Annotated in this window: 43 protein-coding genes (1 of these 43 only partly in view); 24 read left to right on the forward strand and 19 right to left on the reverse strand. The window is 51.2% G+C overall.

Translation table 11 applies throughout. The annotated features are described in order from the left end of the window. Positions 1–63 carry the beginning of a SprT family zinc-dependent metalloprotease gene (locus P9L94_10975; GenBank protein ID MDP8244594.1) on the reverse strand. 687 nt of this gene lie to the left of the window's left edge, so only the first 63 of its 750 coding nucleotides appear in the window; its start codon is at positions 61–63; its stop codon lies beyond the left edge, outside the window. Positions 64–436: 373 nt separating this feature from the next. Between P9L94_10975 and P9L94_10980 the strand changes: the two genes are divergently transcribed. Continuing rightward, positions 437–775, forward strand: a complete 339-nt coding sequence (locus P9L94_10980; protein ID MDP8244595.1) for a hypothetical protein — start codon at positions 437–439, stop codon at positions 773–775. 35 nt (positions 776–810) lie between these two features. Continuing rightward, positions 811–1,254, forward strand: a complete 444-nt coding sequence (locus tag P9L94_10985) for a hypothetical protein (protein ID MDP8244596.1) — start codon at positions 811–813, stop codon at positions 1,252–1,254. A 55-nt stretch (positions 1,255–1,309) separates the two neighbouring features. Here the strand turns inward: P9L94_10985 and P9L94_10990 are convergent, their stop codons facing one another. Continuing rightward, a complete protein-coding gene (locus P9L94_10990; protein MDP8244597.1) occupies positions 1,310–1,507 on the reverse strand; it encodes a hypothetical protein in 198 nt (65 codons plus the stop codon). A 112-nt stretch (positions 1,508–1,619) separates the two neighbouring features. Between P9L94_10990 and P9L94_10995 the strand changes: the two genes are divergently transcribed. Then, positions 1,620–2,324: an SDR family NAD(P)-dependent oxidoreductase gene (locus tag P9L94_10995; GenBank protein MDP8244598.1), complete on the forward strand. Its 705-nt coding sequence runs from the start codon at positions 1,620–1,622 to the stop codon at positions 2,322–2,324. Positions 2,325–2,432: 108 nt separating this feature from the next. Here the strand turns inward: P9L94_10995 and P9L94_11000 are convergent, their stop codons facing one another. From P9L94_11000 to eda, 3 genes are all read right to left on the reverse strand, one after another. Further along, positions 2,433–3,179, reverse strand: a complete 747-nt coding sequence (locus tag P9L94_11000) for a hypothetical protein (protein MDP8244599.1) — start codon at positions 3,177–3,179, stop codon at positions 2,433–2,435. After that, a complete protein-coding gene (locus tag P9L94_11005) occupies positions 3,116–4,105 on the reverse strand; it encodes a sugar kinase (protein ID MDP8244600.1) in 990 nt (329 codons plus the stop codon). The genes P9L94_11000 and P9L94_11005 overlap by 64 nt, the downstream gene beginning before the upstream one ends. Before the next feature lie 206 nt (positions 4,106–4,311). Further along, on the reverse strand, positions 4,312–4,974 hold the full coding sequence (gene eda, locus P9L94_11010; GenBank protein ID MDP8244601.1) for a bifunctional 4-hydroxy-2-oxoglutarate aldolase/2-dehydro-3-deoxy-phosphogluconate aldolase: 663 nt from the start codon (positions 4,972–4,974) through the stop codon (positions 4,312–4,314). A gap of 202 nt (positions 4,975–5,176) precedes the next feature. Between eda and P9L94_11015 the strand changes: the two genes are divergently transcribed. The 6 genes from P9L94_11015 to P9L94_11040 all read left to right on the forward strand — a co-directional run bounded on the left by P9L94_11015 (position 5,177) and on the right by P9L94_11040 (position 12,380). Then, on the forward strand, positions 5,177–6,037 hold the full coding sequence (locus tag P9L94_11015) for an SDR family oxidoreductase (protein ID MDP8244602.1): 861 nt from the start codon (positions 5,177–5,179) through the stop codon (positions 6,035–6,037). Beyond that, the gene (locus P9L94_11020) at positions 6,034–6,972 is read left to right on the forward strand and encodes a PfkB family carbohydrate kinase (GenBank protein ID MDP8244603.1); all 939 of its coding nucleotides are present in this window, start codon (positions 6,034–6,036) and stop codon (positions 6,970–6,972) included. Before P9L94_11015 ends, P9L94_11020 begins: the two co-directional genes overlap by 4 nt. Positions 6,973–6,975: 3 nt before the next feature. Continuing rightward, positions 6,976–7,554, forward strand: a complete 579-nt coding sequence (locus P9L94_11025) for a GNAT family protein (GenBank protein MDP8244604.1) — start codon at positions 6,976–6,978, stop codon at positions 7,552–7,554. 197 nt (positions 7,555–7,751) lie between these two features. Further along, positions 7,752–8,315, forward strand: a complete 564-nt coding sequence (locus P9L94_11030) for a hypothetical protein (GenBank protein MDP8244605.1) — start codon at positions 7,752–7,754, stop codon at positions 8,313–8,315. A gap of 392 nt (positions 8,316–8,707) precedes the next feature. Next, a complete protein-coding gene (locus tag P9L94_11035; GenBank protein MDP8244606.1) occupies positions 8,708–10,678 on the forward strand; it encodes a sulfatase in 1,971 nt (656 codons plus the stop codon). Positions 10,679–10,892: 214 nt separating this feature from the next. After that, entirely contained in the window at positions 10,893–12,380 is a 1,488-nt protein-coding gene (locus P9L94_11040) for a hypothetical protein (protein ID MDP8244607.1), read from the forward strand. A 117-nt stretch (positions 12,381–12,497) separates the two neighbouring features. Here the strand turns inward: P9L94_11040 and P9L94_11045 are convergent, their stop codons facing one another. From P9L94_11045 to P9L94_11085, 9 genes are all read right to left on the reverse strand, one after another. Continuing rightward, a complete protein-coding gene (locus P9L94_11045; protein MDP8244608.1) occupies positions 12,498–13,019 on the reverse strand; it encodes a formylmethanofuran dehydrogenase subunit E family protein in 522 nt (173 codons plus the stop codon). Between the two features lie 14 nt (positions 13,020–13,033). Beyond that, complete coding sequence (locus P9L94_11050) at positions 13,034–13,693, reverse strand: prepilin-type N-terminal cleavage/methylation domain-containing protein (GenBank protein ID MDP8244609.1); 660 nt, start codon at positions 13,691–13,693, stop codon at positions 13,034–13,036. Further along, the gene (locus tag P9L94_11055) at positions 13,680–14,489 is read right to left on the reverse strand and encodes a hypothetical protein (protein ID MDP8244610.1); all 810 of its coding nucleotides are present in this window, start codon (positions 14,487–14,489) and stop codon (positions 13,680–13,682) included. The genes P9L94_11050 and P9L94_11055 overlap by 14 nt, the downstream gene beginning before the upstream one ends. Positions 14,490–14,585: 96 nt before the next feature. Next, positions 14,586–16,106 (reverse strand): ASKHA domain-containing protein, encoded by a 1,521-nt coding sequence (locus P9L94_11060; GenBank protein ID MDP8244611.1) that lies wholly within the window; start codon positions 16,104–16,106, stop codon positions 14,586–14,588. After that, positions 16,106–17,119, reverse strand: coding sequence for a uroporphyrinogen decarboxylase family protein (locus P9L94_11065; GenBank protein ID MDP8244612.1), 1,014 nt, complete (start codon positions 17,117–17,119; stop codon positions 16,106–16,108). The genes P9L94_11060 and P9L94_11065 overlap by 1 nt, the downstream gene beginning before the upstream one ends. Beyond that, positions 17,116–17,856 (reverse strand): DUF1638 domain-containing protein, encoded by a 741-nt coding sequence (locus P9L94_11070; GenBank protein ID MDP8244613.1) that lies wholly within the window; start codon positions 17,854–17,856, stop codon positions 17,116–17,118. Before P9L94_11070 ends, P9L94_11065 begins: the two co-directional genes overlap by 4 nt. Next, positions 17,853–18,722 carry a homocysteine S-methyltransferase family protein gene (locus P9L94_11075; protein MDP8244614.1) on the reverse strand — a complete coding sequence of 290 codons (870 nt, stop codon included), beginning with the start codon at positions 18,720–18,722 and terminating at the stop codon, positions 17,853–17,855. Before P9L94_11075 ends, P9L94_11070 begins: the two co-directional genes overlap by 4 nt. A gap of 18 nt (positions 18,723–18,740) precedes the next feature. After that, entirely contained in the window at positions 18,741–19,376 is a 636-nt protein-coding gene (locus tag P9L94_11080; protein MDP8244615.1) for a corrinoid protein, read from the reverse strand. Positions 19,377–19,466: 90 nt separating this feature from the next. After that, a complete protein-coding gene (locus tag P9L94_11085; protein MDP8244616.1) occupies positions 19,467–20,723 on the reverse strand; it encodes a uroporphyrinogen decarboxylase family protein in 1,257 nt (418 codons plus the stop codon). A 277-nt stretch (positions 20,724–21,000) separates the two neighbouring features. On the opposite strand from P9L94_11085, the gene P9L94_11090 reads away from it, so the two are divergent. The 4 genes from P9L94_11090 to P9L94_11105 all read left to right on the forward strand — a co-directional run bounded on the left by P9L94_11090 (position 21,001) and on the right by P9L94_11105 (position 29,387). Then, the gene (locus P9L94_11090; protein MDP8244617.1) at positions 21,001–23,838 is read left to right on the forward strand and encodes a hypothetical protein; all 2,838 of its coding nucleotides are present in this window, start codon (positions 21,001–21,003) and stop codon (positions 23,836–23,838) included. Then, positions 23,828–24,934 carry a hypothetical protein gene (locus P9L94_11095; protein MDP8244618.1) on the forward strand — a complete coding sequence of 369 codons (1,107 nt, stop codon included), beginning with the start codon at positions 23,828–23,830 and terminating at the stop codon, positions 24,932–24,934. Before P9L94_11090 ends, P9L94_11095 begins: the two co-directional genes overlap by 11 nt. 18 nt (positions 24,935–24,952) lie before the next feature. Beyond that, the gene (locus tag P9L94_11100) at positions 24,953–28,738 is read left to right on the forward strand and encodes a PQQ-binding-like beta-propeller repeat protein (GenBank protein ID MDP8244619.1); all 3,786 of its coding nucleotides are present in this window, start codon (positions 24,953–24,955) and stop codon (positions 28,736–28,738) included. Between the two features lie 256 nt (positions 28,739–28,994). Further along, a complete protein-coding gene (locus P9L94_11105) occupies positions 28,995–29,387 on the forward strand; it encodes a hypothetical protein (protein ID MDP8244620.1) in 393 nt (130 codons plus the stop codon). Between the two features lie 21 nt (positions 29,388–29,408). On the opposite strand, the gene P9L94_11110 is transcribed toward P9L94_11105, so the two are convergent. From P9L94_11110 to P9L94_11120, 3 genes are read right to left on the reverse strand one after another with little or no spacing between them, the layout of a single operon-like run. Then, complete coding sequence (locus P9L94_11110; GenBank protein ID MDP8244621.1) at positions 29,409–30,449, reverse strand: potassium channel protein; 1,041 nt, start codon at positions 30,447–30,449, stop codon at positions 29,409–29,411. Between the two features lie 48 nt (positions 30,450–30,497). Next, a complete protein-coding gene (locus tag P9L94_11115; GenBank protein MDP8244622.1) occupies positions 30,498–32,297 on the reverse strand; it encodes a hypothetical protein in 1,800 nt (599 codons plus the stop codon). After that, positions 32,298–33,068, reverse strand: a complete 771-nt coding sequence (locus P9L94_11120; protein ID MDP8244623.1) for a creatininase family protein — start codon at positions 33,066–33,068, stop codon at positions 32,298–32,300. 256 nt (positions 33,069–33,324) lie between these two features. Here P9L94_11120 and P9L94_11125 point away from each other — a divergent pair, with 256 nt between their 5' ends. The 7 genes from P9L94_11125 to P9L94_11155 all read left to right on the forward strand — a co-directional run bounded on the left by P9L94_11125 (position 33,325) and on the right by P9L94_11155 (position 41,599). Next, a complete protein-coding gene (locus P9L94_11125) occupies positions 33,325–34,644 on the forward strand; it encodes an SLBB domain-containing protein (protein MDP8244624.1) in 1,320 nt (439 codons plus the stop codon). 11 nt (positions 34,645–34,655) lie between these two features. Continuing rightward, positions 34,656–35,210: a BMC domain-containing protein gene (locus tag P9L94_11130; protein MDP8244625.1), complete on the forward strand. Its 555-nt coding sequence runs from the start codon at positions 34,656–34,658 to the stop codon at positions 35,208–35,210. Between the two features lie 104 nt (positions 35,211–35,314). After that, on the forward strand, positions 35,315–37,693 hold the full coding sequence (locus tag P9L94_11135; protein ID MDP8244626.1) for a hypothetical protein: 2,379 nt from the start codon (positions 35,315–35,317) through the stop codon (positions 37,691–37,693). A 231-nt stretch (positions 37,694–37,924) separates the two neighbouring features. Continuing rightward, positions 37,925–39,880 carry a DUF5011 domain-containing protein gene (locus P9L94_11140; protein MDP8244627.1) on the forward strand — a complete coding sequence of 652 codons (1,956 nt, stop codon included), beginning with the start codon at positions 37,925–37,927 and terminating at the stop codon, positions 39,878–39,880. 17 nt (positions 39,881–39,897) lie between these two features. After that, complete coding sequence (locus P9L94_11145) at positions 39,898–40,713, forward strand: formylglycine-generating enzyme family protein (protein ID MDP8244628.1); 816 nt, start codon at positions 39,898–39,900, stop codon at positions 40,711–40,713. 260 nt (positions 40,714–40,973) lie between these two features. Beyond that, positions 40,974–41,195 carry an AbrB/MazE/SpoVT family DNA-binding domain-containing protein gene (locus P9L94_11150; GenBank protein MDP8244629.1) on the forward strand — a complete coding sequence of 74 codons (222 nt, stop codon included), beginning with the start codon at positions 40,974–40,976 and terminating at the stop codon, positions 41,193–41,195. Next, complete coding sequence (locus tag P9L94_11155; protein MDP8244630.1) at positions 41,192–41,599, forward strand: type II toxin-antitoxin system VapC family toxin; 408 nt, start codon at positions 41,192–41,194, stop codon at positions 41,597–41,599. The genes P9L94_11150 and P9L94_11155 overlap by 4 nt, the downstream gene beginning before the upstream one ends. Positions 41,600–41,631: 32 nt before the next feature. Here P9L94_11155 and P9L94_11160 read toward each other — a convergent pair whose 3' ends face one another. Then, complete coding sequence (locus P9L94_11160) at positions 41,632–43,080, reverse strand: sulfatase (protein MDP8244631.1); 1,449 nt, start codon at positions 43,078–43,080, stop codon at positions 41,632–41,634. A 123-nt stretch (positions 43,081–43,203) separates the two neighbouring features. Between P9L94_11160 and P9L94_11165 the strand changes: the two genes are divergently transcribed. Further along, the gene (locus P9L94_11165; GenBank protein MDP8244632.1) at positions 43,204–43,635 is read left to right on the forward strand and encodes a Dabb family protein; all 432 of its coding nucleotides are present in this window, start codon (positions 43,204–43,206) and stop codon (positions 43,633–43,635) included. A 149-nt stretch (positions 43,636–43,784) separates the two neighbouring features. Here P9L94_11165 and P9L94_11170 read toward each other — a convergent pair whose 3' ends face one another. After that, the gene (locus tag P9L94_11170; GenBank protein ID MDP8244633.1) at positions 43,785–44,948 is read right to left on the reverse strand and encodes a Gfo/Idh/MocA family oxidoreductase; all 1,164 of its coding nucleotides are present in this window, start codon (positions 44,946–44,948) and stop codon (positions 43,785–43,787) included. A gap of 208 nt (positions 44,949–45,156) precedes the next feature. On the opposite strand from P9L94_11170, the gene P9L94_11175 reads away from it, so the two are divergent. The 3 genes from P9L94_11175 to P9L94_11185 are packed head-to-tail and all read left to right on the forward strand — an operon-like array spanning position 45,157 to position 49,098. Continuing rightward, complete coding sequence (locus P9L94_11175) at positions 45,157–46,440, forward strand: glutamate-5-semialdehyde dehydrogenase (protein MDP8244634.1); 1,284 nt, start codon at positions 45,157–45,159, stop codon at positions 46,438–46,440. Positions 46,441–46,450: 10 nt separating this feature from the next. Continuing rightward, positions 46,451–47,056, forward strand: a complete 606-nt coding sequence (gene nadD / locus P9L94_11180; GenBank protein ID MDP8244635.1) for a nicotinate-nucleotide adenylyltransferase — start codon at positions 46,451–46,453, stop codon at positions 47,054–47,056. A gap of 50 nt (positions 47,057–47,106) precedes the next feature. Beyond that, positions 47,107–49,098, forward strand: a complete 1,992-nt coding sequence (locus P9L94_11185) for a right-handed parallel beta-helix repeat-containing protein (GenBank protein ID MDP8244636.1) — start codon at positions 47,107–47,109, stop codon at positions 49,096–49,098. Positions 49,099–49,562: the final 464 nt, after the last annotated feature.

The following is a 49,562-nucleotide window of genomic DNA, read 5'->3' on the forward strand; positions in this document are numbered from 1 at the left end:
GACCCGGACAGCAACATGGTCCATCCATTCGCTCATGCGTTGTCGCGGCGCGTGTGGAATCATCTTATCCAATATATTGAACCCGCATAAACACGATAACATCGTCGCCCATTTGTTGATCTAGAATGCTACTGGTTCCGTTTTGGTGAATGTCAGTCAGAGAACCAATTTTACTCTCTCTCTTGGAGACTGTAAGCTAGATCATTTCATCGGTAGAATCCAGAAGAAGTAAGCCGAAAAAAAACGTATCTCATGTAATCCAATGTGGCATTGTGTTCTGTAAAAATGTTGTTGAAATGTTTATGCCGTAAAAAAATACGCTATCATTGGTATTCACTTTCAATGACATTGAAAGTAGTGTCTAATATGAAATATTGTGATTGTTTTTATTACTGATGGAAATATTAGAATCTAACCTCTCTCCTGATGGAGGAAGATGATGCCCATTCGAGATGAATACGCCGAACAAATAGAACGAGTCATGGCATTAGACCCACGGCCTGAGCAGGTCAAACGGCTTGAGAAAGCCTCAATTGATCAGCTCGAACTGTGGAAAGGGATTCGTGGAAACTCCCGCGACCAATTTTGCGCGACGTTTGTCCGCTATAAAAATTGGGCGGAAGCGCTTTTGGCGGATGTCTCCAACGCGAAAAACCGCATGATCCTTGGCGTTGATCCTGAAGATGCGCTCAAAGACGTGGTAAATTCTCTCAACGTTTTCGTTGGCGTCCAGGAAATCATCGCTGTGCCTGAAGACCACGAAGATAAAAGTTAACCGCTGCATGTATTGTCCTCTACGTGGAGAGTGGGATGGATATCAACCAAGATGACCGCAACCAGTTAGAAACCATTGGCGTGTATGTCGATGGGGAACGTCTCTCCATTCTTGTTGACGCCGCCAACCGCATTCTCGAATTAAGCGATCAAGATGAATACGTTTATGGCGACCTGCGCATCGAATGTTCTGAAGAAGGCGCGTTGGTTATATTTCGCCGGGCGATTCATGGGTCAAAAGAGCGCGAAATTTTGTTACGTAGCGCTCCCATTGAAAATGAATTGGAAGTGACTTCGTTTCATCGAGGCGCGTGGATCGATTTGTTGATGGCGTTGGATGAAGCGGTTTCACGCGGCGTCTCTCCTGACGATCTCACTGATTTACGCAACCGCTTTAATCCTTGCCCAAAAACGGACAGCGCCCATCGTTATGAAGACGACCTGCTGTGGCCTCTTATTCAAGAACGGGCAAACAAATAAAAAGCCCCGCTGGAACGCATCACAACGGGGCGAATATTTCATCCATTTATGTTGCTTACACGTCGCTTCGATTTTTCAACAAAAGCGCAATTGACAACAATAAGATCACTTCGGCGAAATTCACGAAACTGAGCGGGCGCACCGGGTACATGCCGAATGTTCCGCCCAGGTCAATTTGAGCGACTTTAAACACGATTCCGATAATGATGGATAGAATTGACAGCCAGATTAACAGATGGGGTAAACTTTTCATTGAAATATCTCCTCCAGAATAAGCATCGAACAATACACAGATAATCTACTCTTAAATCAATATTCGCACTAGCATTCATTATAGAAAATTTTAATTCCTTAGGAAAACAACGATGAAACATGATATGACGAATAAAACCTGCGTCGTTACAGGCGCCAGCCGGGGCATCGGCTTTCACATTGCGCGCGCGCTGCATGAGGCGGGCGCCCAGGTGGCGATAACAGGGCGCAGCGAACAAACATTGGTTGACGCCTCTGAGAAAATCGGCGAGCGCTGCCGCTATTTTGTTTGCGACCAACGCAACCCATTTGCAATCGAAAAAATGGCGAAAGCCGTCATTGAATCCGTGGGCGCCCCCGACTTGTTGGTTAATAACGCCGGGCTGTTTCGACTGTTGAAGACGCTCAACACCACACTCGAAAACTGGAACGAGATTATCGAAACCAACCTGACGGGCGTGTTTTTGACGACCAAGGCGTTTCTGCCGTCGATGCTTGAAAAAGATCGCGCTGACATCGTGATGATTTCATCGATGAGCGGTAAAAAGGGCGACCCTGGCGCTGCGGCTTACGCCGCCAGTAAGTTTGGCTTGCAGGGGTTCTCTCAGGCGCTGATGTATGAGGTGCGTAAGAGCAATATCCGCGTGATGGTGATGAACCCCAGCAGCGTTGACGTCAGCGAAACGCCCGGCACCGAATCCGGCCCGGGGCTGCATCTTCACGCCGCTGACATCGCCGACACCATCGTGCATCTCGCCTGCCTGCCGGGCCGCACCATGATCCGCGACATGGATATTTATGGGACAAACCCAGGGTGAAGTTTATTTTTGTTTTAAAGGGGAGGGCGAACCTCCTGGTGAGCCAGAAAGTATTGACAATTAATCTCATTTTTGCGGCTCGGCGGGAGCCTCGCCCTCCATATAGGTCTACTCAAACGGTAATCGTGTGACTGTGGGAGATGTCAAAAGGACAAGAATATGCAAGAAGGCGGATAGCAAGAAAATCTGAAACATGCGCTTATAAATTTTAGAATGGTCAATGTTGAAATAATGAATGACGCCATTCGAGTTGTAATAAATTAAAAACAAGATAGGAAGAACTAGGCGAAGTATGAAAAACCTCAAATCGCGTCCTGCGTCTGTATATTCATACCCAATCTCTGGCGTGATGACCGACCATAGAAACACTTGAAAGATACCCACCAGATTTGAAATGACCTGACTCAGATCAATGAATATTAATGTAAGCCAGCCAATTTGTAATCGCTTCAAGGTTCCATAAATCCATACAAACCCTAAAGGCATTAAAAACAATATTGGTAAAAGTGAGTTTCGGCTTTGTAAGTGGTGATGTTGAAAAAAGACAATATGTATAAAATCAATTTCTTTTGAAAAATAATAGAAGATAAACATAAAGAAAGAATAGACATAACCGACACACGCAAAACATACAATTATCTGCAACAACGCCGGCGTTTTGGGCGGAAGGGCTTGTTGGGGTTGGTTGTCTTCTATGTTTGGTGGGTATTCTGGTTCACTCATAGATTTAAAACGGTGGGCTAAATTGTTTGCACAATTTGAGCCCACCCTACCATTCTTTAATCCAACGCTTACCGTACGATCCTCAGGTTGCCGCCGCCGGCCATGAGTTTTTCGGCCTCGTCTTTGGTGCACCAATTGAGGTCGCCGGGGACGGAATGCTTTAACGCCGAGAAGGCCACGCCCAACTTGCAGGCGTAATCGGGATCGCTCTTATTAAGGTATCCTGTCAAAAAGCCCGCCGAGAATGAATCGCCTCCGCCGACGCGGTCAACGATCTCGACATCATACGTCGGCGCGTCATAAATCTTGCCGCCGTGCAACACAATCGCCGTCCAGTTGTTGCGCCAGACCGAGACGTTTTCGCGCAGCGTGATCGCGACCACTTCAAAGCCAAATTGGTCAGCCAGTTGCTTGGCGACTTCTTCGTAATTTTCGCCCTTGATGCCAAACACGCGGTTGCAGTCTTCCTCGGTGGTGATGAGGATATCGGTGTATTGCATGAGGTCGGTCATGCACTTGTTGGCTTCGTCTTGCGTCCACAATTTGGCGCGGTAGTTGAGATCGACGCTGACTTTGACGCCGTGCTCTTTGGCTTTCTGCATCGACTCTTTGGTGGTGTCGGCGGCGCTTTGCGAGAGCGCGGGCGTGATCCCGCTGACGTGGAAAAACTTGGCGCCTTTGAAAGCGGCGTCCCAATCGACCATGCCCGGTTCGATGTTGGCGACGGCGGAGTCTTTGCGGTCATAGACCACGCTGCTGGCGCGCGGCTTGGCGCCGAATTCGGCGAAGTAGAGACCCATGCGGTCGTCGTTGCTCCAAACGATTTTTGAGACGTCGACGCCGTGTTCGCGGGCTTTGTTGGCAGCCATGCGGCCCAACGGGTTCTTCGGTAGGCGAGTGACAAAGCAACTATCGAGTTCCATGCGCGCCGCCGCCACTGCGACGTTATATTCACCGCCGCCGCAGCAGACATTGAATGCGTGAGTTTGCTCGAGACGCAGGTAATCAGGCGGCGCAAGCCGCACCATAACTTCTCCAAAGGTGACGATATCTGCCATGTTGGTTTCCCCTTATTTATCGTTATTTTTAAAAATAGTTTTATTAATGATTCGTTTTCTGGTTAAGCACTGAGCCTCTGCCTTCAGCAGGTTTCGAGCGCACTGTCATTCGCTGAAACCAAAAATGCATCTGTGATCCCCCCGGCGCTTGCAGCGCCACCCGCCCTTATTAAGGCGGGCAGGCTTCGAGCACGCTGAGAAGTCGCTTATTTTGAATTTCGCGCTTCTTGAATCTTGTCTATAAACTGCTTGGCGGTCTCGGTGATGGCGCTCCAATTTTGCGAAGCCAATACAGGTTTGCCGCACAGGTTTCCGCCCGCCGCCACGCAGGCCGCGCCCGCTTTGATGAAATCGCTGACGGTATTGATATCGACGCCGCCAGTCGGCGTCAGGCGCACTTGCGGCAGCGGCCCCAGCACGTCTTTGAAATATTTTGGTCCGAGCGAGGTTGCGGGGAACACCTTCACCACATCGGCGCCCGCTTCCCAAGCGGTGAGAATCTCAGTCGGGGTATACGCGCCGGGGAACATCAGCGCGGTATAGCGCTTCGCCATTTTGACGGTATCGAGATTGAGCGTCGGCGAGACGACAAATTCCGCCCCCGCGAGGATGGCGGCGCGGGCGGTTTCAGGATCGAGCACAGTGCCGACGCCGATCAGCACTTCGTCTTTCATTTTCTCAGCGACTTCGTGAATCACGTCGAGCGCGTTGGGCGTGGTCATGGTGACTTCCATGGCTTTGACGCCGCCCTGGCTGAGCGCTTCACAGGCGCGCAGCAACTGGCTGCTGTCGTCGGCGCGGATGACGGCGACGATGCCGCTATCGAGAATGAGTTTCAGGTTGGCTTCACGTTTTTTACAAGTAATCATTGGAGTTTTCCTTGTTGGAATTACGAATCGTTATCAAACACCAATGCTCATAGAATCGACCCGACAAGTCAAGGTTTTATGGTGGCGTTCAGGCTGGTTTGGCGCGTGGTTGTGAATAAACGCTCCAAATGTTATACGTCTGCTAACGGCGGGGGCGGATCATGCTACTATTTCAACATCATTTTCATTGGAGAATGCAAATATGAAAATTCAACCGCCGAAAAGCGTTTTGATTAGCGGCGCCTCGACTGGGATTGGCCGCGCTGTCGCGCTCTATCTGGATAAAAAAGGCTGGCGCGTTTTCGCAGGGTATCGTAAAGACGCCGACGCCGAGTCGTTAAAAAATGAAGCCAGCGAACACCTGACGCCTGTCCGGTTGGACGTTGCTAATTCGGACAGCATTGCTGAAACCGTCGGATCGGTAAATGAAATCATTAGCGAATATGGCTTGGACGCGCTCATTAATAACGCAGGCGTTGCGGTTGGCGGCCCGGTGGAGTTCGTTACTCGCGATCAGTGGCGTCAACAGTTTGAAATCAATTTTTTCGGCGCGATCGAACTTACGCAATGCTGCCTGCCGATGTTGCGAAAAACCAAAGGCCGCATTGTGAATGTCAGTTCGATTGCGGGGCGCAGTTCGATGCCGTTTACTGCTCCGTATTGTTCATCGAAATACGCGATGGAGGCGCTGTCTGATTCTTTGCGGTTAGAACTGCGGCAATGGGGAATTCAGACCGTCTTAATCGAACCGGGCGCGATTGAGACGCCCATTTGGGGCAAAGCCACTGAGCAGACCCAACAGATGGAAACCGATTCCGCCTCGCCCGCGATGCAACTCTACGGCAAGGCGCTTACACAGTTTAATCAGGTTCTCAACAATGCAGCGAAACGGGCCGCGCCTGTCGATCTAGTGGTGCAGGCGGTGCGAAAAGCGCTCGAAGACGAGCCGCCGCGCGACCGCTACGTTGTGGGGCAAGACGCGCGGATGCGGTTACTACTTAAATTGTTTCCCACCCGTTTTCAGGATTGGGTTCTCGCAAAAAACATCGGGCTGGACGCATGAAGCCGCTGATTGTTGGAACGGGATTGTTTTGTTTGGACATCGTGTACCCGCCGGGAGACGCTATCCCATCGCTGTATGCAGGCGGCAGTTCGCTGAATGTTGCTTGCATTCTGAGTGAGTTGGGCTGGGACGCGAAACTGATCGGACGCATCGGCGACGACCAGGCGGCGCAGTATCTGTTGTCTGATTTGGATTCATTTCAAATTGATGCATCCAGCATTGTGTTGGATGCAGAAACCAATACGCCGATGTATTCGGAGACGTTCAATGATGCTGGTCATCAGTTTCAACGTAAATGCCTGCAATGCGGGGCGCCATCACCCGAAGTAAAAGCCTTAGACGGGGCAACGATGGAGAAGGCAATCGAACACTTGCCGGGTTCCATTCAAACCGCTGTGATTGAACGCGACGGCCCCGGGTCTATTGCATTGGCGAAAGCGAGTAAACAACGCGGCGCTTTGGTTTATGTTGAACTCAACCGCATGAATAGCGAGGCGGAGTGCCTAGAACTCGTTTCTTATGCTCATGTTTATAAATACGCCCGCGACCGCTGCGGAATGCTGCCTGCGCAAGACCGGACGCCGTATGTCCCGCTGGAAATTGAGACGCAGGGCAAAGACGGTTTGCGTTATCGCTGTTTCAATGGGGAATGGCGGCATGTTGCCCCGTTAGAGAATACCCGATTTGTTGACGCTGCGGGTTCCGGCGACTGGGTCAGCGCGAGCGTCATTCATCAGATCGCCCGGGACGGCGCCGAAAATTTTGAAAGCAAACTCGCGCAAATAGAAACGATATTGGCTCAGGCTCAAGCCGAAGCCGCCGAAAATGGTAAGTACATCGGCGCACGCGGACGCTTATATCAATCACGACGCGTTCAACAAGCCAATGATTCTTGCCCCGCTTGCGGCGGACGCAGCCAACGGATACCGGTTTAGCCCATGCACTTGTTTTCTCTCGGAGACGGAATCGAACTCAAGGTGATGAATAGCGAACACGACGGGGCGCTGTTCGACTTGGTCGAAGCCAACCGCGAGCATCTGCGTGTGTGGCTGCCCTGGGTGGACCGTCAAAAAACGCTTGAAGATTGCCAGAATTTTCTTAAAAGTCTCGAAGAACATTTTGCCAGCAACAAAGCCATGCACTGCGGCATCTGGGTGGAGAGTGAACTGGCTGGCGTGGTCGGAATGGACCGGATCGACTGGCCCAACAAAACCGCTGAGATCGGCTACTGGATCGGTAAAGGGCATGAGGGGAAGGGGCTGGTGACCCGCTCGTGTCAATTTCTGGTAGAATTTGCCTTCATGGAGCTCAAACTGAACCGCCTGGAAATTCGTTGCGCGCCGAATAATCTACGCAGCCGGGGAATCCCGGAGCGGCTCGGTTTCATCATTGAAGGCCGCTTGAAACAGGCCGAATGGCTCTACGATCATTATGAAGACCATATTTTCTATGCGTTGCTTGCCGATGAGTGGCTCGAGAACCACGATCCTCAACTGGATGTGATCCCCAAAGCGTAATAATGGTTCATCCAGTAAGTGTGTTCTTACATTGATGGATGGTCATGATTTTAATTCTGAAAACGTATTCCTGCCTATCAACTGTTTGTCTACAAAAACAGCCAATTATTCTTGGCATTCTACTTTTTTTTATGTATACTAAGTTCATAAAATCAGTATTGAATTATCATTTTTATCTAATTATAGGAGAATTGAATATGAAGAAGAAAATCTTGTTTGCCCTGCCTATTTTGTTTATCGGAGCTGTGACTGTTTTTGCCCTTAGCAGCGGATATGACTCACCTGCCCGCGTCAGCCAAGCCATCTTTGGTTCGGAAGCCAGTTGTTCAGCCTCAACGGCTGCTTCTCAAGTCGCGAGTGGTTGTTCCGCTGAAAAGACGGCTGCGATGACCGCCGCTGCGGACGGTTGCTGCCCCTCCAAGGGTGCAGTTCAGACCGCTGCGTTGGTTTCCGATGCTCCTGCTACCTGCTCAGCAAGCACATCAGTCCAAACCGCTTCTGAGAAACTTGGAACCTGCTCATCAAGCGCCGCTGTTCAGACAGCCGCTTATGTTGAAGGCTCCGCCGCTGAATTTGCGGTTGCCGCATCAGAAGGCGATTGCCCGATGGCGGGTTGCGCGGAAGCCAAGCAAGTTGCAGCAAATTGCGATGACTGCCCGACTGCGAAAGCAGATTGCGCGTCTTGCCCCATGAGCGGTAAAGCAGCGGTTCAAACAGCCGATGCGGGCGAAGCGGCACAGGTCGCAGCCGTACAAGAATAACAATCGAGTTTAATTTCGCTACACCTTACGGGCGGCTTCAATTGAAGCCGCCCGTTTCTATTATCCTGATTTCTCTTTGTGGACTAACTTGGACTAATTCTGTTTATTCATTTTAATGAACTATCTTAAATTATTATTCTTATGTGTGATTGTGTTATATTGAGTATAACATGAATTCTCTTTGATAAGCAATCGTTTTTTCATTTTTCGTTCGCGTGATGTCTCTGTGTTCGTCTTCTAGTTAAACCTAACTTAGTTTATATGTCTTTTTGAGAGAAAGGGGATTCTGCATTGTGATTTCTGCTGGAAACGAACATACTATCAAAACCCAATCAAGTGATTTTCGCATGGACGAAATGAAGTCAATACACACTTCTCTCAGGGTGCTTTTAATGGATCGCGTTAGAATTTTCGTAGCCATACTCGCTGCTCTTGCTTTCAATAGTTGTGCGCCTCAACAAAAAAATGAACACGCGCAAAGCGTGCTGTTAATTACTCTCGATACGGTGCGGGCGGATGCGCTTAGTTGTTATCAATTACCGCCGATGGCTGCTCAAACCGACAACCTCGATGGGTTGGCTGCGCAAGGGACGCTATTTCTTCGCGCCAATTGCAATATCCCCGCAACCCTGACATCGCACACCTCAATCATGACGGGCAACCTGCCGCGAACATCCGGCGTCCGTTTTGCGAAAGACCAGGTTCCAGAACAAGCGGTCACTCTGGCGGAAGTGCTGAAGCTAAACGGGTTTTCAACGGCTGCGTTTTTAAGCGCGGCGGTACTCAATAAAAACTACGGACTGAACCAGGGCTTCGACGTTTATGACGATCTCAGCGACTCAACCCTGACCGAAGCAGACCGCGCGGGAGACCAAACCACGGACCGGGCCATTGCCTGGTTGAAAGAACGGCAGGGTGACGGCCCGTTTTTTCTCTGGGTGCATTATTACGACGCCCATTCTCCCTACCACCCTCAGCCGCAGTATGACCACTATGGCCCCGAAGGTTATGAGGGGCGCATCGACGGCAGCGCTGACCAGGTGTCGCGCTTTGTCGCCAGCAAAGAAGCGCTGAGCGATCTCGATCGACAACGCTTGCGTTCACTCTATTTGGGCGAAGTCGAATATATGGACGACCAGATTGGGCGCTTACTGAATGCGTTCGATGAACAAACAGACGAAGATCAAAGCCTGGTGGTTGCGCTGGCCGATCATGGCGAGAACCTGGGAGAAGAGGGGCGCTATTTTCACGGCGCTGATTTATATTCGTCCTGTATGCAGATTCCAATGATTGTACGCTGGCCGGGCGGGCGCCATGCGGGAGAGCAGGTGGAGGCCTTGGTGCAGGGGATCGACGTAATGCCGACTGTGGCGGCGGCGTGTGGCTTCAGCGATTATTTTGAGGTTGAAGGAAAAGACCTGGCGGCCCATTTCATCGCAAAATCTCCAGAGGCGCGTACGGCGCTGATGGAGACGGAAAACGAATACCGCAGCGATGCGGATAAAATGTTCGCTGCTGAAACGCTGCGTCATAAACTCATTGATCGACGCTGGAGCCTTCGTGAACCCGTGCTCGTGGGGCGTTTTGTGGGGGCGCGCATTGAAAAACCGTGTTATCTACGCGCTTGGTTGCGCGGCGACTCCAGCGTAAATCTAGTCGCGCATTTGCGCTTCCACACGCAGCAATCCTTGCAGAACCCCAACATGCACGCTGACCAGCCAACGATTTTGGTGAGAACCAGCCGCTTTGGGTTAGAGACCATTCATAACCAATATCCGTTGCCGGATGAATTGAAAGCTGCGCACGGGTGGTTGCCAGTGGCGTCGCCTGATTTGTATGAACGCGCCGTTTCGTATGCAGAGGCGCAGGGCTGGCCGACGGACGCGATCATTCTGGAAAGCATCGCCGTTGATATGGCGGGCACGCCCTTGCGTACACAACTCGACGTCTATGTAGACGATATTGAATTGGTGGGAGCGCAAAACCGCAAAATTGATTCCTTTGAAACTTCAGGCGCTCAAGTCTATCAAGATGCGGGAACCGGCGCCGACCACCAAGCCGCTAGCCGCATCGAAGCCGGGAAGGGAATGGGCGGCAGCCGGGGTTTGCGGGTTTCAGCCAAATATTCAGAGAACAAAAATATCTGGGCTGGATCAGAATTTTATGAATTTGAAAATATTTTGTATCCTGTTGAATCAACTGATGTTTTGAAGAAAGAACCCGTTGATCCTATTTCGCTTCAAGCGCTTGAACTGTCCAAGGATGTTGAGCGTTGGCTCAATTCGCCCCCCGGAGAAATCCCCTTTCCCACCTTGATTGATCCTACTCAGAGCGAGCGATTACGTAGTCTGGGGTATTTGTAGCAATATCTATTGTTGACGGTTAACATAAACTAAATATTTTCATGTAATTAGGTTCTAATACTTTGTATTTGCTATATTTATATTAGACTGGTTGGGTGGCTTTTATTGAATTTAAACAAAAATTTGATTGCATTTATCAATTTAATTTGATATAGTAGTTCCCTTATTTGATTTATTTTCTAAGCAACCATATTAAAAAGAAGGAGATTTACAAATGAAACTGAGTCGCATTTTATGTCCGATTGCGCTGGCGTTGGCGACTGGCCTGACAGTGCAAGCCCAAACCGTGACCGTCAATTCATCCGGCGGCGCCGACTTCACTAACATCCAGGCGGCGATTAACTCGATTAATCCCACCAATGGTCAGCCCGATATTATCGAAGTTCAAGACGGCGCGACCTACACCGAACAGATTGTTCTTGGCGGTCTGCCTCCGATTGACCAAGCGGCGATTGGTTCATTTATCACCGATCTCGTCAATGAAAACCGCGATCCGCTCATCGTTCGCGGCATTGGCGCCAAGCCGGTTATTTGGCCGGATTCCGGGAACCTCGCGGCTTATGGCGTATTTGAAAACGACGCCGGTGACAACTTTACTGCAGGCATTGCTTTCTTTGGCGATGATATCACATTAGAAAATGTTGAAATTCGTCAACCGGATGGCAATAGCTCTTATGGTTTGAATGGTCAGGCGAACAAGATCACCTTTAAGGAAGTTTTGTTCAAGCCGACTACCAGTGACCAAGCAGAAGATTTCTTCAACGTTAATAACAGTGACGGCGTTGTGACACTCTTTGGTAATGGCGGAACTTATAGTTTTGAAGATTGCGTCTTTGACGGTGAAAACGAAGATGGCGTCAAAGCCAACGCAAAAATCTACTTCCACGGCATTAGTGATCTTGCTACCCCGATGACCAGCGTGTTTAACTTTGATGGATGTGAGTTTAAAAACACAAACGATGAGTTGACCCGTTTGCGCGCAAGACCCGCGAGCCAAGGCAGCATTGATATCAACATGACCAATTGCCGTTTTGTTGACAATGACGCCAAGGCGCTTTACTTACAAGGAAACGGCGTGAATACCATTGACGGCTGCTGGTTTGAAAATAACACCAACGGCGCAGATGTGAACCAAACCAGCGACGCCTCAACCATTTTTGTGCATGAGCGCGATGGTCACTCCCCCTCGCTGATTGTGAAAAATACCGTTTTTGCCAACAATGCTTCGAACAATGCGACCAACAATACTGTTGATGGACGCTATGCGGTGATTCTGGTACAGAATGGGAACGATGTGAGCGGCGACATTACCATTGATCATTGCACCTTTGACGGCAACGGCGCTGCGGTTCGTTTCTTTGACCCGAATCTTCGCGACCGCAAAGCAACCATCACAAACACGATCTTTTCAAACAACATCACGGCAGGCATCACTGGCGATGGTAACGATGGGACCAACTTGAGTTATGTTCCTGACTCGGTCGAGTTCCTGGACATCACCATCACCAACAGCCTGTTCTTTAGCAATGGCGTTAATTTTGACGTTGGAACTGATTCGGGTACGGTTTCTGGCGACCCGATGTTCGCTGATGCGACATTCAAACTCAGCGACGGCAGCCCGGCGTCCGGCGCGGCGACCGATGGGACTGACATCGGCGCGGTGCAAGGCGGCACAGCGGTTGAAGGCTTCATGCTGTACTAAGCCTCATTCATTCGTGAATACGGAACGGGAGACTCGAAAGGGCCTCCCGTTTTTTTTAACGCTCTTGGTTCAAGTTCTTTGCGTAAGCAGCGCAGTGAATGTTTGATTCTGCCCGAATCAGTTATGGGCCTGCTCTTTGTATTCGATAGTAAAGAGTTCTTCGGCGGTTTTCTTAAACGTATCTCTGCCGCGCTTATCGACGGGGACCGCGCTGATTTCCCACTGTTTGAGTTGTTTAAGAATTTTCGGCTTGATGGTGAATACCGCTTGTTCGCCGGTGTCATCATTTTCGATTCTCACGCGGACGGCGTTCGCATCAGTCAATATGATATTGCGTTTGCCCATGGTGGCGCCGGTACCGACCATCAGTCCGTCGATTAAGCAGGAATGCGGCGGCTTTGCCGGGCACTCGACATATACGGTCAATCCAAAATAGCGCGGGATGTGGTATTGCGTGACGGCGTATTCGCCCATGATGGCGCCCATCGCGACAAAGGGGCCGACGTGTCCATGAAAGCGTTCGAGTTGTATTAATGTGACTGGTTTGAACGATACGGTTGATTGCATGTGCGAACTTGGTGAATAGACGAAGGCGGCGAGCGCCGCAGCGAGAGTCGCGAGAATGACGGTTCGTTTCATTTTTGTGTCCTTTATTAAGGGGCGCAATGGCCCGTATTGAGCCGGACGATAATTCCGGCGCTGATGGTCCCGTTGCTGGGCGAGTACCACGTGTGTGATGGCACTGGTTCCAACATGTGCATGTCGATTTCTTCGCGAATGATGGGGCCGACGCTCCAAAGGCCGTATTGGACGGGCGACGCCGAAGCGGGGGTTTCATCGCTGGCATTGTTGTAAAAGATGTAATCGCCGTCGTCGGTTGGAAACGAGCGCGGCGCCCAGACGCCCTCTTCGGTCGGCATTCCATTGAAGAAGCCGAAGCCGGGCGAGCGGTATTTAATCGTTTGTCCCGCCGCTTCATCCGATGCGCCGTTGAATGTGTAAAAAGGGTCTAGCGGACGCTGGCTGAGATACGCGATTGGGGTTGTTAGTTCAATCGGCAATTCATAATAACGGCGCATTTTATTTTCACCCGAAGCCAGACAGTAGTAGCGCGACGGTGGGTAGGCGTCGCGGTCGATATGGTACGTTTCCAGCGCGTTGGCGCAGGTGTGGATATTCGCTTTGGCGGCGGCGATTTTGCTTCGCACCAGCGCATTCGTCCAGTTGGGCAGCGCAATGGCGGCGAGTAGGCCGATGATGGCGACTACCGCTAATAATTCAATCAAGGTAAAAGCGCGCTTAGCGGTAGACATGCCAGTCATCCATTGCGCTTTGCGGCGATTGAAAATCATCAATACTGCGCGGCCACAAGAGGTAATCTCCCGTTGGAGGGTCAGTGGTATCTTCTTGATTGAACACGCCGATCAAGTTGAAAGAGCCTTCGGGCTGAGGGTGGTCGGCGATTTGGGTTCCATAACAAAGTTCAACCGGGAAGGTTTGGCCCGCTTCGTTGGCGACGGTGATGAAACCGCCGTTGCTCCATTCGCCTTCAGTGATGTGGACGTTCATCAGTTTGACCAAACGCCCTTGGTAAAACTCGCCGCCGCTGGCGCGGCTGGGGTCAAACTGCTGTGCAGCTTCGAGGTCATCAATCTCGATCGGGGCGGGCAAGGCCGTCTCGCCCAAGCGCTCAATGGCAAAGGTTTGGTCTTTGTTATGGCGGTCGTTTATATTCGTTTTACCGCCGAAGAACCCGGTCAGCCCGGTTACGCGCACTCGTTCGCCTTGTTGAATGACGGGGTAGATCGCCAGGCCGCCGTTGTACCAAGCGCCCGAATAGATTTGAATACCGCCGGTACCGTCTTGAACGAAGAGAATCAATGAAGAATCCAACACGCCGGAGGCTTCATCAAACCCATTGAAGATATCCGCGTCATTCAACGCGACGCCTTCGATGGCGTAGCGGTCTTGCGTTGAGATTCCCGCGAAGGTGGGCATCCCCATTTCGTCGCATGTGTTGATCTCTGCAATGGGGGTGAGGTTCTGGGCTTGGGTCGTTAGGCCAAATACAAGCAGTAAGCAGGGTAGGATAAGCCGTATGCTATTCATGTTGTCTCTCCTGGTTGGTGTTACGATATCATAAATAGTATTACTTGAGAGGCAGGGGCGCGTCAATGGGTGCGTGTTACTAATTGGCATTTCGTATTACTGGGGGAATGTCATTGCAGTGATATATAAATCTTGAAACTTTGGATGTTCAGACAATGTTAAGTGTTTCGTGATTTGGAGAATGGGTTCATACCAACGGGAATTTTCTTGAGGCTGGCACAAAGCGCACTTGGTTCCGCGTAATGAAGAGTTGCCGACCGGCGTCAGGCAATGGGCGGGCAGGGGAAGCAACCCGATTTTTTCCGCCGCGTGTAGATTCACATAATTACCGAAGGCGCCTGCCAGGTAGACATGCTCTAAATCATCAACGGTAGCGCCCCATTCTTCTATCAAGATTTCGAATCCCGCCGTGATGGCGGCTTTGGCGAGTTGGAGTTGGCGAATGTCTTGTTGGGTGAGATGAACCAAATTCGTGAGTGGTATCTTTTTGTCCGCAAGCGTAATTCGTCCGCTGGGGTTGATCCAATTGAGATCAAGCGCCGCCGCCGCTGCTTCAACCAGGCCGCTGCCGCAGATGCCTTTTGCTTTGACGCTGCCGATGACGCTGCATCGCAACTGCCCGTCTTCGGCCGTTACTTGGCTAATCGCGCCCGTTGTTGCTCTCATGCCAAAATGAATGCGTCCGCCTTCAAACGCAGGGCCGACGGCGGTCGAGGTGCAGACGATTTTTTCCCGGTTGCCAACGATAATTTCACCGTTGGTGCCAAGGTCGATCAATGCGCAAGGGCGCTCGCTTTGATGAAGTCCCGTTGCCAGGATTCCCGCCAAAAGATCGCTGCCGACGAAACTACCCAATGCAGGCAAAAACGTAACCGTTGCATTTGGCATCTCATTCCATTGAAGATCATCGGGTGTAAATTGAACCGCGCTATTGTGCGGCGATTGAAACGGGGCTTGCGAAAGCGACGTAACATCAAATCCACAAAAGATATGGTGCATAACGGTGTTGCCGGACAGGATGACTTGCTGTAGTTCCTTCGGCGGGACGTTCGCATCCTGCAGGAGCGTTTGTGCGGCTGCCTGTATGCAATCGCGAATGCGGGTGGTCAGTGTTTGCGCGCCGCTGTCTTGCAGGACGTATTGAATTCGGCTGATGAGGTCGCCGCCGAATTCCGCTTGGGGGTTCAGGCATGAGTAAACGCTAACGACGCAGCCTTGGCGAAGGTCGATCAGCTGCGCGGCGATGGTGGTTGTGCCCAGGTCAACCGCGACGCCGTACCCCGGGCGCGGCGTGAATGTGAATGGTTGATCGTCGCTAAGGACAGCCATGTCCCATTGGGCGACTTCAATCACGAGATCGGTTTCAGCGCGGCATTGACAGGCGAGGCGCCATCCCTGGGCGAGTTCCTCATTGCTGGGGCGTTCGGTTTGTATCGGCGTGATATCTAGATTTCCGCTTAGGGTGCGAATGCGGCAGCCCCGGCATAAGCCTTTTCCGCCGCAGGGAAACTCGACGCCGGATGAGAACAGCGCTTGCTGTAATGGCGCACCGTAAGGGACGCTCAATACGCGGCCTTGCGGTTGGAGCGTAATTTGAACTGTTGAATCGGCGTGCATCAGGGCTTGTGAGATTGCGCGTATTGTGTAAGCGCTTCGACGTTTTCTATCGGCGTCCCACGCGGGACCTCGCAGCCTGCGCCGACGATGTAACGCGGCGCGCATTGCTTGTGACATTCGGCAATGGCGCTGGTCACGATTTCCGGCGTTCCATTTTTTAAAATATCAACGGGAGAAATGTTCCCCAACAACACTTGTTTCTTTCCCATTACGCTGCGGGCTTCGTCCATCGGGTTCATCGAATCCAAATCGACGATTTCGCATTCCAGCGAACCCATGCCTTCGTAGAGTTTGCGGGTCTTGCCGCAGATGTGCAGGCGTACTTTGGCGCCGAGCGAATGCAGTCCGTCGATCATGCGCTTTTGCGCGGGCAGTACGAATTGTTTGTAGAGCTTCGGCCCGACGAGCGAGGCCGCCGCGTCGCCGACGCCGATGATGTCGGCCCCGGCTTCGATTTGGGCGACGGCGAAAATGAGTTCCATTTCAATAACAAAATCAAACAGCGCATTGACGAATTCCGGGTCGTCATAAAAATCCATCATCAGCGCATTGATGCCACGCAGGTCAGACGCTTGGGCGCAAGGGCCTTCGACCCAGCCTTCAATGAGCAGTTCGCCGCCGACGCGTTGTTTAAATAATTCCACTGCTTTTACGCGGTCGTTCATGCGCCCTTCCGCATGTGGGTCAGGAAAATCCAAGTCATTGAGACGGGGTTTTTCTTGAAGTAAGGCGCGTTGTTCATTGAGCGCAGGCGGCTGGTCGTCGAAATATTCCACGTCGGCGCCGAGGTCGGCGGCTTCGCGCGCGGGGTCGGAGATGACGGAGACGTAATCAAACTCAAAACGCTCCGCTGTCGCGATTTGGGCTTCAACCAGGACGCGGTGATCGCTGGCGTATTCAGCATAGGTTTTGTTGATCTGGTCTACGGCGAACATCATGGTGATTGGCATCAGCGGCAATTGGTCGGTCTTTTTACCTGCGATCATTGCCAGTACGCGTTCACGTCCGTTCATGGTTGCGGCTCCTCCAGTTGGATAATAGATTCATTGTAACAAGGAGCGATGCGCTTTCCAGGCGGGGTGATGAGGAATTCGTTTTCGTTCCATTGTCCATCAACCAGTCGTTGCAATAGTGACAGGTCGCCTTGGAGCGTTTCAAATTGCCAGTCTTTTTCTTTCGCATCCTGCTGGGCTTGTTTTTGAAAACGGTCGTCTGGTTCAACGCCCATTTCAATAAACGCGCATTTCGCATAATGAGGCGTCAAATCGCCGATGGTATCTTTGAGATAGCGCGCATTGTCTTCACCGTATTTTTCGACCAGTTCTTCATAAGAGGCGCCCATGCCTTGCAGTGAGAGTTGGCTCCATTGCCCTTCGCTCTCGCCGCGTTCAATCCATCCAGATGTTTTGAAATAGGTTCCCGGGTTATTTTCAAAATATTGCTGGTAGCGTTCTTTGTTACCGAGAAACATGGTGATGCAGTCATGGGCGCGGGGAACGGTAATAGAAAGCGTGTTTGCTTGCAGGCCAACGATGCCGTTGTTGCAGAGGCCGTAAGCGAGCGCAATGGCGTCATAGAGGTTTTCGTCAACCCGGTCTATTGCCTGTTGCAGATTGCTGCTCATGCCCTCGGCGCCGATGTCGTGTAAGCGCTTGGGCAAAAACTCTACGTCGATTTGATTGATTGACCGCGACGCGACAGCGCAAACCTCGCGGAAAAAAATTTCGCAGGCAATCAGTTTGATCTTCATTCCAACGTATCGCAAACGGCGCGAATAAATTCCGGCGTGGTTCCGCAGCAACCGCCGATAAACGATGCGCCGACTTCAACCAAGGCGCCAATGCGCTGGGCGAATTCTTGCGGCGTTGTGGTATAGACGGCTTCACCGTTGACCAGTTTGGGTAGGCCAGCGTTGGCTTTGATCCAGATGGGTTTGTCGCAGGCTGATTTCATGCGGCGGCAAATATCAATAAAGCCTTCGATGCCTTGCCCGCAGTTAGAGCCGATGGCGTCAGCGCCCGACTTGCACATCAGTTCCGCTGCTTCTTCCGGCGTGGTTCCCATCATAGTGCGGTCTTTGTTTTTGCCTGTATCAAACACCATACAGGCGACCACGGGCAAGCCTGTTTGTTTGGCGGCAGCGACTGCGATGCGGGCTTCGTTGGGGTCGGACATGGTTTCAATGACAATGGCGTCGGCTCCGCCCGCGGCTAGCGCATTGGCTTGTTCTTCAAAGGAGGCGAGTAATTCTTCTTCGCTGGTTTGTCCCATCATCAATAATTTACCGGACGGGCCAATGGAAGCGAACACTTTGGCTTTGTCTTGCGCGGCGCGTTTTGATATGGCGGCGCCTTCGCGATTAATGTCGATTGCTTTGTCAGCAAGTTCATGATCGCTCAGACGCACCCGGCTGGCGCCAAAGGTATTGGTCAGGATGATATTGCTTCCCGCTTCAACGTAGGCGCGGGCGACTTCTTCAACTTTATCGGGGTGCGACAGGTTCCAGAGGTCGGGCGCTTCGCCAATGTTCAGGCCGCGCGCTTGCATTTGCGTCCCCCAGGCTCCATCAGTTACGACTGGACCCTTGGCGAGAAGCTGAGCGAAAAGTTCATTCATTTATTTTCCCCAGAGAAATTATTTTGCAACCAATTCACGGGCGCGAATAACGGCTGATCGCGCTGTGTCACCATAGCCGTCAGCGCCGACTTCATTTGCATAGTCTTGTGTGATAGGCGCACCGCCGATCATGACTTTGACCTTGTCGCGGACGCCGGCTTCGCGCAACGCTTCCAACGTATTTTTGATGGAAGGCATAGTGGTCGTTAAAAGCGTAGACAGGCAGATCAGGTCCGCATTTTTTTCGTTGATGGCTTGGATAAATGCTTCGGGCTTCACATCGACGCCCAGGTCGATCACTTCAAATCCGCCGCCTTCGAGCATGGATGCAACGAGGTTTTTGCCGATGTCGTGCAGGTCGCCTTTCACGGTGCCAATGGCGGCGCGTCCAATTGGTTCGGAGCCTTGCGCGGCCAATTGGGGACGAATTAATTCCATCGCCTCTTTCATGGCGCGGGCGGAAAGCAACATTTCGGGGATGAAATATTCTTCCTCTTCAAACAAATTGCCGACTTCATCCATCGCAGGCACTAAATATCCCGTGACGATTTCGAGCGGATCCATATTATCGGATAACGCTTGTTCCGTAATTGACTTTGAGGCTTTGGCGTCGCCTTCAACGATTGCCGTGTGGAGGGCGCTTAGATCAGGCATATTTGTTCTCCCCGCAAAGATGATCCATCAGGTGATGTGATGTAATACGCTATACGATTTATATAACAATGTCCAGAATGAATTTTACTATCAGCCGTTCCATTCCCGAAGCGCATCCAGCATCGCGACGACATTTTCCACTGGCGTTCGCGCTTGAATATTATGTACGGTGTTGAAAACAAAGCCGCCGCCCGGCGCAAAAATATCACAGCGCTCCAGCACTTCTTTGCGTACTTCTTCTGGCGTACCAAAGGGAAGCGTTTTTTGAGTATCGACTCCGCCGCCCCAAAAGACGATGCGGTCGCCGAAGCGTTGTTTGAGTTCTTTGGCGTCCATATTCGCTGCGGAACATTGGACGGGATTATAAATGTCGAAGCCGCATTCGATAAAATCATCTAGAAATTTGACGACGGCGCCGCAGGAATGTTTGAAGGTTTTCCATTGGGTGTTTTCATGGATCCAATTGTTGATCTCTTTATAGTAGGGCGCCCAGAGCGTTTGAAACGTCTTTCTCGAACAAAACGTCCCGCTTTGCGTTCCAAAATCGGTTCCACAAACAAAAACGACATCAATGTCGCCGCCAGTTGCTTTTGCAATTTTCTCCAGATTACCAAGTGCAATTTCACATTGCTTTTCATACATGGCGTGGATGTACTCAGACCGCGTTGCGATTGACATATACCACTCGCTAATATCTCGAATGCCCTTTGGATGTTTGAGAGAGGTCCCGGGGATATGGGCGATGTCGCCAAGAGCCGTGCCGCCAAGCGAGGCGCATACCGCCCGGCCTGATGCTCGCGCTTCCGCCGCGGACTGCTTGAGTTCTTGCAGCGCTGCGTCGGTGATCGGCTGGTATTCTTCTAAATTATCTTCGGGATTTAGATTGTCATCGTCAATCGGCTGCTGGCGGATAATTGCGTCAAAGAAATATCCGTCGTTGGGCATCTTGGCGGAAGGCGGCGCGGTAAGGTCGCCCTGTGGATACATATATATATTGTTATCGTCATCGGTGGTGGTGTTGAATTGTCCCGCGACAAGCACGACGAGGCCGTCCGGCATCCGCCATTCTTTCCAATCGCAGTTGGCAAAGCCGTATGCGGTTTTGGCGGGGCGCATTTGTTCGACGTCGACGCCCATCGCCTGCTTTAGGTCTTCGTCGATCCAGCCCAGCATCTGGCTGGGTTCGTAGACTTTCACGGGCTGTTTTTCGAGTCCGTAATAGTCGCGCAAGGCCGCGACGCAACTGACGTGGACGCCGCTGGTGTTTGTCCCGCCGAAATCAATGGGGAGTTTTTCCGGCTGCTGGTGGTTCAGGGCTGCGTTAATAACATCTCGGCTAGTGGACATATTGTATGAATCTTTCTTAAAAATGTGATGATTCCATATTAACAAACTTTTTATCCTTGTTTCTAGATTAGAGAAAGAAAGAGCATTGTTATATAGAATTTTAGTCTCTAACTCTATAAAAGTTTTCAAGGCGCCTTGCTTTCACCAGCAGGGCGCCTTTTTTTTATGAATGGGCAATGAATCAAACTTTAATACGAAATTGAGATGAATCCCTATTCAACGCTATCAGGATTGTCAACAATATTCTTAATGACTGATTGAAAAGAGGGCTCCTTCCATGCGAACGATTGCAGCGATTTTTTTCTGCGTAGGTTTCATTTCCATTTCATCAAGCCAATTATACGCAGAGTCACTCGACTTTCGGTTACGGCATTTTTCCCGGCATGTGTTTTCTACGCCTGCAGGAGAGCGCTATTGTCAAATTGAGCCGGACGGAACGACGATTATCCCGAATGGACGCTTGATTCGACCGATTGGAAAACAACTTCTGCTCGAGCCGCACCCGTATGGGTTGACGGTTTCAGCCGATGGTCAATTTGCCGTCACCGCCAATAGCGGCACTGAGCCGTTTTCGTTTTCTGTGATCCGCAATCCATTTTCAGATGAACCAGTCGTGCGTGACATTCCTGAAGGCGTGAAGACGGACGAGGGCGTTTTGAACGCCTGCTTTATGGGGCTCGCGACGGCCCCGCCTCCCAATACGCACATCCTCTATGCGTCGGGCGGTGATGACGGCACCGTCATGGTGTGGGACCTCAACGCGTATCAACGCATTAAGACCATTGATCTGAATGTTCCGTTCAATGGACGCGACTGGAAAGACGGTTATACCGGCGACCTGGTTTTATCGCCGGACGGCAAGCGCTTGTACGTTGTCGACCAGATGAACTTCCGCGTTGTGACCCTAGATACGGAGAGCGGTCAAATCATTGATGTCGTTGCGGTCGGGCGCTATCCGTTCGGTCTGGCGATGACGCCGGATGGAAAAAAGCTGTTTGTCGCGAACATCGGCCTGTTTGAATACAGCGCCGTCGAGGGATTTGATCCCAATCACTTTATTGATACAACGCTATCGTTTCCTGCGACAAAATACCTGTCGGATGAAATGAAAGAGGGAACGGTTGCCGAGGGCATTCAGGTTCCCGGCCTGGGCGAACCGAATGTTGATGAAGCGGTTTCGGTTTATGTTGTTGAACTTGATGATGCGGGGAAGGGAGCCGTGACCCAGCGCATTAAAACCGGCGTATTGGTGGGCGAAAAAGTTGAAGATATTCCCGCGTTGGGCGGCGCATCGCCGAACTCGGTTGTGACCGACGGGCGCTTTGTCTATGTCACCAACGGGACCAATGATTCCATCTCCGTCATTGATGCAGAAACGAATTCAATTGTTGATGAAATTAAGATCAATATGCCAGCGCCGTTTCATCTCTTGCGCGGCGTGATTCCATTTGGGCTCGCGTTGTCAGACGACGGATCGCGGTTATATGTCGCCGAGTCAGGCATCAACGCAGTTGGCGTCATCGACGCAAACGCTCGGCGGGTGCTGGGACATATCCCGGTGGGTTGGTTCCCCAGCAAGTTGAAACTCTCGCCGGACGGAAAACAACTCATCGTCGCTAACGCCAAGGGGTTTGGCGCCGGGCCGAACGGCGGGCCGGGCGTTGATCTGGAAGGCCGCTCCGGCATCGGTAACCTGATGCGAGGTACGGCGTCAATCTTCACCATCCCGCCGGAAAGCGAACTGGCGTATTACACGCAGCAGACCATTGATAACAATGTGCGCATTAGCTCTGAACGATGGGGCGAGGTTGGAGAGAACAATCCGGCGCCGCCCTATCCAGGCGCGTACCAATCGCCGATTGAGTACACGGTGTTTATCGTAAAAGAAAACCGCACCTACGATCAGGTGTTCGGTGAACTCGAAGGCGGGCGCGGCGAGTTGTCGCTGGTTGATTTTGGTTTAAATGAAACGGTGCGCTCTACGGCGCGTGAAGGCGATGTGGTTGAGGGCGTCAACGTCATGCCTAACCATCAGATTCTCGCGCGGCGCTTTTCAGCATCCGATAACTTTTATTGCGATTCAGACCATTCCGCCGACGGTCACCGCTGGTTGCAAGGCGTATATCCCGGCGTCTGGACCGAGACCGGGACGACCGCTTCTTACGGCGGGCGCCGAAAAGGCAAGATCATTTCTACGGCGCCGGGGCGCCGCGCAGTCACTGGGGCGTATGCGGGATTGATTCCAGAAGACTACATAGAAGTGGGTACTATCTGGGACCACTTTGACCGCTGGGGCGTTTCATTTTTTAACTTCGGGCTGGGGTTTGAATATCCTCAATCCAGCTATGGCGATGACCAGAAAAAAGACGTGAAATATACGGGGATTCAGATCGCCGTCAATTATCCATTGCCCGCGCCGTTGTTTGATCGGACCTCACGGCTGTATGCAACATACAATACCAATATTCCCGACCAGTTTCGCATGGATATGTTTGAAAAAGAGTTGAACGAACGCTGGTTGTCGGGCAACGAGCCGTTCCCGAAAATCATCACCATGTCACTACCCAACGATCATGGAGCGGGCGAACGCCCTGAGGCGGGGTATCCCTACCGGGAGTCGTATATGGCGGATAACGATCTGGCGTTGGGCCGCGTTGTGGAGTTGCTCAGCCACACGCCGTATTGGAAAAAGATGGCGATCTTTGTGACCGAAGACGACGCGCAAAACGGTCGCGACCATGTCGATCACCACCGCAGCATTTCGCTTGTGATTAGTCCTTATGCAAAACCCGGCTATGTGTCGCATGTTCACACATCATTGCCGTCGATATTAAAGACGATGAATTTGATTCATGGAATTCCCTATATCAACCAGTATGACGCCATGACGAGCGATTTATCGGACATGTTCCATGCCAAGGCGGATTTTTCGCCCTATAATGCAGTCCCGGTCGATAAACGCATTTTTGATCCGCAAAAAGCTCTTGATCCTTTCGATGAGAATTTCGATTGGGAATCTGTCTATGAATTTCCTGTAATGGACAGCCCCGAAGTCATGAAAAAATGGATGGAAGAAGACGCAGAACGCCGTATAGAGAGAGTGGATGAAAATTAAGAATTCAATCTTTATATTTGTATTATATTCGCTTCCTGTACTTGCCTGCGACGTGCCGGTGTTTCGGTATGCGCTTGAGCGCTGGGCGCCGGATGCGTATGAAATCAGCGTGTTGTATGACCAGGATTTATCGGACGAGCAAATCACGTTGTTAGAGCCTTTGCTTGAGAAAGACGCCGCGAAACCGGGGGGATACAATTACGTTATCCAATGGGTTGATCTGAGAGAAAATTCTGATGCGCCTGTGCTGCGTTTTCTCGATCAAAAGCCCTCGACGCTGCCGCTGCTTGTGTTGCGGTATCCGCCGAACGCCAAGCGCCCCTATGCGATATGGAGCGGCCCTTTATCAATGGAATCTATCCAGGTGTTGCTGACATCGCCTATTCGGACTGAAATTTCAGAAGCGCTTCTGAACAATACGTCCGCCGTGTGGGTGTTTCTAAACTCAGGCAACAAAGAACGCGATGATGAAGTGTTTGCGCTATTTGAAAACGAAGTGATGCGATTACAGCGTGAATTAAAACTGCCTCTGTTAGATGAGAATGCCGAGCGCGAAACCATCTATCTGGATGAAGCCTTAAAAGCGCAATTGGGCATCTCGTTTTCAATCGTTCGTTTGTCTCGCGATAATCCAGAAGAACAGGCGTTGATCGCGATGATGTTGGGAAGCGAAATTGACTTGCCTTTATATGCTCATGAACCGATGGCGTTTCCCATTTTTGGACAAGGACGATTGTTATATGCGTTAATCGGCGACGGCGTCAATCGCGAAACCTTACAAGATGCGGGACAGTTTTTGGTCGGCCCGTGCAGTTGCCAGATCAAAGATGACAACCCCGGCATTGATTTGATGATGCCGATTGTCTGGGCTGACCACATTGAAACTGAAATGGTGCGCGACCGTCCATTGCCTGCGCCGATTCCCGCGCTGGGCGGGATTAATGCAACTGGCGAACTGGTCGCGATGCAGCCCATTGAACAATACAAAAATACATCGGTTGACCCAGTTCTAATCAACTCGTTTTATGCTGTAGGCGTTTTACTTATCATTAGTTTGGCGGCTTCAGTCATTTTGGCGCTACGAAGTCGAGAATAATCTGTGAGGTTTTTTGTCATGCGTTTCTTTATTTATCTTTTAGTCATTGCTTCAGTTTCCTTGCCGTCATTCGCCGCCGACTGGCCGATGTGGCGTTATGACGCAGGGCGCAGCGCCGCCTCGCCGCATGAACTGCCAAGTGAAATGCACTTGCAATGGGCGAGAGAGTATCCCCAATTAAAACCCACCTGGGATGATCCACTCAATCGCGACTTGATGCAGTTTGATACCATTTATGAACCCATCGCGGCGAACGGCTTCTTATATTTTGGCTCGAACGCATTTGATAATGTGACCGCCTTAAACGCCGAAACGGGAAAAGAGGCCTGGTGTTTTCAAACGAGCGGGCCGGTGCGTTTCGCGCCGGTTGCGTATCAAGGCAACGTGTATTTCGTCAGTGACGACGGCTATCTCTATTGCGTAGACGGCGCCAGCGGTGAAGAACAATGGCGCTATCGGCCCATCAATAATGACCGCAAAGTGTTGGGCAACGAGCGCCTGATTTCAACCTGGCCTGCGCGCGGCGCTCCTGTGATTGAAGACGGCGTCGTCTATGCGGCTAGCGGAATCTGGCCGATGATGGGCGTTTTTATTTACGCGCTCAATGCAAAAAGCGGCGAAGAAATTTGGGTGAATGACGGGGCCAGCGCCCGTTGGATGGACCAGCCGCATAGTTCTCCCTCATTCGCCAGCATCGCGCCGCAAGGCTTGTTGGCCTTGTCCGGCGACAAGTTGCTCATTCCCGGCGGGCGTTCGGTGCCTGCATGTTTTGATAAGAACACAGGAAAATTTTTATACTATAAACTGGCCGAATCAGGAAAAACCGGCGGCGCGTTTACTGCTAGCGTTGGCGACTTTTTTGTGAATTATCACCGCGATTCCGTCGTGAGTCTGTATGACCTTTCAAACGGCGAGCGAGTGGTATCGACCTTTGGCAATATGCCCGTGTTGACAAAAGACGCCATCTACGGCAGCGGCGAGAGAATCGAAGCCTTTGATTACGCCAACTTCGGCGCCGTTGAGATCGAGCGTAAAGTCATTGACAAAAAGACCAATGAAGTTAAAACCGTTAAAGAAAAAAAATGGCGACTGAATCCTCTTTGGGGAATCGACGTTGACGCGACTGGCGACTTGATTCAGGCAGGAGATACTTTGTACGCTGGCGGCCAAGGCGTCGTCTCCGCCATACGCTTAAATGGGAATTCAGAACCGAAACTCGCATGGACGAAAAAAGTTGATGGAACCATTAAGCGCTTGATCGCGGCGGACGGGCGTTTGTTCGCGGTCACGCTGGAAGGGCGCATTTATGCGCTAGGCGAAGAAAAAATTGAGTTCGCGCGTCATCGGTTTCCGGGTGGAACTATCAGCATCAACCAAAAAGAGATTGACGAGGCAAATACTGCACTTCGTTCAACCAGCGTGAATGACGGCTATGCGTATCTCTTTGGCGCCGGGAACGGTGAGTTGTTGCATGCGCTGATTGAACAATCCAATTTACGGTTTATCGCCGTTGACGAAGAACAAGACATTGTTAAAACCCTGCGCGAGCGCTTTATTTTTGCCGGGCTTTATGGCAAGCGCGTCGCGGCGCTACGAGGAAATCCGGTTACGTCGCAAGCGCCGCCCTATTTGGCGGAGCTGATTGTCGTAACGCAACGTGAGATTCAAAAACAAAATAAAGAAACGCTCGAAGCGATATACAACATGCTGCGCCCCTACGGCGGGACGGCTTGTTTTGCTGTGAATGAAAATAATAAATCATGGTTGGTTCAAACTCTTCAATCACTTGATTTCCCTCAAGCAAAAATCGTTGAATCAGACGGCTATGTCCTTCTCAAACGCGAAGGCGCGCTGCCGGATTCAGACGACTGGACGCACCAATATGGCAACATCGCCAATACGCTCAAATCAGACGACTCGTTGGTCAAATTGCCGCTGGGGCTGTTGTGGTTCGGAGGCAGTTCCAACATGGACGTGTTGCCGCGTCACGGTCACGGCCCGCCGCAGCAAGTAGTCGATGGGCGTTTGTTTATTCAAGGGATGGATGAACTTTCCGCCCGCGATGTGTATACCGGGCGCATTTTGTGGAAACGAAAACTGACCGACCTTGGCAACTACGGCATCTACTATGACGATACCTACAAAGACACTCCGCTTGATCCTGCTTACAACCAGATTCATATTCCCGGCGCCAATGCGCGCGGTACGAATTATGTTGTGACTTCAGACATGATCTATATCATCGAAGGTTCCCGCTGCCGTTTGATTGATCCGGCCTCTGGCGACGACAAGGGCTTCATTGAGTTGCCTGCCTTTCCTGGTCAGGAAACGCCGGAAGATTGGGGATACATCGGCGTTGAAGGTGATTCATTGATCGCTGGCGCGGGCTTTGTGAGTTATACAGATTTCGTCTCCCTAAGCGAAGAACTGCAAAATAAGAAAAAACCGTTCGTGAATTATGACGTTACCTCTAGCAAACGGCTGGTGGTGATGGACCGCTATAGCGGTGATGTGCGTTGGACGTTCAAATCTGACTTGGGGTTTCGCCACAACGCGATTACCGTCGGCGACGGAATTCTCTACTGCGTTGACAAAATGCCTGACCCAGTGATGGATGCGCTTAAACGCCGAGGCAAAAACGCCTTTGGTACGCCACGGCTTTTTGCGTTTGACCTTAAAACAGGAGACATTAAGTGGAGCGCGACCGACCGCGTGTTTGGCACCTGGCTTGGTTATTCACATGACAATGGAGTTTTGCTCGAAGCCGGTCGCCCGTCGCGCGACATGATCTATGGCGAGCCGGAAGGCATGACCGCCTACCGCGCCAAAGACGGCGAAGTGATCTGGCGCAATCCCGAAGCGGAATACGGCGGGCCGTGTATCTTGCACGGTAAGACCATTATCACCGATCCATACGCGTTTGATCTGATGACGGGCAACAGGCTGGACCGTAAAAATGCGCTGACCGGCGCTGAAGAACCCTGGATGTACAAGCGCCAGTATGGTTGTAATTACGCCGTCGCGAGTGAAAACCTGCTGACTTTCCGTTCGGCGGCGGCGGGATTTTTTGACCTCGCCAACGATGGCGGCGTCGGCAACTTCGGCGGCTTCAAATCGGGCTGCACCAATACGCTGATCGCTGCGAACGGCGTGCTGAATGCGCCCGATTATACCCGTACTTGCTCGTGCGCGTATCAGAACCAAACTTCTCTGGCGATGGTTCACGATCCTGAAGTCGAAATGTGGACTTACAATCAAATAGACGCATCCGAAAGCGCGATCAAGCGGCTGGGTTTGAACTTGGGCGCTCCGGGCGACCGCCGCGCTGACAATGGAACGCTGTGGTTGGAATATCCATTCGAGGGCGGACCGACCCCTGAACTCGATATCAAAGTTGAACCTGAAGACGCGCGTTGGTTCCGGCATCACTCATTGCGTATGAACGGCGGCGATATGAAATGGGTCGCCGCATCTGGCGTTGAGGGCGTGAGACGAATCACGGTCAAGTTAGCGTCTGCTCCGGTCGCGACGACTTACAGCGTCCGGTTGTTCTTTATGGAACCCGGCGATGAGAAGCCCGGCGAGCGCGTGTTTGACGTATCGTTGCAAGGTCATTTAGTGTTGGATGATTTTGACGTCGCCGCTGAGGCAGGCGGTAAGCGTATTGGTTTAATCAAAACATTTGAAGAAGTGAAGATTGACGGTGCGTTAACCATTGAATTCACGCCCGGCGATGAAAACGGCCTGCCAATACTTTGCGGCGTCGAGCTGATAGACGAGTCTTCCATCGCCATGACGAATTGATCGTTCTCTTTGAATATCAACTGTGAGACGCGTCCAAGCCTGTTGTTTGAACTGGGTGAAACTTTCAATATTGCAATACAAAATCAGTTTGATAGCGCTCTTGTATCCATCTGGTATCTATCGGTTTAGCAATTTATGTCTATGTGTATTGCTACTTTTATTCGGCATAAAGCTCTAGCGTACGATATACTATAAGTAGACAGGAAATTGAAATTAGGCGAAGGGAATGGAAGGTGAGGGGAACAGAGGTGATATCATGTTACCAGTCAACCTTATGGGCGACGCAGCGGCTGCAACAGCCATGGTCGTTCAATCTACAAAAAAGCCTGAAACCGAATCGTCGGCAAACGCCAACCGGTTCAATCGTGAACTGAGCAATGTTCGCGACGCTTCCCGTCTGACCGTTACTCCGCTTTCTACCATCTATACTTACAATCCGGTTCGGGCGCACGAAGAGCGCTTGCCAACATTCTGGCGCCGCAAACATCCATCCGATCAACGCGAGCGAGAGCATGAACTGGCGGACGGCCCAAAGCCGAGGGCTTATCAGCCGCTATTATTTGATATGCGGACCGACCGTGTTGCGGACGAATATCAGCATGGCCGCCATGCGGAACGCATGGGTGTGGAAGTTGATATGAGGATTTAATACAGGTTTTTTCGTAATCAATTATGCGACCAGGGCTGCTGCTTTCGGCAAGTTGTTGACGTCACCAACAACAACCAAAGTCATCCCATCTTCGATTTTTGTGTCGAGAGTCGGCGCATAGTGAAACTGTTCTGAGTTGGGCAGTTTAATCGCGACTACGACCATGCCCGCATTTCGGTTTACATCGAGTTGTTCTAAGGTTTTTCCTTGTGCTTGCGTCCCTTTTGGTATGGGGACTTCTTCCACGCGCAATGTTCGGTCTTTGTCGCGCAGCATCTTATCGAGAAAGGTGACGACGGTTGGGCGGATCATTTCTGACGCCATCCGCAAGCCGCCGATCAAAGTTGGCGAGACGACTGAATCCGCCCCGGCGCGGTTGAGTTTGCTGAGGTGCTGGACATTTAATACTTTGCAGACAATACGGATATTGGGATTAATCTGCTTAGCCGTTACCACTAGTAAGAGGTTATCGCGGTCATCGGTCAGGCAGGCGATTAGGCCATGCGCTTTGTGAATTCCGGCAGCGTCTAAAATATCATTATCAGAGGCGTCGCCGTCAATCACGGGCGTGTTGGGGTAAGCCTCCCGCAACTCGTCAATTTTGTCAGGGTCGGCTTCAACCATCACAAACGGACGCTTGGTTTTAAAATATTCATCGGCAATGACCCGCCCCTGTCGGCCCATTCCGCAGATGATGTCGTGGTCGATGATTTTCTCCATCATCTTTTTGATCCGCCTTTGCCAGAAAAATTGTTTTGCTTCGCCTTCAACAATAAACGCCGTGCCGGTGGTGACGACAAACAACAACACGCCCATACCGGAGATGGCGTAGAGCCCAGTGAAAATTTGAGCGGCGCTGGTTTCGAGGTGGGTGACTTCGCCAAACCCGACAGTGGTTAAAGTGATTGACGCCATAAACCAGGATTCGACCCATGAGTCTTCAGGCGTTCCAAAATACTTAAAGCCGAGGACGCCGACCAGAAAGACGACCAGCAGAATTCCGACGCCGTCGATTAACCGGCGCCCCCAGATAAAGTGATTGTTGTTAAGAGACGCACTCATCTTAACTGCCAGGGCCATAACATCATCAATTCAAAATTCATTCTATTATCATGGTTCATTGACCGCACCGTTGTCAATCAATTTTTTTGGATATCCAAAGTAATAGTTTCCGAATTGCTTTATTTCCCGGTCTGTTGGAATGGATTGCGTGGAAAATGTGATATAAGGGCCCGCCGCGTCAGATGCGCGATGGTCGACGATTGCCTGCCACATTTCTTCTTTGCTGACTTCGCCCCATCCGCCCGCGTCGGTGCGGCGCCCGGTTTTTACGTTGACGTAATCAGCGAAATGCGGCGGCCCTTCGGGCAGATGAACAATGGCGTCAGGCGAAGAGGTTTCGATAACCTCACGGCAGACCGCTTCTTCATCCTCATACATCGGGATATCGCGATTCACGGTTGCGAAGACCGCCATGTGCATCATGGTGACGCCGGGAAAGAATGCAGGCTTGATTGAGTCGTTCGGCCCCATCAGGCTCAGGCACGGCAAAGGAACCAACGCGAGCAACGGAAGTAATACTGCACGGCGGCGGGTGATGGCGCCCTCGGCCCAATGTTTGAAATGAAACGCGGCAAGCGGAGCGAGAAACAATGCGCCGTGCATAAAAAAGCGCCCGCCGTATTGAAACAGCATCGGCAGGAAACCCAGAATCTGGCTGCGGAACACCTCTGTGCCATGTTTGCGACTGCGAAACCATCCCCAGATGACAAGGCCGATCATAATTGGATTCAAGATTTGCAACCAACCAAGCCGATTGAGAATCGCATCCAACGTCCAGCCTTGCGGCCCGCCCGAGTGCATCCAATCCGCATTCGCGTAATAGCGGACGGTCCATGGCAGGGCGATGATTAAGCCGCCTGCGATAACGATCAAAGCGTGTTTCATACAGTCGCGGCGATACAGCCCCAAAACAAAAAATGCCAGGCACATTAAAACGGGCATCCCCGTATGAAAATAAAATGCAGCGCCGAGTAAAATGGCTCCCCAATAGGGTTTCTTTTTTAGTATGCACAAAATAATTAGCGGCCAGAGCGATGACGCAATCGAGGCGGGAAGCGCGAGCAAATTGCCAAAGTTATACATAAAATTCATCATCAGGATGATGAGCGACAGGTACGCCCAGGCAGGGGCCGTTAACTTACGAATCAAAAGCCATGCGGTGAATAACGCAAACGGGTATTGCAGCATTTGCACATTAGAGAATCCGTTTTCAACTCGTTCCGGTGAACCCGCAAAAAATGCAATCAATAAATGCAAACCCGGCGGGTAGAGGTGAGGGCGGCCCAAGGGCTGAAATTCCCAATCGTCCCAATAGGGAACCGTCCCCTGCGTCAGAATATTTCGCGCCGCAGCCATGTGGTAATAGTTATCGCTGATGCCGGAATATGCCAGCAGGTTTTCTTTTTGGACTGCGAGCAGTACGAAGACGAATGCGATTAACCCCAGGCTGAATTTATCGAGCGCGTGTTGAAACAAAGGCGCGCTTGGGTCGGTTTGTTGCAGCGGCGTTCGTAAGGCAAGCGTACGGTCAAGCCATTGAAAGAATGCGATAGCGATATAGACCAGCGCAAATCGCCAGAAGCCTGCAAAGAAGAGAAGCGTTCCAAAAAAGAAGCAGGGGTAACTGAGTATTCGCGCGGGGACGCGCAGCCAGTTGCGATTGATGGGGCGGTTCCATAGCCATAAGCCGAGAGGCCATAAGCCTGCATTGCAGGCGATGAACCCAAGCCAGTGCCATCGCGGGCCGACGCAATAAATCGACAACGAACGCAGCCAATCAATCAGCAGCGCCGGGAGTGATGCAATCCATAGAAGAACAGCCTTTAATTGGTCCATAGTCGTTGTCATCTATTTTTCATACGGAAACGTCTCGTTTATTTCAGCGTCTGAAAGTTCTTTGATATAAGTCCCCAGGCGCTCTTTGAGAATTTCAAGAACCTGTTTGCCTTTGTCTGCGCTGGCTCTGCTTGGATCGCCGACGCCGGAATTGGTGGTGACAATGTCCCAGGGGCGGGTGATTTGCACCCAGCCTTGATTGATGGCTTCGAAATTGGATGATTTGACAGCGCCGCTATCGGCTAGTGATACGTCGACCAATTCGGGGAAACAGTGCATGGCGATGCTGGTTTCCATTTCGCCCGCGTGGTCGTCGGGGTTTTCGAAAATATCGAAGTAAACATCTTTGACGACAGCGAACCAGTCGATCAGGCTGATGAATACGCTGGTATGAGGAAACAATTCGCGCAAAGTGTGTTTGAGGCTGTTGCCGCCGTGCCCGTTTAAGATTACCAGATTATGGACGCCGTGGGTTTCGAGTGAATTGACCAGGTCGGTAATCAACAGGTCGAGCGTCGATGGGTTGATCGACATCGCCATCGGAAATCCCAACAGGTTGGTGTCAACGCCGTAAGGGATGGTCGGCAAAAGCGCGACGTTGGCGCCTTGCTGATGGGCGTATTCACATAGCATGTCGCCCAACAGGCCAACCGTAATGGCGTCCGTTCCATACGGAAGGTGCAGGTTATGCGGCTCGGTGGCGCCGATGGGCAAAACTGCGACCTCATACGGATGTTCTTTCACAAAACTATATTTTGTTTCTGAGAGTCTCCAGGGTTTCATTCAACGCCTCCCAAATGTGGTCACTCTTTATAACATATTATGAGAAACAATAGAATCATTACGCGTAGACATAGAATTCAAAGCGCTTTTTAACAAAAATAGAGTAGATAATTATAATTAGAGTGTTTGTCAAAAACATGTGCGGTAAGCGCGCCCGTAGAGTTCAGCGATAAATACCGTTACGGAAACGCAATCCGCACAGTATTCGGGCAACCACTATAAAAGTTTGATAAGCATTTTGTTGACGAGGAAAATAATGACAGCGACAGGTAATTTAACCTGGGTCGGTTCTATCCAACAGAACGGCGTAGTCGGAGCAGGCGGCGCGGGGTTTCCATCTTACGCAAAATTAAAAACGCCGGTTGAGTATGTTTTACTCAACGGCGCTGAATGCGAGCCGCTTCTTCATAAAGACAAAGAATTGATGAAGCGCTTTCCCGATGAAATTGTGGAAGGCCTCAAGCGGGTGCGCGATCATCTGGGCGCATCCGAAGTCGTGTTGGGCGTGAAGCACAAATATCACGACGTGATTGAACTCTTGGAAGCGCGTTGTGACGACAAGATGCGGGTGTATCACCTCCCCGACGCTTACCCGGCGGGCGACGAGTTTGTTTTGGTTTATGAAGGAACCGGGCGGGTGATTCCGCCGGGCGGGTTGCCGCTGCATGTTGGCTGCGTGGTGATGAACGTCGAGACCATTTTGAACATCGTGCATGACAAGCCGGTCACGACGAAATATCTGACGGTGGCTGGCGCGGTGAATGATCCGAAGACGGTTGAAGTTCCAATCGGCGTGTCGATTCGCGAAGTGATTGAGGCGTGCGGCGGGGCGTCGGTTGAACCGTACGCGGTGCTGACCGGCGGCGCCATGATGGGCAAACTGCCCGCCAGTCTGGATGAACCGATTACGAAGACTACGGGCGGACTATTGGTCTTTCCGACTGACCACTCCTTGATTCATAAATACCAACGCACCGAAACCGCGATCAAAGTGATCGGGAAATCGGCTTGCGATCAATGTTCTTTTTGTACCGAACTCTGCCCGCGTTATTTGTTGGGGCATCCCATCGAGCCGCATAAGGCCATGCGCGCTTTGGGATTCAGCCATGAAAAATTAAGCCTGATCGGCGGTTCAATGTTTTGCTGCGAGTGCAACATTTGCAGCCTGATTGCATGTCCCGAAGACCTTGATCCCAAAAATGTATGCGTGATGAATAAGGTCGAACTGCGGGCCGAATCCTATAAGTACCCGGAAGATGCGCCTAAGCGCGACGTGCATGGAATGCGCGAAGGCCGCCAGACGCCGATCTCAAGATTGATTCAAAAACTGGGGCTGTCTGAATTCACCAACAAAGGCCCATTGACGGAGATTCCGCTGAACCCGAAATTCGTAACGATTCCATTGCGCCAACACATTGGCGCACCCGCGCAGGCGGCGGTGAAGCGCGGCGACCGCGTACGCGTCGGCGATGTGATCGGATCCATTGAAGACGGTCAATTGGGGTGTCCCGTTCATGCCAGCATGGACGGCGTTGTCCGTGAAGTAAATGAAACGCAAATTATCATTGACGCATAAGGAACGAATCCATGTCGCAAGCCATTGGAATGTTAGAACTTTCAAGCATCGGCGTCGGCTTTGAAGCCCAGGACGCCATGTTAAAAGCCTCTTCGGTGAAATTGTTGATCGCACGAACGATCTGTTCGGGCAAGTACGCGGTGGTGGTTGGCGGCGAGGTCTCAGACGTGCAAAGCAGTCTGGAAGCGGGCATTGCGCTTTGCAAAGACGCGCTGATCGACAAACTGTTGATTCCCAATGTGCATCCCAGCGTTTTTCCGGCTGTCTCGAATTCCGTCGAACTCAAAGCCAGCGATTGTGGCGCGATGGGCATCGTCGAGACTTTCACGGTGTCGTGCATTCTCGAAGCGGCGGACGCAGCCGCCAAAGCGGCGGACGTGACCCTGTTTCGCGTTCATGTCGCGATGGCGATTGGCGGCAAAGGGTTTCTTCAAATTACCGGCGACGTGTCTTCGGTACGCGCAGCGGTCGCCGAAGCCGCGCAGGTCGCGATTGAACGCGGCGTGTTGGTGAGCAAGGTGGTCATCCCCAATCCACGCGAAGAGCTGTTTTACGAAACCATATAAATGTAGTATTGCTCATACCCATCAAACGGTTCCGCATCAATGTTCAATTGATCGCCAGGTCAATTCTTGTCGGCATAATTTTTGAAATACATAAAGGATGTGTTATGAAAACTACCTCTTTTCTATTCATCGCCATTGTTTTTACTATGCAATTTGCTTCCACTGAAACAGTTGAGGTTGGAGAATTCCCTCAGGAAGTCGCGCAAACGTATACCACCAGCAACGGACTGCCTTCAAACCAGATTAACTGCATCGCCGTGACCGACGACGGCGTGGTCTATGCCGGGACAGACAAGGGAATTGCAGTTTTTAAGAATGAAAAATGGTCAACATTAACGACTCTAAATATCATGATGGAAGGCGACGCCATTGTTCATGCAATTGATATTCGTGAGAACCGGGTCGTTGCAGCAGTGAGAAATAAATTATTCGTATTTCCTGTGAAAGATGCAGGCAGATTTCTTCCCGATATGTCATTAGAAACTGAAGACTTTTCTGGAATTGCACTGGCGCCCACTGACCAGTTCAGCCCAACTGTTGTTCTGAGCGCAAATTACAGTGGATTGTATCAGCATGTAAATGTTACTCGGCGAAGCGAGAACCAGAAATCAAATGTTATTTCGCAAGCCTATGTTTATTCTCTTGCAATAAATGATTTGGGGCGTATTGCTTTTGGCGCTGCTGATGGTTTGTATATGAGAACAAAAACAGACAAGCATGCCCAGTTGTTATTTCCCAGTGACTCTCAAGGGCGGTCGTGGGCGCCGAGGGATGTGCGCGCCGTCGACTTTGATAGAGACGGCAACCTGTGGTTTGCCAGTCCTCAAGGGATAGGCAAGTGGGACGGCGAGTCCTGGACGCTTTTCGAAGGCAAAGACGGCTTGCCCTATAACGATTTTACCTGCATGGATGCAAGCAATGATGACGTATGGTTCGGTACGCAGAAGGGCGCCATTTTTTATGACGGCGATGAATTTCATTACCGCCAGGGGCTGCGCTGGTTGCCGGACGATGAAGTCAACGGCGTCGCTGTCGATCAAGACGGCAACGCCTGGTTCGCTACCAAGGCGGGCGTGGGCGTGATTCGCCGCGTTCCAATGACGCTGGCGCAAAAAGCCGCTTACTATGAGAATGAAGTTGAGCAATACATCAAACGCACCGAGTACGGCTATCTCTCCGAAGTCCACTTAGCGAAGCCCGGCGACCGCAGCGAGATCATTTATTCCGACAGCGACAACGACGGCCTTTGGACCAGCATGTACGGCGCGGGCGAATGTTACGCCTTCGCAGCAACAAAAGACCCCGACGCGAAACGACGCGCACAAGAATCTTTTGAGGCGCTGCGCTTTCTCAGCGTCGCCCCCGACCAAGGCGTGATAGAACAACAGCCGGGGTACGTTGCGCGTACGGTCTTACCAACCACGGAACCTGACCCCAACAAACGCCACGGGCACACCATTGAAGGCCAGCAGGAACACCGCGATAACCAAGATGCGTTGTGGAAGGTCTACACGCCGCGTTGGGTCAAAACCAAAGACGGCAAGTATTGGTATAAGACTGATACCAGTTCCGACGAACTCGACGGGCATTACTTTTTCTATCCGCTCTATTACGACCTGGTCGCTGACACAGAGGCCGAAAAAGAGCGCGTACGCGAAGTGGTTCGCAATCTGACCGACCACTTGCTGCGTAATAATTTTCGTTTGATCGACCACGACGGCGCGCCCGCCCGCTGGTCAGACTACTCGCCCGAAGCGCTCAATACCGAACACTATTGGTATAACGAACGCGGTTTGAAATCGCTCAGCATGTTGACGTATCTCGCTGTGGCGGAACATATTACTGGCGACGAAACATACGGCGCCGCTGCCCGTGAACTGATGGAAAAACACAACTACGACACCAACGCCATGGTGACCAAAATTCAATTCGGGGTCGGGTCGGGCAATCAGTCAGACGACGAGATGGCGGTCATGTGCTATTACAACTTAATTAAGTACACAAACGACCCCGTCTTGCGCGAAGAAATGGCCTATTCGTTCTATAAATATTGGATTCTCGAACAGCCGGAGATGAACCCGTTTTTCAACTTCGCCTTCGCCGCCAGCGCGGCGCGGAATCCCCATTATAAAAATCCCTGGGGCGAATACACCCTTAAACCGTGGGACGGTTGGTTGGAAGATTCCGTCGCGACGCTGACCGGGTTCCCGCTGGACCGGGTGAACTGGCCGCTGCAAAACAGCCACCGGCTGGATATCGCGCGGCTTATGCGCCAGGCGGAAGTCGATCCCTACGATGAGCCGGGGCGCGACCGCGGGCTGCGGGTAAACGGTAAGGTATTGCCCATCGAAAACCGCCATTTCAACCATTGGAACACCGATCCGTATTCACTGAATTACGGCGGCAACGGGCGCACTCTAGCCAGCGGCGCCGTCTATCTGTTGCCTTATTACATGGGGTTGTATTACGAATATATTCAGTAGATTGGCGTATGTTCGCATCGCGCACGTGATTCGTAATGTTTATCTATTTGATAGACATCCTTCAATTTGAAAGTAAGAGTGAGAATGGTTTTCGTTGATGTCAATTCTCGAGTTCTTTTCGTAAGGCTTGTGTCTTGAGTGTCTACGGGTTTGTTTCGGGCGCTCTCGGGGGAATTGGTACGGTGATTGCGCTAAGAGAAAGCGCAATCATTTATTTCAAGGAGAGAGATAATGAAATTAAGTTGGAACCCTATATTCGTATTCACATTGTTGCTGACGGTTAGCCTGTCATCCCAGGCGGCGCTGCAATCAACCGTAAAATTTGAAGACGTGAAATTGACGCTGCCCGAGGGCGGGGGCGTTTTGAGTTTTAATTATCCAGACGTATTCAATTTGCTGCTGACGGATTGTGTGATCTCGTATGACATTGATATGAGCAAAATCAAGCAAACGGACGCAGGGAAGACGCCGTTCATCTCGATTGGAATGCGCGAAGTGATGGACTCACCGGATGAGTGGGACAATTTCATCCCTGGCGACGTCGGCGTACAGCCGGGCGGAAAAGGCGGTTGGCTGCTCTCGCTGGTCGGTGATCTGAGCGGCGCGAATAATTCATTTGATTTTAACGATAAGCACCAGTTGCAGACATCAGGCTTTATTGAAGAAAACGCCTACGACGCCGAATTCATCAACGGCACTCTTTCGGCGAGCGGCGGTTCAATTGGTTCGGCGCCGCCCTACAACTTCGGGATATGGTTTGATCGTAAAAAAGCCGGCAAATTTATTGAAGATTCCTGGGGCTATATCAAAGGCGTCAATTACGAAACGGAAGGAAAGTACAGCATTCAGATTCATTATCATGCAACCAGCGCCAGTGAAGGCGTGATGTTTGCTTCGATCAATGGAATGCCGCAGGGTTTCTACCCGTTCGGCGACCGTCCGCCGCTTCATTACCCGGCGGGAATCACTTTTAGCGGCGAGATGTCGAAGATGCAGGTTTTTGTTGGGATTCTCGGCGATCCGCTCGACACCCGCGGCGAAATCCCCATCGACAATTTTTCAGTGGCGGTCTATGGAAAAGGCGAGGCCATTTCTCCTTCTGCGCCTGACATCACGCCGCCGACGATCTTTCTTCGCGGACCGTCATCCATCACGGTTGAACAAGATAATGACGCGGTGAAGACGCTTGATCTGAGCGCGTTTGCGATGGACGATCAGGATGGTTCGATTGAAGTTGTTGCGGACGAGAGTGATGTGAATTATAACAAATCCGGTTTGTATAAAATTAAATATAGTGCGACCGATTCCGCTGGCAACACTGCAACCGCGCAACGTACAATCAATGTTAAGAAAAATGCAAAACTTGACGGCGCCATCTCTAGCGGAAATTATTCAAGCCTTGATTTCACTTCCCCTGACGGCGGCGGAATCGACCACACATCCTATCGTGACGTTTATGATTTGACGCAGCATGATATTCGCTTGTCGTATAAAGTTGATCTAAAAAAAGTCAAACAAACAGCCCCCTGGCGCTCTGTTTTGGTTGAAGTTGGTTTGCGCAATTTCACCAGTGAACCAACGCCGTTAGACAATTTTAATCCAGGACAATTTGAGTCTCACCCCGGCGGCAAGGGCGGCTGGATGATCTCTCTGGTCGGCGACTTAGAAGATAACCCGAAAGTTGTGAATTTTAATGATAAACACAACCTGCAAACATCAGGTAATATTGATGAACTCGCTTACGATGTGTTGTATTCAAAAAGTGGGTATGAAGTGACAGAACCGTTGGGAATCGGCATTCCCTTCAGTTATGGAATCTGGTTTGACCGCTCAAACGTCGACAAAACTTCGCGGAAATTGTGGGGCGCTCATCCTTCGCGTACATACAATACAAATGGAACCTATGATATTGAAATCACCTACAGCGCGATATCGGAGAAACAGGGCGTGATGTTTAGCCGTGTGAATGGCGTCCCGCAGGGGTTTTTCCCAACCTATGACGGCCCGCCGTTGTTGATGCCGGTCGGCGTTGATTTCACCGCAGACCTGAAAAACCTGCAACTCTTCGCCGGTCTGTTGTCTGATCCTGACTATGCAAACGGCGAAGTGGAAATCAGCAATATTAACATTGAACTGCATCCAAAAGCATCGTTGGGCGCACCTGGATTTTTGAACGAAAAGGAATGAATAAGATAGGAAATTCAATGAAATTACATACGTTATTGTTCGTTATCTTCGCGGCGTTTTGCGCGCCGCATTCATTTTGCCAGCCCGCGTCAGAATTCATTGTGCCGTTGAATGTACCGGACGGCGCGGTCTCGATGCGTATGGTTTTGGTTCCCGGCGGCGAGTTTCATGCGGATCTGAACGCCTCAACGGTGATGCCGCAGTTCTACATTGGCGCCTATGAAGTCACCCAAGCGCAATGGCAAGCGGTGATGGGCGAAGCCAATAATTCGTTTTACCCGGGCGAAGACCGACCAATGGAATTGAGTTTTAACGATGCGCAACAGTTCGTTGAAAAACTCAATACGCTTGGGCTGGGTGAATTTCGCTTGCCCTGGGAAATCGAATGGGAGTACGCGGCTCGGGCGGAAACCGCGTCGCTCTTCTGGTTCGGCGATGAGATGGATTGCAGTTTGGATGGAACAAGTTATTGCGAATGGTTTGACCGCTTTATGTGGTGGGCGGGTAATTTTCGCGTCGGGACGCAAATCAATCTCGGCTCGAAAGATGTCGGACAAAAAGAAGCCAACGCCTGGGGGCTGTATGACATTCACGGCAATATGAGCGAATGGTGTTTAGACGGGCGCATTGAGCCTGCCGACCCCGAAGTTGCAGATGATGAGGCTACGCCGTTACGCGTGTTAAAAGGCGGTTCATGGGGAGACGCGGCGGGGGAATGCGCGATTGCGTCCCGCAGCGAATTGCCGGAGGGATTTCGCTCGCCCGCCTTGGGCGTGCGCCTGGTTTTGATCACTAGCGAACTGACAAATATTAGTGATTGGGAGCAATACTGAACTATAAGCCATCTCAAAATTACTTCTACATACCTTACATACCTAGCGTCTGGCATGGGTACATCTCTGCTTGCTTCAGTGCGGGCTTTCAGGTACTTATGCACAGGCGCTCCCATAGTTGCACCCATACCAGGAACAGGTGGTATTTTCTTGACAAGGTTTAAACTCCTGTCGAAAAGATTCGTTTTCACAATGCGTATTTGATGTATAATTAAGTATGGATGCATATTTTACAATTCATACTTGAAAGAGATGGTCCGATGAAAGCCACAGTCGCCGAACGCGGGCAGGTAACCATCCCAAAAGAAATTCGCGACCAATTAGGAATAACGCACCGCACTGTTCTTGAATTTCGTGAAGAGCGCGGCCGTATGATTGTTGAAAAGGTATCAGAGACAGACCCTGTCTCTGAAGTTACCGGATGTCTGAAATTGAAGAAATCAACGGATGAGTTAGTTGATGATCTGCGCGGTAAAGCATGATTACCGCAGTTGATACCAACGTTCTGATTGATGTCTTTGGCAATGATCCAAAACATGCTTCGCATTCTGCGGCTGCCTTGAGGCAATGTATTCAACAAGGCCAGTTAGTGGTATGCGATATTGTTTGGGCTGAACTTTGTTCGATTTTCCCATCTCCGATGGTGTTCGACGAAAAGATGAAGCATGTAGGAATCTTATATTCGCCAGTGAACCTCGAATCGGCTTCATTGGCGGGCGGGCTTTGGAAACGATATCGTTCTCAGGGCGGCAAGCGTAATCGAATTATCTCAGACTTTATCATTGCGGCACACGCAAAAACGCAGGCGAACCGCTTACTGACTCGCGACCGGGGATTCTATAGAAGTTACTTCAAAACACTAAAAATCATCGACCCTAGCAAATGAAAAGCCCAGCGATTTTTTTACTGGGCTTTTTTCTATGCTTCCGGCCTTCTGCCCGGCGGGCGTTGGCCCGCGCCTTTTTGGTCGCCATGACCTAAGTCGGCTTTTGCCTGATCGGCGTAAGTCAATAAGCGCTTGACGACATGGGGGTTCTGCTTCGATACATCGCGTTGTTGCCCTACATCATTACTCAGATCAAACAGCGCGAGTTCCGTCCGTCCCTGTTGATATTTGGCGGGCATGCCGTTTCGTCCGCCGGGACGCCCATTCAGGGTTCGGTAGGGGTGGGGCAGGTGCAGGCTCCAATTTTCGCTGCGGACTGCTTCCAAATTCTTGTTCCAATAAAAATAGAGCGCTTCGTGCGGCGATTGAGCGCCGGACGTTCCATTCATCAGCGGGAGAATGTCGAGGCCGTCTATCGGATGATGCGGCAACCGTGTTCCTGTTAATCCTGCCACGGTTGGTAAAATATCAATTGTCATCGCGGGTTGGTTGCATACATGGCCTGCGGGCAAGGTTCCCGGCCAGCGCATGAGGCAGGGCGTGCGGACGCCGCCGTCCCAGGTGGTGCCTTTGGCTTCGCGTAACGGTCCGGCGGAGCCTGCATGGTCGCCGTAACTCACCCAGGGGCCATTGTCGGAGGCGAAAATTACCAGCGTGTTTTCCGTTAAGCCAAAACGGCGTAGTGAAGACATGACGCGGCCTACTGACCAGTCGATTTCCATCATCACGTCGCCGTAGAGTCCGTGTTTTGATTTGCCCCTGAAGTTATCCGAAACGTGCAGCGGGACGTGAGGCATACTGTGCGCTAAATACAAAAAGAAGGGGCGCTGATGGTTCTTCTCAATAAAATTCATCGCGCGGAAAGTGTAATCGCGCGTCAGTTGGGTCTGGTCAGGGTTGTACTCAATGATCTCATTGCCTTCGATGAGAGGCAATTTAGGGAAACTATCCGTTTCAGGGTGAAATGGCCACATATCGTTTGAGTAGGGCAGTCCATAATATTCATCGAAGCCGTGTTGCAGCGGCAAGAATTGCGAGTGGTCGCCTAAGTGCCACTTGCCGAAAATGGCGGTGGCGTAGTCTTTTTGTTTGAGCAATTCTGAAATCAACATCTCATTATCATTGATGCCTATCTTGCTGCCGGGGCCGGGCGCCCCGAGGATGCCGACCCGGTTTGGATAGCAGCCCGTGAGCAAGGCCGTGCGCGAGGCGCCGCATACTGGTTGGGCGACATAGAAGTCGGTGAAGCGTACGCCTTCCGCCGCCATGCGGTCGAGGTTGGGAGTTTCAAATCCTTCGGCCCCGTTGACGCCGATGTCAGCCCAGCCCTGGTCGTCGGTGTAGATGATGACGATGTTTGGCATTTGCGTTTGGTTATGATTCGCGGTTTGCTGCATGGTTGCGCAACTATTTAACGCAAGAGCGCCGCTGGCGGCGGCGAATTGGCGAGTGAACGCCCGGCGTGTGATCGGAAGAGCCATATCGCTCCCTTTCTCGCTTTCTATCAAAATCTCTATTACAATTATGAAACGCAACCAAATTGAACCGTTTGAGTCACGGGATTGCGTATTGCTTACTCTAACGAAATTAATGGGAGAATGCCAATGTTTAAGACGTACAAATCTGTATTTGTATTATTGACCACATGCCTGCTGACGGCGACGACGGCTGGAGTGATTCTATTCAATGCGAACGCGGCGCAAGAAGTAAAAAAAGAAGATACGAAAATCGGGTTCGTGCATATTGTCTTTTTCTGGATCAACGAAGACGCCAGCGAAGCGGACGTAAAACAACTCATGGATGACTGCATCAATTACTTGGGCGCAGTGGAAAGCGTGCAGGATATCAAAGTCGGGACGCCTGCGGGAACGCCGCGCGATGTGGTCGACAACAGTTACGGCGTGTCGTTGATTGTGTCCTTCAAAGACCGCGCCGGGCAGGATTACTACCAGAAGGCGCAAAAACATTTGGACTTTATCGAACGCAATAGCAAGACGTGGAGCAAGGTTCAAGTTTACGACATGATCCCGAAGTAATTACACGGCGTGGTTGTCTTTATTGCAATTCGTTTTACTGCCTGAAAGATGCGAGGGGAGGGCGAACCTCCTGGTGAGCCGCAATGAAACAATGCCATTTCTCAATTGCGCGGCTCGTCAGGAGACTCGCCCTCCCCAAATAATTCGTATTACGCTTTGTCTGTCGTGGTTCCGAGTTCGTCCCAGGTGACCACACTGCCTTCGAATTTCTTGGTTTTCGCTTTGTACATCGCCATGCGTCCCATCAGCGCTGTGAGGGTTGAAAGCCGGCCTGTTTCGACGTTGCTGCGCGGCGTTTCTTTGTTGCGAATATGATTGGCGAAGGCTTCTAACTCCAAAGAGGTGCCGTATTCCCAACTGGTGACTTTTTCACCGAAGCGGACGGGCTTGGCGTCTTCGCCGCGCGGATGCATCTCTCCAGAATGAAAATCAATTCCACCCTTCGTGCCGTGAACAATAAGCCCTTCGCTACGGAAATGATGGGCGAGATAGAACAAGTGCGTGTAAGAGAAGATGGCGCCGTTGGCGAACTCAAATGCGACGGCGGATTGATCTTCTGAGTTATGTTCATATTTCAGGTCGCGGCCCGGCCCGATAATATGACCGATGCCCATTGCGCGGATGGGGGCTTCGCCCGCCGCCCAGCTCATGACGTCGACGTGGTGGCAGGCTTGCTCGACTAACTCGCCGCCAGAAAGAGCGACGTTCGCCACCCAGCCGCCGACCGACCATTCCCAGTGCCAATGGCCTTGCATGAAAGTGAGGTCGCCGATATCGCCGTTATGGACAAGCGGCATGCCGTCAACGAAGGTGGGCGCATAGCGACGTTGGAAGCCGATTTGGTAAATACCTTTGGCTTTGCGAGCGGCGCGGACGATTTTGTCGACGTTTTGTACATTGGCGTCCATGGGTTTTTCGCTGAAACAGTGGATGCCGGATTCCAACACAGGTACGACGACCTTGGCGTGATTGCCGACTTCGGTGGCGACGATGCAGCCATCGAGTTTTTCGGTATCAAGCAACTTGCGGAAATCCGAATACACCGTCGGTTTGTATTGTTCACAAATATATGCAGCCGACTTGCGGCGGTCTTCGCGCAGGTCGCATATCGCGGCGATACGAATGCCGGGAATGTTGGTGATGCGTTTGAGCAGGCTTTGACCGCGTCCGCCGCAGCCAATAATGCCCAATACGACTTCATCGTTGGCGCTGCGCGCCGTTTTGGCGATTCCTAAGGTAAGGGCGGTTGCGCCTACGGCGCCGAGCCCGCTTTGTTTGACGAATGAACGGCGGCTTGTTTTCAATTCCAACATGACATCCTCCTGCAGAATGGTTCTTCAAATTTAGACATAAAATGGTAAGACGCTTCTATCATCCCAAAGCCGCGCGGCCGGGTCAAGCAATGCGCAAGGGGAGAAACTGCTTTATAAGCGGTAATGTTGCAGTTAAACTGAATATCAATGAATACAAATAGTTTCACCAAAGTGAACCAGTCCAGTTAAAACCTATGAGAGTTAAATAATGACGAACCTTGACCTGCCGGTAATTGAGAATGTTGAACAATACATTAAAGAGATCGCCGCATCGGCAAAAGCGGCGGGGCGTGTGGTCGCTGCTGCATCCACCGCTGCAAAAAACCAGGCGCTGCTTGAAGCCGCGCGGCGTATCCGTACCTCGAAAGATAATATCCAGGGACAAAACAAACTTGATTTAGCCGCCGGGCGTGACAAAGGCTTGTCGTCTGCGATGCTGGATCGCCTCGAACTCAACGATAAACGCATCGAAGGCATGGCGGTCATGCTGGAAGAAGTGGCGGCGCTGCCTGACCCGGTTGGCGAAATCACCGACATGCGCACCCGGCCCAGCGGCATCCAAGTGGGGCGGATGCGGGTTCCATTGGGCGTGGTTGGAATGATCTACGAATCGCGCCCGAACGTGACCGTTGACGCGGCGGCGTTGTGTCTCAAATCGGGCAACGGCTGTCTATTGCGCGGCGGGTCGGAGGCCATTCATTCTAATGTTGCATTGGCGCGGCTGCTGCAAGCGACCTTGCAGGATTGCGGCCTGCCTCGTGAAGCGGTGACCTTCGTTGAAACCACCGACCGCGCTGCTGTGCAAACCATGTGCAAACTACAAGGAAAATTAGACGTCATTATCCCGCGCGGCGGCAAGGCGTTGATCGAAGCCGTCGTCGAAGCGGCGACCATTCCCGTGCTCAAACATTACGATGGTAATTGCCATGTATACGTCCATGCGGACGCCGATATCGACATGGCGCTCGATATTTGCATTAACTCGAAGACGCAGCGCACCGGCGTTTGTAATGCGGCGGAATCGTTCATCGTCCATCAAGACATCGCCAAAGATTTCATGCCTCGCCTGTTGGCGGAAATGAAGCAGCATGACGTTGAAGTGCGCGGCTGTGATAAGACGCGCAGTTTTGATTCAAAAATCAAAGTGGCGACCGAAGATGACTGGTATGCGGAATATCTCGATAAGATTGTTGCGATTAAGATTGTCGATGCCTTTGAAGACGCCGTCGATCATATCGAGGCGTATGGTTCCCGGCACACCGACGCTATTGTGACCGAAAGTTACGCGATGGCGCGGCGGTTTATCCGCGAAGTCGATTCCTCATCCGTCATGGTGAATGCTTCGACCCGGTTCTCTGACGGCGGCGAATATGGCTTGGGCGCTGAGATGGGCATTTCGACCGATAAACTGCACGCCCGCGGGCCGATGGGCATCGTCGAATTGACCTGCCAGAAGTTCATTGTTTTCGGCGATGGAACCATTCGCGAGTAATGATTTAATCATGAAAGAAATTAAACAACGGGTGGGCGTTTACGGCGGCGGATTCGATCCCGTCCATAACGCCCATTTGCTTTTAGCAAAAACGGCAGTCGATGCGCTTGGATTAGACCGGGTGTTGTTTGTTCCATCGGCGGGGCAGGCGCATTATAAAAAAATATCAAACCTTGCTTCCGGTGAACACCGATTGGCGATGTTGAAACTTGCGCTTGCGGGCGAATCGGCGTTCGAGGCAAGCGACATCGAAATTCAGCAAGACTCGTTTTGTTATACCATTGATACGCTGCGTAAACTTCGCTCTGACAATCCAGAGACGGATTACATTCTTCTCATTGGCGGCGATTGGAAGCAAAAACTTCACTCCTGGAAAGAGGGCGACCAGATTCCACGCGAGTTTGCCGTTGCGTTGTTTTCACGCCCTGGTTTTGACGTCGAAACCAATCTAACGCCATCCGAACCCACGGAGCGTATTTATACCGTCAAAATGCCCTTGCTAGACATTTCGTCTTCCAACATTCGTGAGCGGCTCAGCAAAGGCGAACCCATTCACGGGCTTGTCCCTGACGCCATTGCTGAATATATCCAGGTAAACGGTTTGTACCATAGATAAATCCTGCCGCTTGTTTTACATTAGATAAAAATCAAATTGAGGAAATCATCATGTATACAATCTCTCGGTTTTTCATCGTCTTTTTATTTGCGTCTTTATTGAACGCCCATTCCGCGACGCTTTTTGTGTCGCCAAAGGGGGATGACGCAAACGCCGGATCCAAACAAAAACCCGTAGCATCAATACAACGCGCGGTTGATCTGTTGCGCGAATCGCCTGAGAAATCGGATGCAAAAGAAATTCGAGTTCTGCCAGGCGTCTATTCATTAAACGCGACGATTGTTCTCGATCAACGCGACAATGGATTAACGGTTCAAGCGCAGAGCGGCGGCGTTCGAGTCATTGGCGGTAAAACGATTAACGGTTTCAAGAGCGTTGAAAATGACGCTATCTTGAAACGCCTGCCCGAAGCGGCGCGCGGCCATGTGATGCAATGCGACTTAAAAGGGCAGGGGATTACCGATTTTGGTGAATTGCAACTGCGCGGGTTTGGCCGTCCCGGTAATCCATCCGCGATGGAACTGTTTATCGACGGCGAAGCGATGACGCTCGCGCGCTGGCCCAATGAAGGCTGGGCGAAAATCGCGGATGCGCCGAATGGAAACGAGGGCGGAATGTTCACTTTTGAAGGCGAGCAGCCAGCAAAGTGGATGAACGCGCCTGATGTGTGGTTGCATGGCTACTGGTCGAGAGATTGGGCGGATTCGTATGTCAAAGTGAAGCGTATCGCGCCGGATGAACACGCAATCTATACCGAAGAACCGCACGGCGTTTACGGCTATACCAAAGGCAAACGCTGGTATGCGCTCAATCTATTAGAAGAACTCGACGCAGCGGGCGAATACTATATTGATCGTGAATCAGGCGTGTTATACGTTTGGCCTAAAAAGTCGTTGAAGAATGCTGAAGTTTTTGTTTCGACGCTTGAACAGCCGCTAGTGCAAATTAAGAATGCGAAAAATGTGAAAATCGTTGGTTTGACGTTGGAATGCAGCCGAGGCGACGGCGTTGAAGTGCGCGACTCGGAAAGCATCCAAATCGCTGGATGTACGCTGCGCAATCTCGGTCAACGCGGCGTGTCCATCAACGGCGGTAAACTGAACAGCGTTTTGAGTTGTGATATCTATGACGTCGTTGAGGGGGGAATCGCCCTCAACGGAGGCGACCGTAAGACGCTGGCGCCTGCCAACCATTCCGCCGTGAATAATGATATCTACCGCTATGCGCGTTGCGTACGCACCTACCGCCCGGCGATTTCGCTGCAGGGCGTCGGCAACCGCATCGCCCATAACCGCATCCACGACGGCCCGCATACCGGCGTGTTGTTCGGCGGCAACGACCATATCCTTGAAAATAATGAAGTCTATAACCTGTGCTGGGAAAGCGGCGACGTAGGCGCATTTTATATTGGTCGCGACTGGACCATGCGGGGGCATCTGGTTCAACACAATTACTTCCATGAGATCAATGGCCCGCATACATACGGCGCCCAGTGTATCTATCTCGACGACGCGGCTAGCGGCGTGACCATTAAAGGTAACATCTTTCAGAATTCCGGCATCGGCGCCTTCATTGGCGGCGGACGCGACAACCGGGTTGAAAACAATCTGATGGTTGACTGCGACTATGCGACCCACATTGATAAGCGCGGCGAGGGCTGGGCGAATAAGCACATTGTCAAAGGCGGCGAGTGGCGCATGTATGAAAAACTGGATGACGTGAAATACAACCAACCGCCTTACAGCGAGCGTTATCCGACGTTAGCGAATTTGTTAGACGACCGCCCCAATTACCCGGTCGGCAGCGTATTCGCGAACAATGTTTCGTATAGCAAAAAATGGATGCGCAACCAGAGCGTGAATGAAGAAGACCTGCTACTAAAAGATAATTTCATTGCAGAACCGACGGATGAGATCAATTGGCGTAAGAGCAACTTCCAGTTGCCTAAAGATCATCCCGCATTGAAGACGGGCTACCAGCAAATACCATTCGATAAGATTGGGCTATACAAAGACCAGAACCGCAAAGAGTTGCCGAAGTAACTTACATTCAAATTTGACTTGCTTGGGCTGGTGAACTTTCGCCAGCCCTTTTCTCATAAAGAGTGCTCTTTTAAGGTTCTTCCGGTATTTGGATACTTTTTCACAAATAGAATTGAGATTTATAGAAGCCTCTTCATCAATACTCAATCTTTCGCTGTGTGTGGCATGGGTACAACTCTGCTCGCTTCAGTGCGGGCTTTCAGGCCCTTTTGCACAGGCGCTCCCAGAGTTGCACCCATGCCTGATTGGTTCGCCAATTTTTAATATGCCCGAATACGTATTCTTAAACAAAATTATGGCCATCCATCAATGTAAGTACTCACTTACCGGATGAACCGTTTATTTTATAGAAATATCTACAATCAAGATTTAACTATTTATTCATATTTCTGTTTTTTTGTCTCGTTTAACATAGTACCAGACTACATTTCCCTTCTCCAAACGAGAATGATCATATCGAAAAT

Origin of the sequence: Candidatus Hinthialibacter antarcticus (assembly GCA_030765645.1) — a bacterium.
Lineage (GTDB): Bacteria > Hinthialibacterota > Hinthialibacteria > Hinthialibacterales > Hinthialibacteraceae > Hinthialibacter > Hinthialibacter antarcticus.

Excerpts from the sequence above, each read along its gene's own strand:
- P9L94_11005 (MDP8244600.1), bottom strand. The coding sequence starts at position 4,105 with ATGGCAGATATCGTCACCTTTGGAGAAGTTATGGTGCGGCTTGCGCCG.
- P9L94_11015 (MDP8244602.1), top strand. The coding sequence starts at position 5,177 with ATGAAAATTCAACCGCCGAAAAGCGTTTTGATTAGCGGCGCCTCGACT.
- P9L94_10985 (MDP8244596.1), top strand. The coding sequence starts at position 811 with ATGGATATCAACCAAGATGACCGCAACCAGTTAGAAACCATTGGCGTG.
- nadD (MDP8244635.1), top strand. The coding sequence starts at position 46,451 with ATGAAAGAAATTAAACAACGGGTGGGCGTTTACGGCGGCGGATTCGAT.
- P9L94_11175 (MDP8244634.1), top strand. The coding sequence starts at position 45,157 with ATGACGAACCTTGACCTGCCGGTAATTGAGAATGTTGAACAATACATT.
- P9L94_11120 (MDP8244623.1), bottom strand. The coding sequence starts at position 33,068 with ATGAAACCCTGGAGACTCTCAGAAACAAAATATAGTTTTGTGAAAGAA.
- P9L94_10990 (MDP8244597.1), bottom strand. The coding sequence starts at position 1,507 with ATGAAAAGTTTACCCCATCTGTTAATCTGGCTGTCAATTCTATCCATC.
- P9L94_11115 (MDP8244622.1), bottom strand. The coding sequence starts at position 32,297 with ATGACAACGACTATGGACCAATTAAAGGCTGTTCTTCTATGGATTGCA.
- P9L94_11090 (MDP8244617.1), top strand. The coding sequence starts at position 21,001 with ATGCGAACGATTGCAGCGATTTTTTTCTGCGTAGGTTTCATTTCCATT.
- P9L94_11035 (MDP8244606.1), top strand. The coding sequence starts at position 8,708 with ATGGATCGCGTTAGAATTTTCGTAGCCATACTCGCTGCTCTTGCTTTC.
- P9L94_11100 (MDP8244619.1), top strand. The coding sequence starts at position 24,953 with ATGCGTTTCTTTATTTATCTTTTAGTCATTGCTTCAGTTTCCTTGCCG.
- P9L94_10995 (MDP8244598.1), top strand. The coding sequence starts at position 1,620 with ATGAAACATGATATGACGAATAAAACCTGCGTCGTTACAGGCGCCAGC.
- P9L94_11020 (MDP8244603.1), top strand. The coding sequence starts at position 6,034 with ATGAAGCCGCTGATTGTTGGAACGGGATTGTTTTGTTTGGACATCGTG.
- P9L94_11110 (MDP8244621.1), bottom strand. The coding sequence starts at position 30,449 with ATGAGTGCGTCTCTTAACAACAATCACTTTATCTGGGGGCGCCGGTTA.
- P9L94_11065 (MDP8244612.1), bottom strand. The coding sequence starts at position 17,119 with ATGAACGGACGTGAACGCGTACTGGCAATGATCGCAGGTAAAAAGACC.
- P9L94_11040 (MDP8244607.1), top strand. The coding sequence starts at position 10,893 with ATGAAACTGAGTCGCATTTTATGTCCGATTGCGCTGGCGTTGGCGACT.
- P9L94_11170 (MDP8244633.1), bottom strand. The coding sequence starts at position 44,948 with ATGTTGGAATTGAAAACAAGCCGCCGTTCATTCGTCAAACAAAGCGGG.
- P9L94_11070 (MDP8244613.1), bottom strand. The coding sequence starts at position 17,856 with ATGAAGATCAAACTGATTGCCTGCGAAATTTTTTTCCGCGAGGTTTGC.
- P9L94_10980 (MDP8244595.1), top strand. The coding sequence starts at position 437 with ATGATGCCCATTCGAGATGAATACGCCGAACAAATAGAACGAGTCATG.
- P9L94_11105 (MDP8244620.1), top strand. The coding sequence starts at position 28,995 with ATGTTACCAGTCAACCTTATGGGCGACGCAGCGGCTGCAACAGCCATG.
- P9L94_11185 (MDP8244636.1), top strand. The coding sequence starts at position 47,107 with ATGTATACAATCTCTCGGTTTTTCATCGTCTTTTTATTTGCGTCTTTA.
- P9L94_11085 (MDP8244616.1), bottom strand. The coding sequence starts at position 20,723 with ATGTCCACTAGCCGAGATGTTATTAACGCAGCCCTGAACCACCAGCAG.
- P9L94_11075 (MDP8244614.1), bottom strand. The coding sequence starts at position 18,722 with ATGAATGAACTTTTCGCTCAGCTTCTCGCCAAGGGTCCAGTCGTAACT.
- P9L94_11160 (MDP8244631.1), bottom strand. The coding sequence starts at position 43,080 with ATGGCTCTTCCGATCACACGCCGGGCGTTCACTCGCCAATTCGCCGCC.
- P9L94_11050 (MDP8244609.1), bottom strand. The coding sequence starts at position 13,693 with ATGTCTACCGCTAAGCGCGCTTTTACCTTGATTGAATTATTAGCGGTA.
- eda (MDP8244601.1), bottom strand. The coding sequence starts at position 4,974 with ATGATTACTTGTAAAAAACGTGAAGCCAACCTGAAACTCATTCTCGAT.
- P9L94_11060 (MDP8244611.1), bottom strand. The coding sequence starts at position 16,106 with ATGCACGCCGATTCAACAGTTCAAATTACGCTCCAACCGCAAGGCCGC.
- P9L94_11125 (MDP8244624.1), top strand. The coding sequence starts at position 33,325 with ATGACAGCGACAGGTAATTTAACCTGGGTCGGTTCTATCCAACAGAAC.
- P9L94_11155 (MDP8244630.1), top strand. The coding sequence starts at position 41,192 with ATGATTACCGCAGTTGATACCAACGTTCTGATTGATGTCTTTGGCAAT.
- P9L94_11045 (MDP8244608.1), bottom strand. The coding sequence starts at position 13,019 with ATGAAACGAACCGTCATTCTCGCGACTCTCGCTGCGGCGCTCGCCGCC.
- P9L94_11080 (MDP8244615.1), bottom strand. The coding sequence starts at position 19,376 with ATGCCTGATCTAAGCGCCCTCCACACGGCAATCGTTGAAGGCGACGCC.
- P9L94_11025 (MDP8244604.1), top strand. The coding sequence starts at position 6,976 with ATGCACTTGTTTTCTCTCGGAGACGGAATCGAACTCAAGGTGATGAAT.
- P9L94_11150 (MDP8244629.1), top strand. The coding sequence starts at position 40,974 with ATGAAAGCCACAGTCGCCGAACGCGGGCAGGTAACCATCCCAAAAGAA.
- P9L94_11055 (MDP8244610.1), bottom strand. The coding sequence starts at position 14,489 with ATGAATAGCATACGGCTTATCCTACCCTGCTTACTGCTTGTATTTGGC.
- P9L94_11030 (MDP8244605.1), top strand. The coding sequence starts at position 7,752 with ATGAAGAAGAAAATCTTGTTTGCCCTGCCTATTTTGTTTATCGGAGCT.
- P9L94_11165 (MDP8244632.1), top strand. The coding sequence starts at position 43,204 with ATGTTTAAGACGTACAAATCTGTATTTGTATTATTGACCACATGCCTG.
- P9L94_11135 (MDP8244626.1), top strand. The coding sequence starts at position 35,315 with ATGAAAACTACCTCTTTTCTATTCATCGCCATTGTTTTTACTATGCAA.
- P9L94_11140 (MDP8244627.1), top strand. The coding sequence starts at position 37,925 with ATGAAATTAAGTTGGAACCCTATATTCGTATTCACATTGTTGCTGACG.
- P9L94_11145 (MDP8244628.1), top strand. The coding sequence starts at position 39,898 with ATGAAATTACATACGTTATTGTTCGTTATCTTCGCGGCGTTTTGCGCG.
- P9L94_11095 (MDP8244618.1), top strand. The coding sequence starts at position 23,828 with ATGAAAATTAAGAATTCAATCTTTATATTTGTATTATATTCGCTTCCT.
- P9L94_11130 (MDP8244625.1), top strand. The coding sequence starts at position 34,656 with ATGTCGCAAGCCATTGGAATGTTAGAACTTTCAAGCATCGGCGTCGGC.